This window comes from Pseudomarimonas arenosa (assembly GCF_014841215.1).
GTDB lineage: Bacteria > Pseudomonadota > Gammaproteobacteria > Xanthomonadales > Xanthomonadaceae > Pseudomarimonas > Pseudomarimonas arenosa.
The window spans coordinates 1-57,671 of the sequence record NZ_JACYTR010000027.1; the positions used below are offsets into that span (position 1 = coordinate 1).

A 57,671-nucleotide genomic window follows, 5' to 3' on the forward strand; every position below is an offset into this window, starting at 1 on the left:
GAGGGCCGTGCCAGCGCCGAAAGATCGCGAACACTCTGTTATCTCAACACCATCGGTCGAAACTCTCGCCCCGCTTGGAATTGCCGGATCTTTCGGCGCGACCTCATGAAATATCCGGGTTAATACCCAGCTCCTCCCTCTCCGCTGCGCTCGCTGGCGAATCTCGGGCACAAAAAAAGCCGGCGCGAGGCCGGCTTTTTTCTGCTAGCGGGTTTCCCCGCCCGCGGGTGGATCAGACCACCTGCACTTCCTCAGCCTGCATGCCCTTCTGGCCCTGCACGGCCTTGAAGGTCACCTTCTGGCCTTCCTGCAGCGACTTGAAGCCACTGCCCTGGATGGCGCGGAAATGCACGAACAGGTCCGGGCCGGACTCCGGGGTGATGAAGCCGAAGCCCTTGGCGTCGTTGAACCACTTGACGGTACCGCTTTGACGATTTGACATGTTTGACTCCTAAGTCAACCTGGAAAAATTACGCCCCCACCGGGACATCCGATAGAGCGACTGAGGTTGCTGGGAGTACATGAGACGATGAAGCGGCGGTCAATGACCGCAGCGGGGCACGATTCACTGTGACCCTGGCAAACGCAGTGCGCGTATCATACGCCGAAACTTCGAATTGTGCGAACACCTTCGTTCAGGTTGAAGGGTGAACGGCCGCCTGCTCGGATTCTTCGACGCGATTTCGACCGCTTCGCGATACAATGCGGGTCCGCTTTCGAGGGGCGCTGCGACCGTGACCACGGCCAGGCTCGGAAGTCATCACCGTTCCAACGGCGCCCTCCTTTGTTATGGAGACAACGCCATGAATGCTGTCGTCAAAGACATGCCGTCGCAGGACTACAAAGTCGCTGATATCTCGCTGGCCGATTGGGGCCGCAAGGAAATCGATATCGCCGAGCACGAGATGCCGGGCCTGATGTCGATTCGCAAGAAGTACGCTGCCGACCTGCCGCTGAAAGGCGTGCGCGTCACCGGCTCGCTGCATATGACGATTCAGACCGCAGTGCTGATCGAGACCTTGAAAGACCTCGGCGCGGATGTGCGCTGGGCCTCGTGCAACATCTTCAGCACCCAGGATCACGCCGCCGCCGCGATCGCCCAATCCGGCACACCGGTGTTCGCCTGGAAGGGTGAAACCCTGGAGGAGTACTGGGATTGCACCCTCGATGCCCTGACCTTCCCTGGCGACGGCTCTGATAAGTATCGGGGCCCGGAACTGGTGGTGGATGACGGCGGCGATGTCACCCTGCTGATCCACAAGGGCTATGAGCTGGAACACGGCTCGACCTGGGTCGATGGCCCGAGTGAGTCGGAAGAAGAGCAGATCATCAAGAATCTGCTGAAGCGCGTGCACAAGGAGCGCCCGGGCTTCTGGGGCAAGGTGGTCAAGGATTGGCGCGGCGTTTCGGAAGAGACCACCACCGGCGTGCACCGTCTATATCAGCTGGCCCAGGCCGGCAAGCTGCTGGTGCCGGCGATCAATGTCAACGACTCAGTCACCAAGTCGAAGTTCGACAACCTGTACGGTTGCCGCGAGTCGCTGGCCGATGGCCTGAAGCGGGCGATGGATGTGATGCTCGCCGGCAAGGTTGCGGTGGTCTGTGGTTATGGCGATGTCGGCAAGGGCTCTGCACATAGTTTGCGCGCCTACGGCTGCCGCGTGGTGGTCACCGAAATCGATCCGATCAATGCTCTGCAGGCGGCGATGGAAGGTTTCGAGGTGAACACCGTTGAGAACACCCTGGGCCGTGGCGATATCTATGTCACCACCACCGGCAACAAGGATGTGATCACCCTCGAGCACATGACCCAGATGAAGAATCAGGCCATCGTCTGCAATATCGGCCACTTCGACAACGAGATTCAGGTCGAGAAGCTGAACAAACTGCAGGGCGTGAAGAAGGTCAATATCAAGCCGCAGGTCGACAAGTACATCCTGCCGGATGGCCGCGAGATGTTCCTGCTCGCCGAAGGCCGCCTGGTCAACCTCGGCTGCGCCACCGGTCACCCGAGCTTCGTGATGTCGAACAGCTTTTCCAATCAGACCCTTGCACAGATGGATCTGTGGGCCAATCGCGAGTTCTATGACAAGAAGGTCTACGTGCTGCCAAAGAAGCTCGACGAGGAAGTCGCGCGTCTGCACCTGGAGAAGATCGGCGTTAAGTTGACCAAGCTTACCGACGCCCAGGCCGACTACCTCGGCGTGCCAGTCGACGGCCCGTTCAAGCCGGAACACTATCGCTACTAGGCGCTGCCGACTTGAATCCTGGAACGGGCGCTGCGGCGCCCGTTTCTGTTTGAAGAGTGATCATTCGAGCGAACGGCGACCCAGGCTAAAGCGCTATACTCGAACCACGTTCGGAGACGATACCGGTGGCGCCAATGGCTAAGCTGTATTCGCTTCTTGGAATCTGTCTCTGCGCGCTCTTGTTGGCCTGCGGCCAAGCCCCGGAGGCTCCGCCGGCAGCCCCTGCTGAGCCGCCTGCAACAGCGCCCTCCAGCACCAGCCATCTGCGCCTCGGCATCGATCAATGGCCGGGCTATTACCCAGCAGTGCTGGCCGACGAACTTGGCTATTTCGCCAACGCCGGCCTGACCGTTGAACTGCAGCTACCCGGCGACACCGATCGCATGCTGGCCGAGTTCGCCGCCGGTGAATACGACATGATCGGCGTGGCGCTCGGCGACCTGATCACCCTGAGTCGCCAGCGCGAGGATGTGGTGGTGCTGCTGGTGTCGGATCAATCGGCCGGAGGTGACGCCTTGTTGGCGGCACCCGGCTTCGAGATTCCATCCAGCGGCCCGGTACGGATCGGCACCAATCTCGGCGGGTTTGGCGAGCTGTTTATCCGCGAACTGCTGCCGCAAATGGCAATCGACCCGGCCCGCGTCGAGTGGATCAATATCGATGCTTCCAGCGTGCCCCAGGCCCTGTTGTCGAAGCAGATCGATCTGGGCCATTGCTGGGAGCCGTATGCCTCACAGGCCGAGGCACTGGGCGCCACACGTCGTTTCAGCAGCGCCGATACGCCGGGCCTGATTCCCGACGTGATCGCCGCCACCCGCCACGCTGCCGATGCCAATCCCGCCGCCTACCGAGCATTCACCGATGGCTGGTTCCGCGCCGTCGACTGGTGGCGCAGCCACCCGGAACAGGCCGCGCAATTGATTGAGCAACGACTTGCTCTGCCCGCCGGAGGCGCTGGACTCACCGGCATCGAATTGCAGGATCTGGCGGCGAACCAGCGTTTGCTGGGCGCATCAGGTGCCGCAGAGCTGGAGCCGGTGATCGACCGCTATAGCGAATTCTTTGTGGCCCGAGGTCGCTTGATCGATCCGATACAGGCAAAGGAGATGCTGATTCCAGAACTGCTGCCGTGAGCACGCGCAACTTCATCGCCTTGATGTTGCTGCTGCTGGCCGGCCTGCCGATGTGCGTCGGCGCCTGGCTGCTGCACGGGCGCGAGGTGCAGTCGGCGAGCAGCAGACTCGACCAACGCCTGAGCGCCTTGAACACCGAACTTAGCAACGAGTTAGGTCGACACATCGAAGCGGCGCTTGAGGCGGTCCGCGCCGACGGCAGCCTGCCCGGGCTGGCCGAAGCGGTGCTCACCGAGCACATGGAAACCGAGCAGCGCCTGCAGGTCAATCGCCTGCTCACCGCACTGAAGGGCCGTGATCCGCTCAACATGGCCGATATCAGTCTGCTCGACCTTAACGGCACTGTCCGTGCGTCGACCAATGCCAGCGTCGTCGGCAGTGACCAAAGCCAGTCTGAAGACTATCGGGCGGTACGCCAGCTGGCACGGCCATTCTGGTTCAGTGGCAACCGCGGCGCCGGTCAACGAACGGCGCTGCTGATCGCCGCCTCACCCATTCGCGATGTGCAGGACGAGCCAGTCGGTGTGCTGCGGGTGCAATACCAGGCCGCCATGCTGACCCAGATCCTGGACGGAGAAATTCGCGACGCTCCCGGCTTCGGCGCCCAACTGTTCGGCCCCATGGGCCAGCGCTTGGCGGAGGCTGGCGCCAAGGGCACGGCACTGGACTCCCAGCCGATTCCCGGCAGCGCCGCGCAACAGCTCGGACAAGGCACGGAGCAGCTACGAGCGCTGGCCAGTGTGCTGCCGCGCACGGGCTGGCGCCTGGTAGTGTTCGAGCCCGGCCAGCGTGCACTGGAGCGCCGCCAATCGATCGACCGGCGCTGGATCGCGCAAGCCAGTGGCCTGGCCGTACTGATGGCCGTCGCCGCCTGGCTGATCGGCCACTTGATTGCAGCGCCATTGATGCGCCTGACCAGTACCGTCAGCTCGATCGCGGAAGGCGATCTCGATCGCCGGGTACGCCCTTCGGGCAGTATGGAGATCAGACGCCTCGCCGAAGCTGTCAACGACATGAACCAGCGCCTGGCAGTGAATCTCAATTCGCTGACCCAGGAGCTGAGCCAGCGACGTGAGGCCGAGGCCGAACTTCGGGCAAGTGAAGAACGGCTCAGCACACTGATCGACCAATTACCTGGAACGGTCTACCGCTGCCGCTGGCAACCCGCCTGGCAAATGCTATTCATCAGTGCCCAGGCAAAGCAGCTGACAGGATACAAACCGGCTGCGCTGATCGGCGACCAATCCTTGAGCTATGCATCGTTGATTGCCGCAGATGACTTCGAAAGTACGCGCGAGAAAATCGAGCAGGCGGTGCGCGAAGGACGACCGTTTGAGGTTCACTACCGATTGTTTCATCGAGATGGCAGCCTGCACTGGGTGTGGGAGCGAGGCCAGGCTCACTATGGCGCCGAACACGAAGTGCAATGGCTGGACGGCGTTCTGTTCGACATCAGCGAAGCACGCCGTGCCGAGCTGTTGATCACTACATTGCGCGAGAGCATTGATCACCAGATTGGTGGCGACTATTTCAGCTCACTCGGTCAGGCGATCAGAAACGCGCTACGCATGAGCGCTGCCTTCATCCTGCGCTACCGACCGGGCCAGCCCTTGCAGCGGCTGACCACCTCAGCCGACGACGATCAATCGACGGAGGCCCTGGTTGAGATCTTGCGGCCGCTGTTCGAACAGATTGTCGAGCGCGGCGAGTTGCTGCTGGAAAGGGGCCTGCATCGGCAGCATCCATCGGTCGGACACGGTATCGATGGCATCGTCGGCATCGCCCTGCGCAACACCGCCGCGATACCGATCGGCGTGCTGGCGGTGGTTCATCGCCACCCGATTACCGATGGCAGCGCCGCCCTCGAGCTGCTGCGGCTATGCGCGCCGCGAACCGTGGCGGAGATCGAACGTGCCGAGGCCCAGGCACAACTGCAGACCCTGGCCGAACAGCTGGAACAGCGCGTCGAGCAGCGCACGGCCGAACTGCGCACCAGCCATCAGCAATTGTCGCAGGCGATGGATCAGGTGATGAACAGCGAGAAGCTGGCCTCGTTGGGCAGCCTGGTGGCTGGCGTGGCGCATGAACTCAGCACGCCAATCGGCAATGCCCTGACGTCGGCCACCGCCCTGCACAGCTTGATGCGGGTGTTCAGCAAGGAGAGCAGCAGCGGCCAGCTACGACGTTCCTCACTTGATCGGTTTGTCAGTGAAGGTCAGGAGGCGGGCGAACTGATCGAGCGCAACCTGCATCGGGCAGCCGAACTGATCAATCACTTCAAACAAGTCGCGGTGGATCAGACCAGCGCCAGAAGGCGCCGTTTCGATCTTAACACCACACTACAGGAAGTCCTGACCACCCTGCGGCCACAGCTCAAGCGCACAACCCATAGGATTGAATGCGAGGTACCGCCCGGGATCGAGTTCGACAGCTTCCCCGGCCCCTTGGAACAGGTGATCACCAACCTGATTACCAACAGTCTCGACCACGCTTTTCCCAACGCTCGCTGCGGCACGATCTCCATTCGGGCCGAGTCTTTGGGCGCGTCGGCGCGAATCGAGTATCGTGACGATGGCGTTGGTGTGCCGAGCGAATACTTGCGCCGGGTCTTCGATCCATTCTTCACCACCCGACTGGGCAGCGGCGGAAGCGGACTCGGCTTGTATCTGGTGCACAATCTGGTGCGTGGCGTGCTGGCGGGCTCACTGCGCATGGAAAGTACGGAGGGAAGCGGAACTAGCTTCTACATCGAGCTTCCACTTCAGCCCCCGCAGCTCGGTGATGGCAATGCGGAAGTCATCAACATCATGCATCGACAGGCCAACGGGTAAAGGAGCGCCACCGCTGTGAGCAACGATGACCTGGTAATCCTTATTGAAGAAGAGGACAGCCCGACACGCGAGCACCGGCCGAGTTGGAGCGTACTGGTGATCGACGATGACAGCGAAGTGCATGCGGCAACCTCGTTCGCCTTGCGCAGAGTGGAGATTCTCGGTCGGCCGTTGCAGCTCTGTCACATGCACTCCGCTCAACAGGCACGCGCACAACTACTGGATATGGAACCGCCGGCAGTGGTGCTGCTCGACGTGGTGATGGAAACCGAGGATGCAGGATTGCGACTGGTCGATTTCCTGCGATCGGACTGCGGCTGGAGCGAAACCCGCATCATCCTGCGCACCGGCCAACCAGGCCAGGCGCCGGAACTAGCCGTATTCGACCGCTACGACATCAACGACTACCGAACCAAGGCCGAATTGACCCAAACAAGGCTGATCACGGCAATTTCCGGCGCCATCCGCTCCTTTGATCAGATCCATACCATCGCCGAGAATCGCCGCGGGCTTGAACTGATCATTCGCTCCGCGCCTGATCTGCTCAATCAACGGGCAGTCACGACGTTTGCCGAGGGCGTGCTGACGCAGTTTGCCGCCCTGCTTCGGGTGCCCCTGGACGGCATCGTTTGCGCGCAGCGTGGCTCACCGCTCGACCCGGAGGATCTTCGCTTGTTTGTGGTAGGCGCTGCAGGCAGGCTTGCCAACACCGCACTGCAACCGTTGGATCAGCTGGAAGATCGCGAGATCGGTCTGTTTATCCGTCAGGCGATCGAACAACGCACTCACCAGTTTGAATCCCATCGCAGTGTCCTGTTTCTGAACGCGGCGGGACGCGATGCCGCGGTGTTCATCGCCGCCGGGCACAACCTGCTCAAACTGGACCGACAACTGATCGAAGTGTTCGCGGCCAATATCTCTGCCTGCTTCTCGAATCTGCAACGCTTTGAAGAAATCAACTTCGTCGCCTTCCACGATGGCCTGACGGGCATCGGCAACCGCGCTCAGTTGCTGCGCGACCTTGATAGCTTGCGCTGCCAGGGACAAGGGCAGGTCGAGCAGGCAGTGGCACTGATCGACATCCGACAGTTTGCTGAACTCAACGATGGCCTGGGGCAGGAACTGGGCAATCAGATTCTGATGACCGTTGCCAGACGAATACACGCACGATTGGGCCAGCACTGTGCGCTGGCCCGCGTCGGCGCCGACGTGTTTGCCATCGCCGGCCCTGCGGAGTGGGTCAATCCGCAGCAGCTTCTGGATCTGTTTGCCGAGCCCTTTGCCATCGCTGAACATAGACTTCATCTGCGGATCTCGCTGGGCTTGGCGCAGATCACGTCCGAGAGCGAGTCGGCCATCAACCTGCTCAAACAGGTCAGCATCGCCCTCAACCGAGCGAAGCGTAGTCTGAACCGTGATCACGTCTACTTCGAAAAGGAAATGGAGCACGACACCCGAAGGCGGCTGTCGATCATCCATGCCTTGCACGAGGATTTTCGCCGTGATCGGCTGGAAGTCTGGTTTCAGCCGCAGATCCGCGCCGATGACCAGGCCGCAGTCGCGATGGAGGCCCTGCTGCGCTGGACCGGCGAGCAAGGCTTCGTACAACCCCCCAATGTGTTTGTGCCGCTGGCAGAACACAGTGGATTGATCATTGAGCTGGGCTATTTCGTGCTGCAGCGCTCGCTCGAAGCCTTGAGTCGATTGAACGATCGCCCGGGCGCGCCGGTCAGGGTGTCGGTGAATGTCAGCCTGGCACAGTTCCGTCAGATCGATTTTCTGCAACGTGTACAACGCATCATTGCCGAATCAGGCCATCCGCCGCAGGCGATAGAACTGGAAATCACTGAATCGATCGCGATGGATGAACCGAAGGTCGTGAGCAATACCCTACGCGCGTTGCGCGCATTTGGCGTGCGCGTCGCGGTTGATGATTTTGGCACCGGCTACTCCTCTCTCACGCAGCTGCGGCAATTGCCGCTCGATGCGATGAAGATCGACCGCAGCTTTGTCCTTGATCTTGCTGAACCGGACGGTCGCTGGCTGGTCGAAAGCATCATCGCGCTGTCCAAGCGACTGGGACTTGAGAGCGTGGCTGAAGGCGTGGAATCGGCCGAGCAGGCCGCGCAACTGCGCGACCTTGGCTGCGATCTTCTGCAGGGCTACCATTTCGCCCGCCCGATGCCCCTGTCAGGACTGCTTGATTGGCTGGATCAGCGCGCCGCCTGATCTCCACCCAAACAGCCAGCTAAGCTCACCTCAATGGCATCGAGCGTCGCACTCACGGCATGCTCCAGCTGATCGCGTACTGCGAGCGCTGATTCCAGCCCGGCCGACTTGACTTGGGCCTCACACCGCGCAGCCGCTGCGGCCAGTCTTTCCAAACCTACCGTTCCACTGGTTCCTTTCAAGGTATGCAGCAGTCGCTGCACCTCATCCTGATCGGCGGCGCCCCATGCCGCATGCAATCTCTGCAGCCAATCGCGATGATTGGCCCGAAAGCTCCGCAGCAGCCGCTCAGCCACCTCATGATTTCCACCCAAACGAAGGGTGATGCGCTCAAGATCAAGCCACGAGGATTGCAGCTCGTCTGGCGTTGCGTCGGCTACAGAGAAGTGCTCGCCTATGTCGGATTGCGGCGCCCCGTCAGGCGATCGGGCCCGCCCCTCGATCCAGCTGGCGAGGCAGGCAAACATGCGTTCGGGCTGCACGGGCTTACCAAGGTGATCGTCCATTCCCGCATCCAGGCAGCGGCGCCGATCCTCGTCCATGGCGTTCGCGGTCATCGCGATGATCGGCAAGCTCAGCCGGCCGATGCGCCGAATCTCGCGGGTCGCAGTGAAGCCATCCATACCCGGCATCTGCACATCCATCAGTACCGCGTCGAAGCGGCCACCGCGCACCTGCTCGACTGCCTGTGCGCCATCGCTGGCCAGAACCACTTCGATGCCGGCGCGACGCAGCCATTCCGATGCCACCTGACGATTGACGTCGACATCATCGACCACCAGCACGCGCTTGCCACGCAAAGAGCGCGCCGTCGCTGCATCCCAAGGAGCCTGCGTCGCACCCGCACTCGGCGCCAGCGCATCGGCCGCGGCTGCATCGAAACTCAGCGTGAAGGAGAATTCGCTACCGCGCTGAGGACGGCTTTCGGCCTGAATCTCTCCCCCCATGGCGCGCACCAGACGTTGGCTGATGGCCAGACCCAGCCCGGTGCCGCCGTACAGGCGCGAAGTGGAACTGTCTGCCTGGTGAAACGGTTTGAACAGACCCTCGACCTGCGCCTCACTCATGCCGATGCCGGTATCGCGTACGCAGAACCTCAATCGTCGGCGCGCTGTTTCACTGCCTTGCTCCTCGACGGCCAGCACCACCTGCCCGCGCTCAGTGAATTTCACTGCATTTCCGGCCAGATTCCACAGCACCTGACCCAAGCGCAGACTGTCACCGACCAGCACCAGATCAGGATCGACCGCGGGCAATAGCAGGTTCAAGCCTTTTTCTTCGGCCCGCGCCGACACCAGATCCGCGACCCGACTGAGCACATCACTCAGTCGGAAGGGCGCGTGCTCCAGTTGCAGCTTTCCGGCCTCAATCTTCGACAGGTCGAGAATGTCGTTGATGATGCCCAGCAGGGACTCACTAGCATTGCGGATCTTCGACAGATAGTCGCGCTGCTGGACGCTTAGCTCGGTTTCCAGACACAGTCGCGACATGCCGATGATGGCGTTCATCGGCGTACGGATCTCATGTGACATGTTGGCCAGGAAATCGGACTTGACCCGACTGGCCTTTTCCAACGCCTGGGTGCGCTCCTGAACCTTTCGTTCCAGCGCATCGCGCTGTCGATGCAGGTAGGCCGTGCGGACCTGGATGAACAGGACCAGCGCAAGCAAGGTCAGCAGCGCAAACAGTACTCGCGCCCAGACGGTCTGCCACCAAGCGGGCAATACGGTCAGCGGCACTTCCAGCGGTTGCTGGGAAAAGTAGCCGGAGCGGTTGCTACCACGCACCTGCAACAGGTACTCGCCGGGTGCCAGATTGTTGTATGCCGCCTGCCGATGGCTGGCGCCGACCTCATTCCAGGCATACTCAAAACCGTGCAGGCGAAAGGCATAGCGATTGCCACCGGGCTGGCTGAAATCCAGTGCTGCAAACTCAACGCTCAAGCTGCGTTGCCCAGGCCGCAGAACCAAACGCTGGTCACTCAACGGCAATCGCGGCTGACCGTCGATGCGGATATTGGTCAGTACGATCGGTGGCTCGTAGCGCCAAGGCTGGTAGCGCCAGGGCTGCACCACCAGCAATCCCTTGCTGCCGCCGAACAGCATACGGCCATCGGCTAACGCGGCGTAGGCACGGAACCAGCCGATGCCAAACTCCACGCCGTCGGCCAGGGTCAACTCGTGCACGCTGCCATCCGCCGGATCGTGCACGAATTGATGAGTCCAGATACGCCCCTTGCTGTCCTGCAGCAGGTTGGCTCCGAACGAGCGCCCCGTCTGCGCTGAGACCTGCTGGAACGACACCGTGCCATCGCTGTTGCGCTGTCCGAGATGCAGCCCTTCAGCGGTATCGACCCACAGCCGTTGCTGATCGTCGATCAAGAGCCCGGTCACGCTGTGATGGATCAGGTCCGCGGACGCTGGCGAGCGAACCCGAAGCAGGCGGCTCTCGCTGGCCGAGTAGCGATACAGGCCCTGCAGTGCCCCGACCCAAAGCTGCCCTTCGGCGTCGACCTCCATGGCATTGATCGACAGGCCACTGCTGGCCAGCCCCTCGACTGCAACCACCTGCAGTTGATCGACGCTGGGCGGCACGCGATGCAATCCGCCGAGCGAGCCAATCCACAGCGTTCCATCGGGGGCGCGCAACAGGCGTCGCACATCGCGACCAACAAAGGTGTGGCGCTCGCCGAAGGGATCAATCTCACCGGACTCCAGGTTCAGGCGCAGCAGACTGGCGCCTCCCACCCACACCCAGCCGTCCACCGACGGTGCCAAGGCGCGCACGCGACCGGCCAGCATGCCGTTGGTGGCGGCCGGGAAGTGTCGAATGGGCGCCAGTCCATCATCGAGCAGCAGCACACCTTCGCTGGCCGAGCCCAACAATACCCGGCCATCCTGCAGCGCCAGCACGCTGTTGATATTGCCCTCGGCGAAGCCCTCGCCGAATTCCCGCAAGACCTCTATCGCCTCAGCTTGCGAATCATAACGCATGAGTCCACTGCCAAAGCCGCCCAGCCATACACCGCCTGCACGGTCAAGCAACATGCTTCGGATATCGTTGCCGGCCAGACCAAAGGGCCGGTCATGGGCATAGCTCAGCGACTGAATCAGTCGACCATCATTGCTCCGCCTCCGCTCCAGGCCGCTGCCGCGTCCGACCCAGACTTCATCATCGCTCACCTGCAGAAAGCTCTGGGCGGCACCGCGAATGTCTTCCGATCGACTGCCGGAACTGACCATGCGCAACAACTGCACTCGCTCAGGATCGATCATCGCCACCTGGCCGGTCTGCGTGCCGACCCACAGGCGACGTTGTCGATCGAGCAACAGGCTCCAAAGCACACTTCCGCTCAATGGCTGCGTACCGGAGACCGTGGCGGGCTCGGCATCGACATAGGCCTGCGCACCCAGCGCCAAGCGTTTCAATCCGTTCCAGGTGCCAATCCACAATACATTGAGTTTGGCGTCGAACTGCAGGGACTCGACCTGCAGGTCACCGGGCTGAGCTCGCTCGCCGTCGGCGTGGGTGTAGTAGCGCACGCTGATCGACTGCGGATCGACCCGCAGCACACCGCGGGCCGAACTGGCCATGTAGATGCTGCCATCGTCGGCCTCGACAATGCTGTGCACGCTGCCACCGAGTCCAGCCTCGGTGCTGCCACTGACTGGGATTCGGGTGAACCGACCAGTGGCAGGGTCGAACATCGCCGCACCGTCGCCCTCGGTGCCAATCCACAGGCGCCCGTCCGCCGCTACATACAGGGTTCGAATGTAGTTGCCCGGCAATGAGGTGGGGTCGGCCGGATCGCGACTGAAGCGCCGAAATTCATAGCCATCGAAGCGCAACAGACCGACCGTGCTGCCAACCCAGATCAGGCCGGAGCGGTCTTCGGCCAAGGCGGTAACGATGTGATCAGGCAGTTGTTCGACGTTGCCAAAGCGCTGAAAGCGCATGGCGCGCTCACTGACCTGCGTGGCGGCCAGGCAACAACTGCAGCTCAGCAGCAACAGCAAGGCGGCGATGACCTTGATGTTCAGCAAGCCCGCCGGACGGCGAGACGGCATCAGCTTGCGGATCGCGGAGTGACCAAACAAAGCGCTCCCCAGTCAGGCCCGGGCGAGCGCTGAGTATACGGGGCCCGTACGCCTGTTCGACGTGAGCGATCGGCAACCGCCAGTCAGTCGTTGCTGGCGTCTTCCGCGTCGGTCTTGCTGTGCGGCAGACTGCGTGCGGCGATCAAGCCGACCTCGTACAGCAGGCACATCGGGATGGCCAGCATCAGTTGCGAGACCACGTCTGGCGGGGTCAGGATGGCGGCGATGACGAAGGCACCGACGATCACATAGGGTCGCGCCTCGCGCAGTTGCTCGTCGCTCAGCCAGCCCAGCGTGCGCACGATAACCACTGCCACCGGCACTTCGAAACAAAATCCGAAGGCGATGAAGATCACCAGCACGAAATCAAGGTACTTGGCGATGTCGGTCTTCATCGCCACGCCATCCGGCGTCATTGCGGTGAGGAAGCCGAACACCGTCGGCAACACAAAGAACCAGGCGAATGCACAACCGAGATAGAACAGCAGCGAAGCGGATACCAGCAACGGGCGCGCCAATCGTTGCTCGTGGCGGTACAAGCCAGGCGCCACAAATGCCCACAGCTGGTAAATCACCATCGGCATGGAGATCACCAGGGCGGTGACGAAGGCCAGTTTCAACGGAGCGAAGAACGGGCTGGCCGGGTCGATGGCAATGATTTCACCACCGGCCGGCAGCACATTGAGCAGTGGCTGGGCAAACTGCGTGTACAGTTGCTGGGCAAAGGGCATCAGCGCAGCAAACACCAGCATCACAGTGACCACCGCGCGCAGCAACCGACCACGCAGTTCCACCAGATGCGCTACGAAACTCTCGCCGCGATCTTCCTCTGCACTGCCGCTCATTTGTGGCCGACTTCCTGCGCGTCTTGCACGGCGGGCGGAGCGGTTGCCTTGCCCGGCCCGGCCTCCTCGCGCTCGGCCTCTGCCTGCAGCGGTTCGCGCATCGCCCGCTCATCGTCAGCGCTGGCATCGTCGGATGTAACAGGTTGATCGACAGCGCTGTCTGTGCCATTCGCCGACACCGGCTCCTGAACTGAACGTTCCAGCGCCTTGGCATCGGAGGCGATCGACTGTCCCAGGCGATCGAGTTCGTTGGCCTCTTGCTGCAGGCTCTTCTTTAGATCAGCTTCCGCCAATTCGCGCTCCAACTCGTTGCGCACCGAGTACCAGGTAGCGCGGGCACGCCGCATCCACAGCCCGGCAGTGCGCGCGGCGCGCGGCAAGCGTTCCGGTCCCAACACCAGCAGACCGACGATGCCGATCAGCAGCAATTCGAAAAAGCCGATATCAAACATCGCCGAAAATCTGGGGCTTCGATCGGTAAGCGGGACGGCCCCGCGGGCCAGGTTGAACGCGGGTCAAGCTAGTCCTGACGCGATTTCTGCGCGCTACTCGCCTGCCCGTCGTTCTGCTTGGTAGGCGAATCCAACTTGCTCTGCTCAGCGCTCTTGTCGTCGCCCTCGTTCTCGGCCAGACCCTTCTTGAAGCTGCGAATGGCGGCGCCCAGATCGCCACCGACATTGCGCAGTTTCTTGGTGCCGAACAGCAGCACCACGACCAGCAAGACGACCAACCAGTGCCAAAGGCTGAAACTACCCATGAGTCAACAATCCTTGAATGAACCTTTCAATGATACCGCGCCATTGCGACAGGCGCGGACCAGACTGATGGCAGTTGCAAGTCGGCCGAGACTCGGTCCACCGTGGTATCAGCGCGCCGAATACTCTTCCAGGCGGTCGCGCAGGTCGACGATAGAATCATCGGGTCGCCCGACCCGGCCTTCGATGATTGCCCGGGCGGTGGTGTTGCGGCCGTACACCGCCTGATTGGCACGATTGTCGATCGAGATCACCGCACCATCCAGGGCCACACCCGCAAACAGGCCACGTGCACGTGAGTAACTGTAGATCTCCGCTTTCAGGTCACCATCGGTCGAGGCCGCTGCGGTGCGACCGACTGGACCGGCCGCCACTGAGGCATCCGCGCCCAAGGTGAACTTGCCATTGACGATGGTAGCGACGCCGCGCTGACTGCGGAACACCAGCACCACATCGGTCGACTGCACGCCGGCCTGGAAGCCAACACTGGCGCCGGCCAGCTTGATGAAGCTCGGGTTCGACCAGGTGCCGTCCTCGGTGCGCACCATCACCACCCCCTTGCCGGCTCGGCCACCGATAACGAAACCCGCCTTGACCACATTCGGGATGATGGCGATGGCGCGCGCGTCGCGCAGCAGCTTGGTTGGAATCGACTGCTCGGGCATGCGCATGATTTCATCCATCACCACCACGGCATCATTGACGCGCTTGTTCTCTTTCTCGCCCGCGCTCGCCGTCAGGCAGCCGAGCATGCTCAGCAGGAAGGCGAAAGTCAGCTTGTATGTGTTCACTCGATGCACCCACTCGGATCAACGGTTGGACGGGATAGCCTGAACTTGCGCAGGCAACTCGCTGGCGATGCTAGGCGGGCCAGCATTAACTCAAGGTTATCGGAGTGAATCCGGCGCCAGGGCAATCGGGGTTCGGCCAGCCGCCTACCCGCGGTTGGCGGCGTTCGCGGGCCTCAGGAAGTTTGGCGCAGGCGGCGAGCGCCTACGGCGACGGTCACAACACCGATCAGCCACAGCACCCACGGTGCTGCCACTGGCACCGCCTCAGGGGCGGCCGCCTGACCACCCGGCGTCGTTGAACACGGTGCCACCGGTGCGATCGCCAGGCCCTTCATGCCGACATCGTGATTGATCGTCGACACCACGGTCGCCGCGCCGGTTTGCAGGTCGACGCGGGCCACGCGTGTCGGGCGCGACGCATCGCGCGGGTCGAGCACCGCCCAGAGCACGCCACTGGCGTCGAAGTCGAGCCCGACATTCTCATTCGGACCACCGACTCCGAGCGCACCGACCAGGGTGGCAGCGGCACTGTCGCGATCGATTCGATACAGACCAGCATTATTGCCGACGCTTACGCCGTACAGCTGTTCGCCGCGTCCGGCCAATCCAGACAGTGCAGCGCCAGTACTGCCGACACGGCGCACCTCGGCATTGCCACGATTGACCTCCCACAACTCGCCGGTTTCTGAACTCAGCCAGAGCCGGTTGTCACAGGTGAATGCCAAGCCATAATCGAGCTGACCTTCGGGCCCCAGACCCGCCAGACCACTCAGCTGCCCAATCAGATTGCCCTGCCCGGTCGCTGAGTTGATCCGGATCAGGAAGTCGGTAGCTACGCCGCCCGAGCCGGCACTGGCATCGACCGCGCCCAGCAATTGGCCGCCGCTGTCCAGCGCCAGACCTTCGATATCGTTGTAGCCCACAGGCCCGATCAGGGTGAACTGACCGCTGCCGAGATCCAGGCGATAAAGATCACGGAAACCCACCCCATAGGCCATGGGCTCGGCCGCAAGCTGGCTCGACAGTAGTAGTAGTGCCACCAGCCAAAGCCGGAGCACGCCGCGGGGACGCATCGGGTCGTCCTTTTCGTTGTAAGTTTTGTGGGCAATCGTCACTGCGCCTGTTCCGGCGCTGCTATCAGGATAGCAAGGGATCCGGCCAGGCGGAAGCTCTGCCCCGTGCAAGATGGCCACCGCGGAGCTCAACCGTGCTCACGGCATCGGCACGGATTGCGTTGGAGAACAAGCTATCATGGCCGCCCGCGCCCAGCGGCGTGTGACCGCGCCTCGACCTTGGGTGCCCCGATCGTAGCCATTCGCTGACCAGCCAGGGCCAGGCATGCAATTCAAGGGAATGACCTCTCCACAGCACGCCACGGACGAGTTCACCGGGGTCTTGCTGGTGAACCTGGGCACACCGGAAGCACCAACGCCCGCCGCGGTACGGCGCTATCTGGCCGAGTTTCTGTCCGACCCACGGGTGGTCGAACTGCCGCGTGCCGTGTGGCTGCCCCTCCTCTACGGCGTAATCCTGCCATTTCGCTCGCCGCGATCGGCCCGCGCCTACGCCTCGATCTGGACCCCGCAGGGCTCACCGCTGAGGGTGTTCAGTCAGCAGTTGGCCGAAGACCTCGATCAGCATCTGGCTCGGTTGGGCTGCCGAGTGCGGCTGGCACTGGCCATGCGCTACGGCGCGCCGTCGATCGCCTCGGTGCTAGACCAGTGGCGCGACGCAGGTCTGCGCCGGCTGCTGGTGCTGCCGCTGTACCCGCAGTATTCGGCCACCACCTCGGCCAGCGTGTTCGATGCGGTGATGGACCAGCTGAAAACCTGGCGCTGGACACCAGAGCTGCGTTGGATCAACGACTACTACCAGGAGCCCGGCTGGATCGCGGCGGTGGCCGAACGCATTCGCGAGTTTCGCGCCAGTAACGGCGCCGGCCAGCATTTGCTGTTCTCCTTTCACGGCTTACCGCAACGCAATCTGATCCAGGGCGACCCTTATTTCTGCCAATGTCAGGCCTCGGCCCGTCGCATCGCCACCCGTCTAGGGCTCGCGGAGGGGCACTGGTCGATCAGCTTTCAGTCGCGCGTCGGCAAGCAAGTCTGGCTACAGCCCTACACCGAAACACATCTTGCCGATTTGGCCAGTAAGGGCATCAAACAGGTGGACGTGGTCTGCCCCGGTTTTGCCGTCGACTGCCTGGAAACACTGGAGGAGATCGCAGAACGCGCAGCCGAGCACTTTCTCGCCAGCGGCGGTGAGCAGTTGCGCTACGTGCCGGCGTTGAATGCCGAAGCCTCACACGTGCAGCTGCTGGGTCGTCTGATCCAGCGGCATGGACGCGGTTGGCCGGGCCTGGACACCGCTACCGCAGAGCTCGCCGAGCCAGGGCGCGAACAGCGCGTGGCCGCGTATCGAGGGCCGCAGGCACCATGAGCCACGCCCAGGAGCTACGCGCCACCGGCCGTGTCGAACTGACTGCCCTGCGCTTCAATCGCGGTGCAGGGCTCAAGGTCCTGGCCCTGCATGGCTGGCTCGACAACGCGATGAGTTTCGCGCCCTTGGCCGCGGCCTGGCCGGAGGCCGAGATCACCGCACTGGAGTTTGCCGGCCACGGTCATTCACAGCACCTACCGCCCGGCGCCTGGTACCACTTGATCGATTACCTCGACGATATCAGCGCCGGCATGACGCTGATGACCGAGGGCTGCGATCTGCTGCTCGGCCATTCCCTTGGCGGCGCCAGCGCCACCGCATTCGCCGCCGCGCGACCGGCACAGGTACCGCGAATGGCACTGATCGAAGCGCTCGGCCCGATCGCCTATGCACCGGAAGTTGCGACCCAGGCGCTGCGCACTGGCCTCGACGAACGCGCCGCACTGGCCAGCAAGCAACTGCGCCTGTTCGAATCGATTGAACAAGCTGTTGCCGCGCGCCTGGCGGCCAACCGCATGCAGCCGGAAAGTGCACGCCTGCTGGTCGAACGTAGCCTGAGGGTGGCCGGCGAGGGCTGGTGCTGGGCTAGTGACCCACGCCTGCGCGTCGCCAACCCGTTGCGGCTGAGTGAGGCCGCAATCCAGAACTGGATCGCCGCCATCGAGTGCAAGGTCTGCCTGATTGCCGCCGACCATCCACCGCCCTACTTCACCGAAGCCACTCGCCAATCGCGCATTGCCTGTCTTCGCGATTCGGAACAGCACATTCTGCCCGGTCATCACCATCTGCATATGGATGATCCGCAGGCCGTAGCCGCAGTGTTGAAACAGTTTGTGTAAGGCGGGGAGCGCTACGGTATTGCGGGGAATCAATGGGTTGTGCCATCGATCCATGGCAACGGGCGGCCGGTCGCTGCGGTTTGGCAAACGGCAGGAGGCTCCGTGCACCGCAGGAGTCTCTGAACTTGTTCAGAGATTCCCTAACAACGCCGCCAGCTCCTGCTTCAGTGCCAGCCCGTGCTGGCGCAGCCAGCGGCGCTGCGGCCGCCAGTCACCGAAGCGCGCTTCGACCTCGCGCCAGAACGCGGGGGAATGATTGGGCTGAATCAGATGACACAGCTCATGCACCAGCACGTAGCGGTAGGCATCGTCCGGCGCCAGGATCAGCGCCAGATCCAGTGACAGCGTCCCCCCCGGATTCAAGGCGCCCCACAGCGAGCGCAGCGGGTGCAGGCGAAAGCGCTGCGGTACGCGCGGCAAGCCGGGCAACAGCGCTGGCAACCAGCGACCAAGGTCGGCACGTGCCTGGGCCTGATAGAAGTCAGCCAGCAGCCTGCCCAGTCGTTGCTCACTGAACCCGGCCGGCGCCTCGATACACACGGTTGCGTCAGCCAGCTGGATACGGGCAAAGCGCGCCTCACGCCATACGATGGGGCGCGTCTCGCCGCGCAGCGGCAGGTGGTCGCGCTCGCGCAGCCCAGGTAGCTGTGGCGGTCGGTGCAGCTGCCACTGCTGACTCAGCCAGCCGCGGTGCTGCTCGACGAAGGATTCAGCCTGCCGCTCCGAAACACCCGGTGGCAAGGTCAGGCGCGCGCCCGCTTCAGACACCGTAAGTCGAAGTCGCCGGGCGCGCGGCTCAACCACCCAGCGCACTTGCAGCGGCGCACCGGATTCATCCACCGCACCGGCCAGCTCACGCACTTGAACCTGTCGTTTCATCTGCGACCGAGCTATCTGTGACTGGCCAGATAGCGTTGCAGATTGGCTTGCGCCTGCGACTTGACCTTGCCCGCCAGCACGGGCGTCCAGCCCAGCACCAACCCGATCGGCCCGAGCGCCTGCCGCGACCAGCGCCAGAAGGAGAAATGATCGCGGTGACGCTGAATCAATCCATCCTTGAATTCGAATTCCGCGTCGATGATGTTGTGCACCATGCGACCGGTGGCACTGAATCGATAGCGTGGCTCCCAGTGGGCGCTGCCACGCAGGTCATCTGCTGCACCGATACTGAACTCCAGGGCCCAGACGTCGCGGCCTTTCTGCCGCACCGCATCGCACAGCATTGCCCACATGCCACCAATCTCGCGGCGCCCGCGCAGATGGAACACCGGATCCTGAAACTCGGCGTCTTCGGCGTAACAACGAGCCATGGCCGGGGCATCCAGCCGCTGAAACGCTGTGTATAGGGCGGAAAGCAACTCTTGATTCGGATGGTTCACCGGCGCCTCGCAGGAATCCCATGGCAAGGCGCACTGTATCCCGAAATGCCTACTCGTAGGCACTGAGCTTGAATGCGCTCTCGATGACCGCGAACAGGCGGCGCAGTTCGCCCACCATCAAGGCGTAGCGCGCATCGAGCTCGGCGCGCACAGAGTCGAGCTCATTGCTCTCCAGCGATTCGACTGCGCCGTCAAGGAACTTCAGCTTGCGCACCACCAGATCGTCGCCGAGTACGAAGCTGAGGTGGTCGTCAAGGACCAGGGCCAGACGCGAGCACTGCTTGCCCGCTTCCAGGTGCTTGGCCACCTCGTCAGCGGTCAGCTCCTGGCGCTGGCACTTGACCACGGCGCCACGATCGACCGGATCCTTCAGTTCGCACTCATCGCCCAGACTGAGACCTGCCGGCAGCGGCTCGCCGGTCAGCCAGGCGGTCAGAATGCTGCGTGGCGCGATCTCTGGATTGACCGGCACGGCGGGAAAGCTGCCCAGGGCCTTGCGCAGCTCGCTGAGCAATTCCTCGGCGGACTTGCGCGACGAAGTGTCGATTGCGGCGATGCCAGCCTTCAGATCGAGATGGGCGGCGGTGCGCATCGGCTTGGCGAAGGCCTTTGGCATCAGCTCATGCAGCAGTTCGTCTTTCAGTCTCTTGCGCGCCCGACCGCCGAGGCGCTTGCCCTCGGATTCTTCGATCTCGGTAGCTTTCTTGGCGACCAGGTCGTTGACCACGGCTGAGGGCAGGATCTTGTCCTCGCCCCCCAACATCAGCCAGACGCCCTCATTGATCTGATGGCTCATCGCCGCATCGTCACGCCCGAACGGCGAAACGAAACCGCGCGAGGACATTTCCAGCGCGCCAACCGGCTTCAGCCGATGTTCGTCCAGCGCCACGTCGAGATCGTCCAGCGCATCGCGCAGGCTGTTCGGGAAGCGAAACAAAGTCAGATTCTTGAAGAACATCGGATTCACCTGGTGAGAGGCCAAGGAGCAGCACAGCGCAGTCGCGCTGAGACTCTCGAGGCAGTGATGAGTTAAGGCTTATGCAAGTTGCAACGCGATCGGCGCGGGCCTGCCGTCGGCTTCGACCTCGGCGCCGGAGCCGAGCCAGCCGTGCACATCGGGCAGCGGCGCAGCGGAGTGCCGACCCAGGGCGAGGAAGTCAAACAACTTCGGATCGGCCAGCTGGGACGGCCGAACATCACCCAGAGCGCGGGCAATGGTATCGATGCGGCCCGGAGTTTCACGATCCCATTGATCGATCATGCGCTTGACCTGCTTGCGCTGCAGGTTTTCCTGCGAGCCGCACAAGGTGCAAGGAATGATCGGAAACGCCCGTTGCTCGGCATACGTGGCGATATCGTCCTCCTTGACGTAAGTCAGCGGTCGGATCACCACATGCTTGCCATCGTCCGACAGCAACTTCGGCGGCATGGAGCTGATCTTGGCGTGAAAGAACAAGTTAAGAAAGAAGGTAGCAACCAGATCGTCGCGATGATGGCCAAGGGCGATCTTGCTAAAACCTTGCTCCTCGGCATAGGTATACAGCGCACCTCGACGCAGTCTCGAGCACAGCGAGCACATGGTCTTGCCTTCCGGCACCACCCGCTTGACCACCGAATAGGTGTCCTGTTCAAGAATCTTGTACTCGACGCCGATCGATTCCAGGTACTGTGGCAGCACATGCTCGGGGAAGCCCGGCTGCTTCTGGTCCAGATTCACCGCGGTGATGCTGAAGTTGACCGGCGCCTTCTTCTGTAGCTGCAGCAGGATATCCAGCATGGTGTAGCTGTCCTTGCCGCCGGACAGGCAGACCATCACGCGATCGCCTTCTTCGATCATTCCAAAATCGGCAATCGCCCGCCCGACCTGGTGGCGCAGGCGCTTGGCCAACCTGTTGTGTTCGTGTTCGAGCTTGCGCAGGGCAGCGTTCATCGCGGTACCGTGAAGAATCGTGAATGGATGGCAGCCGCCAATTTTACCCTTTCCGCGACCAGGAACCGGAGTTACCTTAGCGATTGTCCGGAAATGCCTCCGCCCCCGCGCAGTTCGGCTCGGGTAAGCTAATGCCCTGTCCCGGAAATAGATTGCTGAACTCGGCACGCGGAGGCGGCATAGCGGCGCCCTGCACGACAAGCAACGCAGTAGCGGCGCCGACAGAGCGGGTTCGCGAAGTACCGCTGGGAAAGACACCGGGCGACGCCGGGTACGGCGCCGCGACAGGTTTTCAAGGTCACGCAGTTGCAAGGAATTGCTGATGCACGATCGATTGTTGCCCAGTGGCGCGCGCGCATGAACCAGACCGATCCTGCCGAGCTGGTCCGCCGGCTGACCGAGCTGCGTACCGAACATCGCGATCTCGATCTGGCCATTGCTCAGCTGGCTGAATTGAATGGCCGCGACGAGTTGCAGATCAAGCGACTGAAGAAGCGCAAGCTGTTGCTGAAAGACTCGATCGCCAAGATCGAAAGCGCCCTGATTCCCGATCTCAATGCCTGAACTGCGTAGAACCCTTTTCAGCTGTGTGCTGCTGACGTCGCTGCTGACGCTGGCCTGCAGTCGGGCCGTGGCACCGCCCGACCTGGCCGCCGAGCAGTTGCGCGACCAATTGGCCGGCTTCTACAGCAGTGAACGGCAAGCCGAAGAGGATGCCGACTACTACCATCTTCAGCTGGCCCTGATTCCGATCCTACCGGGGCACCGCAACGGCGCCTGGCTGTATGTCGAGCAGGCCTTGGCCGAACACCCGGCCCGCCCACAGACGCAGCAGGTCTGGCGTCTGCAATCAAATGGCGAGACATTGATCGCGCGGCGCTATGCACTGGCGCAGCCAGAACGCTTCGTACGCGGCTGGGAGACCGGCTCGCTGGAGCAGATCGACCAGAAACAGCTGAGCCCGCTCGCGGGCTGCGATCTACATGTTCAGCAAGCCGATCAGCGCACCGATGCGCTCACCGGCGATGCGATCTGTCGGCTCGATTCGACCCAGGTCGAAACACGCGATCACTGGATCTGGCAAGACGATCGACTCAGCCGTTGGGAACGCGGCTTTGACCGCAGCGGCCTTCAGGTGAGAGGCCCCATGAACGGCCCCTACCTGTTCGATCGCGCCGGCCAATTCGCGCCGTTGCAGGGCGGCTTTTAGTTTCGTTCCGCCCTTCGGGCGGTGGGGGCCGGGTTTATCGACAGCACATCCGTGTACTGGCGAGCGGGTGATGATGAGAATCACCGCGCACATCGTGTGCGCGTTCCCACGGGCCCCGTTGATTGGCCATCCTGGCCGCAGCGCTCGTACTCCGAGCGCTGGGCGCGGAACCGAATGGTGAAGCGGTCCAAAGGGGGAAGTGCGCGCACCTTCCGTGTACAGCGCCGAGCAACGCAGCCAGGCTCGGGGAATGGCGCGCATGTTTGAGGCAGGTCAGGACCTACTCCATTTCCTCAACCTGCAGACCGCTCTTGCGTGCAGTCTCAGGGGTGATCTTCTCGATCGAATGGCGCAGTTCGCGCGACAGGATGATCTTGGCATCCTTGGCCCAGTTCTCCAGACGTCCGTCATAGGCCAGTTTGCCGCTCTCGTCAGTCCAGATGAAGCGCAGCTCGCGCATCTTGCCGATGAAACCGCGGAACAGGCTGCGGTCGAAGAACTCCGGTGCGGCCTGCGAGTAGAGCAGGGAGAGTCGCTGCGCGCTGAGATGGCACAGGGTTTCCAGTTCGCCCGCTGATACCGTGTTCGGGCCGTTCTTCACCAGTATCGAAATGGCGATGTAGTAGCGCTCGAAGGCCTGCTGCAGGCTGTGCGCGATCACGCGCAGCTGGAACACCTCGTCGGTCTGGCCAGGACAGCGCTGCAAGTAGCCTTGCTCGGCATCGAAACTGAACAGCCCGCGCCGAATGAATACATCGATCACCTTGTCGATGCGCTCGCCGAATTGCTCCGGCGTCCAGGGCAGGAACAGCTCGCTCTGCACGAAGGGGAAGATCAACTGCCCCAATCGGGCGACGCCGGCGCGACTCATGCGGCGATTGTTCTGGAAGCAACAGGCCACCCAGGACGCAGCGGCGAACAGATGCACCACATTGTTGCGGTAGTAGCTCTGCAGCACCCGCTCTTCGTCCTTGTAGGCCAGCACATCACCCAGTGGATGGGCGGTGCGGACCAGCACGCCAACCTTTTCGCCGTAGGCGATGATCTCCGCCGGAGACAGCGGCGTCACCGTCATGCGATCGGAAAACGGCACGCTTCTGGCAATGTCGCAATAGAGATCGATCTGCGCCAGCAGATCCGTCTCGGCAATCGCGTGCTTCGGGGTCGCCAGCAGCGACAGTGCGATCAGGTTGATCGGGTTGAGATCGGCAGCGCGATTGATATGGGTCTGGATGCGCCAGGCCAGCCGATCGACCGCCGTGTTAAGCCAGCTTGGCTTCTCGTCCGGTGCCGCCAGGGCATTGCGCCAGTTGGCATCAACGTCGTCCAGCACCTGTTCGAGAAAGATCGGCTCACCGAAATTCACCGTGACCTGACCGTAGCGATTGCGCAGCAGTCCGAATGAGGCGCGCAGCAGCCGGCCCAGACTTTCGCTTTTCTTCGGTTGACCGGAGAGCTCGTTGAGATAGCTCTTGCCCTCCATCAGCTTCTCGTAACCGATGTACACCGGCTGAAACACTACCGGCCGACGGTGCTGACGCAGGAAGGCTTTCAAGGTCATGGCCAGCATGCCGCCCTTGGGCGACAGCAGGCGTCCGGTGCGCGAGCGCCCGCCTTCGATGAAGTACTCGATCGACACGCCGCGACCCAGCAGAGTGGCCACGTACTCGCTGAAGATCACCGAGTACAGCGCATTCGATTTGAAGCTGCGGCGCAGGAAGAAGGCACCGCCACGACGCAGGATGGCGCCCACCACCGGCAGGTTCAGATTCACCCCGGCGGCGATATGCGGAGGCACGATGTGATTGACGTAGAGCAGGTACGACAACAGTAGATAATCGATATGGCTGCGGTGACAGGGCACGTAGATCACCCCATTGCCGGGCGCCACGTCCTTCAAGCGCTCGAGGTGATGCACGCTGACACCCTCGTACAGCTTGTTCCAGAACCAGGTCAGCATGAACGACCAGGATCGCACCACCGGATGTGAATAGTCGGCGGCGACTTCCATCGCCATTGCGCGCGCCTTGTTGTAGGCCGCTTCATAGCCAGTGCCATCGCGACGTGCCTGATCGGCGATCGCCCGACGCACCGACTCACTATCAAGCACGCCATCGACCAGGGTGCGCCGATGCGACAGATCAGGCCCGATCACCGCCGTGCGGATGCGGCGGAAATGTGCTCGCAGAACGCGCGAGACCTTGCGCACGGTGCGCTCCTGCGGCAGGCCCTCGGCCACTACCTGACGCAGCGAGACCGGATTCGAGAAGCGCACGATGGTATTGCGGCCGTTCAAGATCACCGACAGGAAACGGCGAAAGCGACCGACCAGGGTCCAGTTTTCCGAGAACAGCACCCGGAACCAACCTTCGTTGCGGTCCGGTGCTCGTCCGACAAAGATCGATACCGGCACGATCTGAACATCCAGATCGGCATCGACTTCGGCCGCCTGGACCAGCTTGGCAATCCCCTCGGAGTGCGTTCGTGAGCGCGGCCTTCGCAGCCAGAACCCATGCCGACGCGATAGCGCCACCATCGAGCGTCCCTTGCCCAGGAGATCACCGCCCTGCATCGAGATCAGCGGCGAGGGAAAGCCCAGCTCGCGACAGGCCCGTTCCAGGATCAGGTAGTTGGACACACCATAGTGCTCGACCACATAACACACGGGTCGGTTGAAGTCGATCAGATTGGCGTCCGGCCGGGCAGGCTCATGGCGGATCTGCAGCCAGGGCTCTGCCAATTTGCCAAGCCAGCGGAGCCAGAGCGGCACCCGCGTAGTCAGCTTGGCCGGCGCGCGCTGTGGCGACGCCGGTTCGGGCTGCTGTTCGGCTTGGTCTTCGGGGACGAGTGAGCCGCGGAATCGCTGTGCCATCGTAAGCTCCCGAGTCGGGGTGCAGAACGCACCCCGAGGTTAAGCGCTGGGCTTAGTTCGCGGTCGCCGGTTCTTCTTCGACGACTTCTTCCGTCGTCTCGTCCACCGGGCCGGCCACGGCTGCCGGCTTGTTCAGCTCCTTCTCGATTTCGGCCAGAGCTTCCTTGCCATACCAGCGGTCATCGCGCTTGATCATGTCGGTTTCGAAGCTCAGCGCCTCACCGAACAGGGTGTAAGCGACTTTCACCTTGGCGCTATCGGCCTGTTCGTTGACCACGTCGGCCTTGACGCTGTTCAAGGTCTGAGCGAGATCAAAGCCGTACACGGCCAGCACATCTTGCAGACCGACATAGGCCTGGCCGGCCTTGCCCAGCATCTGTTCGAACTCCATCGCCTCGACCTGATCCAGGGTCTGGATTTCCAGACCGCGCGCGGCCTTGACCGCGGCGGCGATGGCCTGCTTGGCCTTGTCGCGATCGAAGAACTTGGCGCCTTCCAGCCATTTGGCGGTGGCATCGAGCATGGCCGAGGCCTGCGCCTTCTGATCGGCGGTCAACTTTTCGCTCTCATTGATTGCCTGAGCGGCGAAACCGCGCCCCATGCCGATCATCAGCGGCATCTGCGCGGCCATTTCCTGTTCCATCTTGGCCAGCTGCGGTTCCAGCTCGGTGTACAGCGCGGTCTCGGCATCGGCTGCGGTGAGCTTGGCCATCATCTCAGCAAACTCGGCCTTTTCCTTGTCGGACGCCGGCTCTTCCTTGACCTTCTTGACCCACTCGGTCTTCATCTTCTCGTACTGAGCCGGCGGCACGGCGGCCTTCAGCACCGATACCAGGTCACCCTTGCTCATCGCCTTGGCAGAGGCAGCGACAGTTTCACCCGGCCCCATCGACTTAGCGGTGATGTCGGTGGTGGCTTGCTCGGACTGGCAGCCAATCAGGGCAAGCGAGAACACGCTGGCCGCGGCCAGACTTAGAAATCGACGCATGGGTTACTCCAAAGCAACGCGATGAAAACAGCCTCACACTTTAGCAAAGCCAGCTGACAATGCGCGACCGAAGGCAAAGGTGAAAAAAAAGAGCACCCGGAGGTGCTCTTGCAAACGAGTCCGAACTCAATCGGAAAGAGATGTCATGCCCGCCGTCCAGGCAAACGATGACGAGACAAGCGTACTTGAGCGCGATATCTAAATCAATACTTTAAGGAAAACTTCTTAACTATTGATATTTAAAGATTTTTCAATCTGAGATTGAAGCAGAAGGGCAGTCTGCCGGGGGTCGACTGCCTGCCGGATCGGCCGACCGACCACAATATGCGTGGCCCCGGCGGCAAACGCCTCGGCCACACCCACGGTGCGCTTTTGGTCGTCGCCACCGCCGCCGTCCGGCCGGATACCCGGGCACACGATCAGAAACGGCGCCGGATGTGCCTGACGCAGAGCGGCGGCCTCCTGGCCGGAGGCCACCACGCCGTCGCAGCCGGCACGGCGCGCAGCACTGGCCCGATCCAGCACCTGCGCCAGCGGATCGCGCTGCACACCCAGCAACTGCAGATCCTGCTGGTCGATCGAGGTCAATACGGTGACCGCCAGCACCTTCATGGCGCCCTTGGCCTCCGCGGCGGCTCGCAGCATTGCATCCTGGCCGGCGTGAATGGTGCAGAACTCCACCGGGTAACGCGATAGGCCGCGGATGGCGTGGCCGACCGTGGCCGGCACGTCATGGAACTTGAGATCGACAAAGACCTTCTTGCCGGCGGCGGCCAGGAATTCCAGCACGCCGAAGTAGTCGCCCGAGGTCAGCAACTCCATACCGATCTTGTAGAACTGCACCGCATCACCGAGACGATCGATCCATTGCCGCGCCTCGGCCGCGGTGGGCACATCGAGGGCAAAGATCAACCGCTCGCTGGACGCATACTCATTCATAGCGCAGGCCGCGAAGCAGGCACTCGTTGCCCGCTTCGGTCTCGCCGCAGCGCAGCCGGATGGCTGCTTCCCAGGAGCCGTAGGCCGGATTGGGCAACATGATCCAGCGTCGCCCCCACCAGTCGGCATGCTGCTGCACCAGCGCTCCGCGCTGTTCGATGCTGCTGCGATAGCCGTCGACGAAGTCGCCGAGGTTGTCACCAATCAACAGCACCACCCGATAGCGTTCGCCGATCCAGCGCCGACGGGTGCCTTTCTCATGCTCGGGCGCGCGCGGATCGCCGGCCAGAAACAGATTGCTGTTGTCGGCGGCGATCGGGTAGCCGAGCTTGCGCAGATTGTCAGCGGTGCCGGCGAACTCTTCCGGATAGGCGCGGTTGGTGACGAAGAACACCGTCACGCCCATCTTGGCTGCGGCGTCAGCAAAGGCCTGCGCCCCGGGAACGGCACGCGCGGCGCGCTCGTTGACCCAAGCCAGCCAGGCTTCACTGCTGTAGCGGCTGTCGTCACGAATATTGCGCGCCTGAAACGGTGAATTGTCGACCATGGTTTCATCGGCATCGACGATCACCGCCAGCGGCAGGTCGGCGTCCGGGCTGCGTTCATCGGCAGGCAGGGCGCTCCAGCTCGGATCATTGGCGGCCGCCTGCATCTTTTCGGTTGCGTTGTGAAAGGCAGCCAGCGTGGCGGCCTCGTACTCAGCCGCGGTTTGCATCCACAGCGTGGCGTTGAGGTTGTTGTGGGCCGAAACGGAGGCCGCGTCCCGGCTCACCGGCACCGTGCTGCAGGCGCTCAACGACAGGGCCAGAACCGTTACCAAGACGCGCAAACGCATCAGAACTCTCTCCACACTAATCAGGCAATCGGCGAAGTGTACACGCTGCGGTTTGAAGACCGCGGTCAATCATTGGCCAACAAGGAAGCGATGGCGCTGAAGCGATCCTTGGTGCGCTGCTGCTGCACCTCAGCGTGGCGCTCGCTGCTCTCACCATCGCGCAACAGGTCATCGGCGGGCAGTTCGTCGATAAAGCGGCTCGGGGTCAGCCGCAGCAGCTCGCCGTACTTGCGCTGCTCGCGGGAATAGCTGAGCACCAGCTGCTGTTTCGCCCGGGTAATCGCCACGTACATCAGGCGCCGTTCCTCGTCGAGTCGCCCCTCATCGATGCTGGCCTCGTGCGGCAGGGTGCCCTCCTCCACGCCGACCACGAACACGCAGGCAAACTCCAGCCCCTTGGCCGCATGCATGCTCATCAAACGCACCGCCTCACCGGCTTCACCGCGATCGGCATGACCGAGCAGGGCCAGCTGATTGGACAAGCCATCGAGGCCGGAGCCCTTGGCGCCCTCCAGCCAATTGGACAGCTCATCGAGATTGGCGCGGCGACGTTGAAATCCGCTTTCATCCTTGCATTGAGCGCGCAGCGCGGCCAGCAGACCACTGCTTTCCAGCGCGCGCTGACACAGCGCCGAGGGCGCCAGATCGCGCGCCTCGCTGCGCAGTCGATCGACGATCGAGGCAAATTCGCTCAGACCAGCGCCGGCACGGGCCGGTAGCTGCTTGATCAGGCCGATCTGACCGGCCGCCTTGCTCATCGGCATGCCGGCGTGTCGCGCCAGCTCGGCCAGCTTGGCCAAGGTGGTCGAACCGACTTCGCGCTTGGGCGAGCCAATCGCGCGCAGGAAAGCAGCGTCATCATCGGGATTGGCCAATACGCGCAGCCAGGCCAGCAGATCCTTTACTTCGCCGCGGTCGAGATACGCGGTGCCGCCCGAGAGGTGATACGGAATGCGCAGCAGCTGCAGCGCCTTTTCCAGCGGTCGCGACTGAAAGTTACCGCGGAACAGCACCGAGAAGTCGCTCCATTCCAGCTTGCGCGATTGCTTCAGGAAGCTGATCTCGGCGGCCACCCGTTCGGCCTCTTGCTCGGCGTTCTGGCACTGCCAAAGGCGAATCGGCTCACCCTCGGCGTGCTCGCTCCACAGCTTCTTTTCATACAGGTGAGGGTTGTTTGCGATCAGCGTATTGGCGGCGCGCAGAATGCGCCGCGAGCAGCGATAGTTCTGCTCCAGTGGAATCACCTTCAGCTCGGGAAAGTCCTTGCCAAGCTGGCCGAGGTTTTCCGGATTGGCGCCGCGCCAGGCGTAGATCGACTGATCGTCATCGCCCACACAGGTGAAGCGGCCGCGCGGCCCGGCAAGCAGCTGCAGCAGCCGATACTGTGCGGTGTTGGTGTCCTGATATTCATCGACCAACAGGTAGCGGATGCGTTCGCGCCAGGCCGCCGCCAAGTCCTCATCCTTAGCCAGCAGATCCACCGGCAAGCGAATCAGGTCGTCAAAGTCGACCGCATTGAAAGCGTTGAGGCGCTGCTGATACTCAGCATAGATCTCGGCCGCCTCTCGCTCACGCGGGCTTTGCGCCAGTGACAGCGCCTGCTCCGGCGACAATCCATCGTTCTTGGCCCGCGACAGCAGATGCTTCACGGCATCGACGGCGTCAGGCTTGGCGCCCTTCGGCAGCAACTCTTTCAGCAGCCCGGCACTGTCGTCGGCATCGAACACGGAAAAGCCACGGCGCAGCCCGGCCTTGGCGTGCTCGATCATCAGAAAGCGCAGCCCCAGGGAATGGAAGGTGGTGACGGTCAAGCCTTCGCCAGCATCGCCACGCAGCCGCCTGGCCACGCGCTCGCGCATTTCCTTGGCCGCCTTGTTGGTGAAGGTGATCGCGGCAATCTTCGCTGCCGGCAACTTTTCCACCGTCACCAGATGGGCAATCTTCTCGGTGATCACCGTGGTCTTGCCGCTGCCGGCGCCGGCCAGCACCAGCAAGGGGCCGCGGGTGTAGCGGACGGCTTCCATCTGGGCGGGATTGAGCGAGGCCATTGCGGTGTCGACTGCGAAAAACGGCCGGCGATTTTAGCCCGATTGACGCCGCGGGTCTTGCAGCAGGCTGTCGTTTTGCCAAGCGCGTATCTGGGCGACTACCCATTCAGGGTCATCCAGCGGCAAATCGTGCCCGGCCCAGGGATGCAGCTGATAGGGCAGCTGCCAGGCCTCGGCCAGATCTGCCGTGCAGGCCGGATCCACCAGACGGTCGCCGGCCGAGGAAAGCAGCAGCAGGGGAACCTTGGGGGCCACCAACGGCGCCCGAAACCGCAGGGCCGCGCGCAGCTGGCGCCAGGCATTGGCCCGAGTGACCGGTGCCTGCTCCCCGATCGCCATCCAGTGATCAATCAGTTGCTGACCGACCTCGCTGGCCAGCGGCACCCGACGGCTGGTCATCTGCAACACCTGCGCTTCCCAGTGGCGCCGATGCCCCCCCACGGCCATGCTAAGCACGCGCGGGTAGTTCGCCGGCCGCAAACGCCGATACCAGGGCGAGAACGGCCGCAGACTGGTATTGATCAACACCGCGCCGGCGACCTCATCCGGATGCTGAGACGCCCACAGGCAACTCAACATTGCGCCCATCGACATCGCCACCAGCACCCGCGGGCCTCTCGATCGTTCGGGGGCGAGCGCCGTTCTACAGGCCTGCAAGGTGGCCTGCAGGTCGTCCGGACTAGCATCGCGCGCCCGCTCACCGTTACCGGGCAGGTCAAGACACCGAACTTCTACATCTAGTTCCCGCGACAAACGTCGCGGAAAGTCGCCCCAGTGCCGTGCCTCTCGGGTCAGGCCGCGCAGCAACAGCCAGTGCGCGCTCATGCTGACGCCACCTGAAACCAGCGCTGCTGGGCCAGACTCGAGTGGCGCTGACGCGCTTCGCCCTGCGGCAGCCAGCGTTGGTAGCTCGCGGTCGCCCGGGTAAGGAAATCCAGCCAGGGCAAGTGGCGACGCAACACGCGCTGCTGCCGGTGAGCAATCTGCGGGTTGAAGATGCCCTGGCGGGAAAACAGCTGCCGCGGGTTCTTGCGCACCCAGCGCCAGGAGCCCATTTCCAAAGTCAGCGGCAGAAACACGCGCCCGCTGCCGGCGATCTGCAGATGCAGAAAGTCCCACAGATCGCCGTGGGCCAGATACTGCATGCCCTGCGGCTCAAACACGTAGGGGTGATGCGGATGGCTTTGTTCGAACAGCGCATGCAGGGCGTGCAACTCAGCCAGATGTTCAATCGGCCGGCGGGTATGCGCATAGGGAAACCAGATACGATCCTGCATGCCAAAGCCGGAGTGGCAATCCACGCTGACGGCAAATCGCCGACAACTCAATTCGCTGGTCACCAGCTGACACAGAGCCGCCGCCTCGACCTGCATCGGCACGCCCGGCAGGCCGCGAAACCAGGGCAGACGGGCACTGACGCGCTGGCCGCCGATCAGATAGGGCACCTTGTCGTCGGCGTCGACCGGGGCATTGCGCATCAGATCCACGCCCTGCGGGTTGGCCCGGGTGCGGCGCAGGATGCCGCCCGGATTGACCACCGGCATGAACACCAGACGCACCCGGGTCAGCAGATCGCGCAGGCTGTCGTCCCAGGGCAGGCGCGTCAGCAGATGCCGAAGCCAGGCCAGCACCACCATCGAACCGATGCGCTCCAGCCCGTGCACGCCACCAAAGAAACCGATCGCCGGCAGCTCGTCATCCGCCGCGCCCAGCGCCAGCGACCACAGCTGCAGGCGCTGCTGGCCGACTTCGACCTCGCCCAGCGAACGCGCATCGACGCAGCCCGCACCGAGCGCGAGCAAGGCGTTCAACTCATCAAGTTCGACTACCGACACCGGGCGATTCATTGGCGGAGATGCACCGAGCATAGCCCTGCTGCGCCGCGCTTGGTCACCTCAGTGTCTGTCATCGAACTGTCATCGAGACGATCTAGCGTGCCCAGCACGTCTCCCGACAGACCAGCACAATGTCCCAGTCCAGCGGCTTTAGCCTGCGCTGTCTTCCCGCCTTGCTGTGGGGTGCACTGGAACTGCTGGCCCTGTGGCGCGCACGCTGGCTCGGATGAGTTGAGGCGCTGCAGCAGCAGCGACGGCGGACTACACTGTTCGCCCCCGAAATCGGTCCTACCACCCCATGCGAATCTCCCCGGCGCGGGCCGCGCTCCTGCTCGGCTTTGCCCTGCAGCCCCTGCTAGGCCACGCCACACCACGCCCGCTGGCCGTGCTCGGCGACTCCGACAGCGCCGGCTACCAGGACAGCATCAGCTTCCCGCCCGGCTCGCCGGAGCGCGGCGGCGCGCATCGGGCACAAAGCTTTCAGTGGACTGAAGTGTTAGCGACGTTACGCTCCGCACAGCTCGACCTTGGGCCACGCGAAGAAACCGGCGTGGCAGGTTGGCGCGCGCGATTGACCGGCCTGGTCGGCGAAACACCACGGGCGCCGCGCAAGTTCGATCATCGGCATAACTTCGCCATCTCAGGTGCCGTGTGCGAAAACCTGACTGGCGGCAATTCACCGCAACTGCATGCCCTGACCCGACTGATCGCCGAGCAGCCCGCGCAGTGGCGCCGCGGCGCCGTGGTGATTCGCATCGGCATCAACGACCTCGGCGATGGCGACCGCTTGGCTGCGATCGCGACCGACCCCAACCATGCCGATTTCGTCCACGCCCGCACGCACTGTCTCGAACAGATTCAACAAGCGGCCCTGCAGCTGCGGGCGCAGCAGCCGCATCTGCTTATCGTGCTGGTGGGTCTGTTCAACAACGCGCATTGGGCACCCTATGTGCCGCGCTTCCAGCAAGCCGAGCAGCTGGCCAACATCGATCGCGCAATCGATGGCTTCGACTCGGCCCTGCGAGCCCTGGCCCACGGCGACAGCGGCATGCTGTTCTTCGATGATCGCGCCTGGTTTGCCGACACCTTCGGCGGCCGCGCAGACGACGGCTCAGCGGCGTATCGATCGCTGGCGATCGGCGATCTGACCGTGCACTACACGCAGGGCGATGCACCCGAGCATGCCATCCTCGCCGACGGCCACATCGGTACGGTGTGGAATGCATTGTGGGCCAATCACCTGCTGGAACTGCTCAACGCAGCATGGCATCGCCGCGGCGACCCTGAACCCGCCATTCCACCGATCAGCCAGGACGAAATCCTAGGCCTGCTCGGTCGCCAGTAGCCGCTCGGCATAGCGCGCCAGCAGGTCCACCTCCAGGTTCACCGCATCGCCGACCCGGTTAAACTCAAAGCCGGTGTGGGCAACAGTGTGCGGGATCAGCGCAACCTCGAATCCGCCGGTGTCGACCTCATTCACCGTCAGACTGACACCATCAACGGCGATCGAGCCTTTCTTGGCGACGTAGCGCAGCAGCTCGGCCGGCGCAGCGAACCGCCAGCGCTGGGCGCGTCCGTCCTGAACGATCGATTCCACCGCACCCAGCCCGTCGACATGGCCGGAAACGATGTGGCCGCCGAAGCGAGTAGTCGGCAACATGGCGCGCTCAAGATTGACCGAGCGCCCCAGCGCCCACTGCCCCAGGGTGGTACAGGCCAGAGTCTCGGTGGAAACATCGGCGACAAATGAGCTCGCATCGAACTCGACCACCGTCAGGCAGCAGCCCGACACCGCGATGCTCTCGCCCATTTCGACCTGATCGAAGGGCAGGCTGCCGACGTCGATCTGCAGGCGCAGATCGCCACCGCTGGGCATCATCCCCTTGACCTTCCCTCGCCCCTGTATCAATCCGGTAAACATCCACCTTCCTCGATCATGTTGAAATCGCCGGTTCAGATGCTGGGCACCGCAACAGGCCGCAGCCGCAGGCGCAGATCCTCGCCGACCTGGCGGCATTCCAGCAGGCGCCAGCGGCCCTGCTCAGTCAGCTCAGTGACACCCAGCGCACCCAGCGCCGGTCGGCTGTCGCCACCGAGCAGGCGCGGCGCCTGATACCACAACAGCTCGTCTACCAACTCGGCGCGCAACAGCGACGCCGCCAGGATACCGCCACATTCGGTGTGCAGCTCGTTGATGCCGCGCTCGGCCAACGCGTGCAGCAGTTGCGGCAACTCAACACCCTGTTCATTCGCCGGCAACGCCAGGGTTTGGCAGGGCCAGTCGGTTCCCTTCAGCAACTCGGGCGGCGCTACCAGCAGGGTCGGCGTGGCCCGATCATGGAACAGTCGCGCGCTGATCGGCGGCAGTCGACGATGAGCAAGAATCACCCGCAACGGCGGCGCGAATGGCTGATCAAGACGCACGGTGAGCAAGGGATCGTCTATCTCGACCGTTCGCGCCGAGCTCAGAATGGCGCTGCTGCGCGCCCGCCAGTACTGCACATCCTGGCGTGCGGCCGCGCCGGTCACCCAACGCGATGCTCCATTGGCCAGCGCGATACGCCCATCCAGGCTGCTGGCGAGCTTGAGTCGCACAAACGGCCGGCGACGCTGAACGCGGGCATAGAACCCCAGGTTCAGCTCGCGCGCCTGGGCCTCCATCAATCCCACCTGCACTTCGATGCCAGCCTCGCGCAGACGCTGCACGCCGCGGCCATTGACCTGATCAAACGGGTCGCCGGCGGCCACCACCACCCGTTTCACCTGGGCGGCGACCAGAGCCTCGGCGCAGGGTGGCGTGCGTCCGTGGTGCGCACAGGGTTCCAGCGTGACGTAAGCAGTCGCCCCGCGCGCCTGCGCGCCGGCTTGGCGCAGCGCAAAGACCTCAGCGTGGGGCCCGCCCGCCTGCAAATGCGCCCCCTCGCCCACCCAGGTTTCGCCCTGTGCGATGACACAGCCGACCCGCGGATTGGGCTGGGTGGTGAACATGCCGCGCGCCGCCAACTGCAGGGCGTGCGCCATGCTGCGGTGGTCAAAGACGCTGAATTCGCTCACCTCGGCGTCTCCGGACCCAGCTGCAAGCTCATAACGTCCACCGTTTGTCCGTATACCTCGGCTTGCGTGACGCTGTTCCAACCCAGGCGTTGGTAGTAGTCGCGATGAAACGGCGTGAACAGCCATAGCCGCGACAGCCCCTCATCGGCAGCGAAGCGACATAACGACTGAACCAGCTGTTTCGCCACGCCACGACCGCGCGCTGACGGTCGCACGTACAGGCTGGCCAGCCAAGATGAACCGAAATGGTCGAGCGACGGCGCGTCTTTCTCGACCAGACTCACCGAACCAAGCAGATCGCCAGCCTGATCGGCAATCAGGGTGTTTGGCCAGTGCTGCCGTTGCGCATGTTCAACCAGCTCATCGTGGGCAGCCTGCCGACTCCAGTCGGGGCCATACAGCGCACCCCACTCGGCGTAATGCCAGTCAGCCAGTCGGTCGACCCAAGCCGGCCGCTGCGACAGCGGCCTGACGACCACGTTCACTTGCTGCGCTTTTCCAGCGTATCAAGCAGGGGCAGCTGCAGACCATCGAAACTGGGCAGATCACGCTCCAGCCGCTCGATCTCCTCACGGAAAGCCTGCACATCCTCGAAACTGCGATACACCGAAGCAAAGCGCACATAGGCCACATGGTCGAGCTTCTTCAGCTCGGCCATCACGCATTCGCCAAGCCGAAGCGACGGCAGCTCACGCTCGCCAGCGTGGCGCAGCGCACGAATCACCTCGCTTACCGCCTTGTCGATAGCGCCCGCCGAGACCGGGCGCTTCTGCAGGGCACGCTCGAAACTGGTGCGCAACTTGCGCTCATCGAACGGCTCACGGCGACCATCGCTCTTGACGATCGATGGCAGCTTGATCTCGGCCGTCTCGAAGGTGGAGAAACGCTCGCCACAATGCGGGCACTCGCGCCGTCGACGCACCGCCGACCCCTCATCGGCCAGGCGCGAATCGATCACGCGCGTGTCTTCGTGCTGGCAGAAGGGGCAGTGCATTAGGAGTCGGGATTCGAGATTCGGGAATCGGGATTCGGGAACAAGCCGGCAAGTGCCAACGCTGAGGCTCGGTCATGAGCAGACCGCAGATCGAAGTCGAAATGCTGGGCTGTTTGCAGTGTCATACAAGTGCCGCGACGCTGATCACGAATCCCGAATCCCGGCTCTTCAGCCATACACCGGCAGTCGCCGACACTGCGCCGACACCTTGTCGCGCACGGCATTGATCACTGCCTCGTCATTCGGCGCGTCGAGCACGTCGGCCATCCAGCCGGCCAGGTCGATGCTGTCCTGTTCGCTGTAACCGCGTGTGGTGATGGCCGGGGTGCCGATACGCAGCCCCGAGGTAATGAAGGGCGAGCGCGGGTCGTTCGGCACGGCGTTCTTGTTCACCGTGATATGCGCCTTGCCAAGCGCGGCTTCGGCATCCTTTCCGGTGTACTCGCGGCCGATCAGGTCGATCAGCATCAGATGGTTCTCAGTGCCGCCGGAGACGATCTTGTAGCCGCGCGCGATCAGCGTCTTGGCCATGGCCTGGGCGTTCTTCACCACCTGCGCCTGATAGCTCTTGAACTCCGGCTCCAGCGCTTCCTTGAAGGCCACCGCCTTGGCGGCGATCACATGCATCAGCGGGCCGCCCTGGGTGCCTGGAAACACCAGGCTCTGGAACTTCTTCTCGATCTCTTCGTTGGCCTTGCACAGGATGATGCCGCCACGCGGGCCGCGCAAAGTCTTGTGAGTGGTCGAGGTCACCACGTCGGCGTGCGGCACTGGATTGGGATACACGCCGGCCGCGATCAAGCCGGCCACGTGGGCCATATCAACAAAGAAGTAGGCGCCGACCGACTTGGCGATCTCGGCCATCCGCGCCCAATCGATCTTCTGCGAATACGCCGAGAAGCCACCGACCAGCATCTTCGGCTTGTGCTCCTGCGCCAGGCGCTCAATCTCGCTGTAGTCGAGCAGGCCGTTTTCATCCACACCGTACTGCACCGCGTTGAACAATTTACCGCTGAAATTGACCTTGGCGCCGTGGGTGAGGTGGCCGCCATGCGCCAGGCTCATGCCGAGGATGGTGTCGCCTGGCTGCAGCAGGGCCAGATACACCGCCGCGTTGGCCTGCGAACCGGAATGCGGTTGCACATTGGCGTAGTCGGCGCCAAACAGCTGCTTGACCCGCTCGATCGCCAGCTTCTCGGCCACGTCGACGTGCTCGCAGCCACCGTAGTAGCGCTTGCCCGGATAGCCTTCGGCGTACTTGTTGGTCAGGACGCTACCCTGAGCTTCGAGCACCCGCGGGCTGGCGTAATTCTCCGAGGCGATCAGTTCGACATGGTCTTCCTGGCGTTGGCGCTCGGCCGCCATGGCCTGGGCCAGTTCAGAATCGAAATCGGCAATCTTCATCGTCGCGGAAAACATGCACGGGCCCTGCAGATGGGAAAGCCCACTATCATAAGCCGCTTGATGCCGATCAGCCGAATTGCACGCTCATATGCCCATTCCATCGCGCCCTGGCCGCGCCAAGATCCCGCAACCGATCCAGACAGCGCGCGCCGCGATTCAGGCCGGACGCCCACAGGAGGCCCTGGCGCCGCTGCGTAAGCACCTGAATCAACAGCCGAATGACGCCGCCAGCTGGGGCGTGCTGGGCCACTGCCTGCGGGTCAGCGGCGACCTCGGCGGGGCCGAGCAGGCACTGGCGCGGGCGGCGCGGCTGGATCCGCGGATGGCCGCCACCCTGCGCGAACAAGGGTTTCTGAAGCGCGACCAGGGCCAGGTCGTGGAAGCGGTGAATCTGCTCGGCCGCTACCTGCAGCTGCACGATGAGCCGGCGGTGCGCTTCGAGGCCGCGCGCCTGGCCGCTGATCTGGAGCCGCGGGTTGCCGAGAGCTTGCTGGCTCCGCTGCTGGCGGCCCACCCAAAGGCGTTTGAATTGGTCCTGCTGTCAGCGCAGATTCAATCCCGCCTGGGCCAGGTCGATAGTGCCATTGCGACGCTGGAGGCTCTGCGCCAGCAACGACCGAACGATTTCAATGTGGTCAACCTGTTGTACTGGGCTCGCGTGCAGCGCGGCGACGATGCGCTGCTACGGATTGATCTGGCACGGCAATTGGCCGAGTCGACCCAGGATGCCGAACGCTGGCTCAATCTGGCCCAGGAACTGCAGCATGCCGGGAGATTTGCCGAGGGCCGGGCCGCGGTCGAATCTGCGCTGCGCGCCAATCCCGACTTCCTGCCGGCGCACTGGGCCAAGTTCCAGTTGCCGCCCAGTCCTGCACCCGAGAGTGAGGCCGCGGTCGAACAGTTCCGCCAGGCCTGGGCCGAAGGACTGGCCCACTTCGAATCGATCGACTTCGAGTCCGGCAAGCACAACGCGCAGATCTGGGGCTGCGTCGGGCAATGCACCGCGTTCTATCGGCACTATCTCGGCGACGAGGTGGAAGATCTGCAGCAGCGTTACGGCAGGCTGCTGCGACGCATGATGCATGCGCTGGCGCCGGACAGCGCCGAGCGACCGCTACGCCAGGGCAAGCGCCGCATCGGCTTCGTCTCGGCGTATTTTCGCGAACACACCGTGGCGCGCCTGTTCGTGCCGCTGATCGAGCAGCTCGATCGCGAACGCTTCGAAGTCCATGTGTTCTCCCTCGATGATGTCGGCGACCGCTGGTCGCAGCGCCTGCAGGTGGGCAGCCTGTTCCACGCCGGCCGACGCGGCGCGCCGGAATGGCGCAAGCTGATTGATGCGGCGGAACTCGATGTTCTGGTCTACAGCGAGATCGGCATGCACCCTTTGACCCAGGGTCTTGCCGCGCTGCGACTGGCGCCGGTCCAGGCGGTGCTGTGGGGACACCCGGTGACCACCGGGCTGGACACCATCGACCTGTTCTTGAGCGCCGACCAGTTGGAACCCGCCGACGCCGACCGGCACTATCTGGAACCGCTGGTGCGGCTGCCAGACCTCGGCCACGGCCTCAGTGCTGCCGACCTTCCTGAACCGACGGCCCCGACCTGCATCAGTCGTCGCGAACAGGGCATCGAGCTGTTGTGTGCACAGTCGGTTTTCAAGATGCTGCCGGCTCAGGATTACCTGTTCGCGGCCATTCTGGACGCCCTGCCCAACGCACGACTACATTTGCTGGCCGACCACCGTGCCGATGTCCGCCACTGGCTGCAGCAGCGCATGGCGCGCGCCTTCGCCGAGCGCGGCAGTCAGGCCATTGAGCGCGTGCAGATTCATGGCTTTCTCTCCCATGCCGACTACCTCGGCCTGTCCAAGGTCAGCGATCTCAACCTCGACACCATTGGCTGGTCGGGCGGCATGAGTGCGCTGGACCTGCTGGCCGCTGGCCTGCCCACGGTATGCCTGCCCGGCAGCAGCATGCGCAGCCGACAAACCGCCTGTCTGCTGCAGTTGCTCGGTCTCGACGAGTTGATCGCACGGGACCAGGCTCACTACATTGAACTGGCTGTTTCGCTGGCACGCGCACCTGAGCGCCTGCAGGATTTGCGCCATGCGCTGCAGGAAAGGCGTAACCGCCTGTTCGGAAGCACCGCCACCCATCAGGCCTTGGCCGAGCTGTTGGCCGGCGTGGGTCGCGACAGCCGCGGCCAGCTGATCCTTCCACCTGGCCATTGAGAAACTCCATCCGGCCATCTTGATGCCGCATGTCTTGCGATCCTCGGCCTTGCCTGCGCGCCGTTGAGGCGCGCTTCGACAAGCGCTATGAGTAGTCAGCGAGCCTCAGGTTCATGGTTGGGCCGCGCTCCGACCAGATTCCAGTCAAAGCGTCGACTCACCACCATCACCGCGGCCAGCAGCCCGAACAAGGCCAGGGCGCCGACCAGCAAGGCAGTATCCTCGGCGCTCAAGATCAGATACAGCAACAGATACAAGCCGAATAGCAACGCGGTGAAACTGATGGTTCGCGCCCGGCTGCCCAATGCCGGGCTGATATAGAAGCCGATCAGACCGCCGCAAGCGGCCGCTGCCATGCTGTACGCCAGGGCGAACCCCAGATGTTCGGACAAGGCCAGCAAGAGCAGGAAGAAGAGTGCCATGGCCAGGCCGGTCAGCCCGTACTGCATCACATGTACTTCCAGCGCACGCAGCATCTCAACGAAGAACACCGTGCCGAACACCAGGACCAGCATCAGCAGGGCGTAATTGATCGCGCGTTCGGTCATCAGATAGCGGTCAACCGGGTCGACGAAGTTCACTCCGAGACTGCTCGACTCCAGCGCCAGACACTGGCCCTGCTCCTCGACACAGCGGGTCACTCTCGATTGAGCATCGCTGGCCAGGCGGCTGACACGCCAACGTGCGCTGAAGCCCTGAGCGCCCAGCGTTCGCTCGATCGGCAAGAAACTGCCGCTGAACCCGGGGTGTGGCCAATCGCTTTCCAAGGCCACCTCATTCGCATCGGCGATCGGCAACCAGGCCAGGCGTTGTGTGCCACTCAAGCTCAAGCCCACTTGCACCTGCAGGGCCGATGCCTGTACCTGCTCGACGCTCAGCTCGGCCTCAATACCCGATGGCATCCCCGGCAGACCGCCGCCCGGCAAGGCCGGCAAAGCGCGGCCATCGACCTGCCAGGTCACGGCGCCAATGCCGCGTGCATCTCCGACCGCCAGCACCAGGTAGGCTCGCTTGATCGTGTAGTCGACCTCGTCCTCGGCCGGCTGCCGGCTGAGGCGAGGGAACGCCGCGTTCAGCTGTTGCTCGGAATGGAACAGCAACGCACTGAACGGGCCGCGATTGCGGCGCTCACTCAGCGCCTTGGACGTTATGGTCAGACTCTCGGGAAACAGCACCCGGCGCTCAGTATACTTTTCGAAGTCCTCGAACTGTCGCAAGGTGCCGTTCTCGCTGACGCTGCGCTGCCGGCGCAGCGTGCTGACCGCTTCGATCACCAGCAGGGGTCCGACCACGGTCTGTTCACCACCGCTGGCGAGAGCGATATCCGCCACCACTTCGGCGCCACGCGCTTGACGCTCGGCCACCAGGCCATCGAGCATGGCCAGCGGAATCAACAGCACGATCAGCACAACGGCGATCAGCAGCAACTTGATAAACAGTCGTCTATTCATGTTTGTTCCCCGAGAGTCCCGAGCATTCAAGCTCTCGCAGGCGGCAAACGACGGGCCAAATTCGGGCAGATTCGGGCACGATGTCTGAATGATCGGGCACGTCTACCGAGCGCCGGCAGCGGCCGGCTCTTGTTACGCTACAGGCCATCATGGACAACGGTATCCTCTCGGCACTGGCAGCGGCGGTCGGCATTGGCTTGATGCTGGGCATCGAGCGCGAGCGCAATCAGAAGATTTCTCATCCGGAACAGAAGACCGCAGCCGGCGTACGAACCTTTGCCGTAGCCGCCCTTACCGGCAGTCTGGCTGCGCTGTTCGATCCGCTGCTGGTGTCCATTGGCCTGCTCGGCGTGGCGGGACTGGTCGTGATCGGCTATCTGCGCACCTCGCAGGAACAGCCCGGGATGACCACCGAACTGGCCTTGATCGTGGCCTATCTGTTGGGTGCCTTGTGTCATCGCGACCCGGTGCTGGCGGCCGGAATCGCGGTGATCCTGACCGTGTTGCTGGCGGCAAAGACCAAGATCCACCAATTCTCCCGCGAGTGGATCTCGGCGCAGGAAATGCGCGACGGCCTGGTGTTGGCTGCGGCGGTGCTGATCATCCTGCCGCTGCTGCCCAGTCAGCCGATCGATCCCTGGTCGCTGGTCAATCCACAACGCATCTGGTTGTTGGTGGTGTTGATCATGGCCATCAGCTCGTTGGGGCATTTTCTGTTGCGACTGATCGGCGCGCGTCGCGGATTGCCGTTGGCCGGATTCTTTTCCGGCTTTGTATCGTCCACCGCGGCAGTGGCGGGGTTTGGCGAACGCGCGCGCGCCTCGGCACAGCACCTGCGTCCGGCGGTGGCCGCGGCGATGATGGCCAACCTGGCATCGGTGTTGTTGTTCATTCCGGTGACCTGGGCGATCTCTCAGCAGGCCATGCGGCTGGCCTTGGCACCGATCGGCGCCGCGGCGGGGGTATTGCTGATCGGCGGACTGCTTGGCTTGAGCCGAATCCAGGAGGGCGATGACCCCTTGCCCAGCGCCGAGCAACGCATGTTTCGCTTGCGCCATGCCCTGTTGTTAGCCCTGTTCATCAGCCTGATCGTAGCCGGTGCGAGCCTGGTGCATCGCCAGTTCGGCGCTGGCGCCAGCGTGGTGGCCACTGTAGTGGCCTCGCTGGCGGAATTGCACGCCTCCGCGGCGTCATTGGCGCAATTGTTCGAACAGGGGGCGTTGTCTGAGCGCCTGTTCGGGTGGGGACTGGTGGGTTTACTGGTGGCCAGCAGCACGGCCAAGAGCGTGCTGGCCTGGCTTTCTGGCGGCCGCGGCTATGGCGCTCGGGTCACTCTGGGCCTAGCCATCATGTGCGCGACCGCAGCCCTCACGGTGGTCTTGCTGCCGGACGGATCGATACTGACCACGGCAGGTGAGTAAGGCGCTGGCATTCACATGACCTTCGCGACAGGACCAGGCACCCTGATGCTCTGAGCACTCAGCGCAGTCGAGCCCCGTGCCGATGCAGTCAGCCAACGCCGCAAGTCCGGAGCCGCCCCGCAGCCGTCCGTGGTTGAGTCTGTGTTTGCTGCTGTTGTTCGCGGGGTCGCCGATCGCCGCCGCGACACGCCCGCTGGATGTCGCCGACCAGGGCGCGCCGGTTTTTCAGGTATTCGGCGCCAAGGAAGGGTTGTCGGATGAAATCTGGAGCGCGGTCGGATTCGATCAGCAGGGCTTTGTCTGGGCCGGATCGGCATCGGGATTGGCGCGCTTCGATGGCTATCGCTTCACTCCCTATGAATGGCCCGAAGCACGCAGTCTGGTGCGCGATATGGCGCACGACGCCGACGGCCTGCTATGGGCAATCTTCGAACGCGAAGGATTGGCCAGCTATCGCGACGGCCAATGGCGGCTGAGCGGTAACCGCAGTTTCTCGCAGCGCTTCTCGCCGATCGATCCGCTCGGAGAGGCGCGGCAACTGTTCGTCGCCCAGGCCGATCTCAATATGCGGGTTGAACAGGGCGTTTGGGTGCCTGCCGAGCCCGGCAGCAGCAGCCTGCCCGGCGACCAGATCAAGCTGACGCGCACGTCCACACTGTACGGCGAGGCGCGCTGGTGGAGCGGCCGCAGCGATGGCAGCCTGTGGTTTCAACGCGTTGATGGCGAGCCTCTCTGGCAAGCCTTTGACCTCTCCGCCTACTCCACCAGCCAGATCACCGATCTGCTGCGCACCGAACACCGCGGCCGCGAAGAGCTATGGATACTCACCTACGGCGGCGGTCTGCTGCGCCTGCGCGACGATGGCGTGCGCGTGTGGCGGGCGGCGCGCGGCGAACTGCCCAGCGAAGCGATCTACTCCGCGGTGGCCACGCATGATGCCGAGGGCGAGCGCACCCTCTGGCTGGCCTCACGTGGCGGCTTGATCCGACTGCAAGCAGAGCAGACCCGCGCCTTTGATCGCCGCCACGGGCTGCCTTCGAATGCCATCCGCGGCATCAAGGCACGGCGCAGCATCGACGGTGAGGACACATTGTGGCTAGCGACCGAGGGTGGTCTGGCCCGTGCACGGATCAGCGCCAGTCCGTGGCAGATCGTGTCGTTGATCGGCGCCTCGGAGAACGGCGTATTTGGACTGTTGCTGGAACCGGATGACCACGGTGGCGAACGGCTGTGGGTGGGCAGCGCCAAGGAGGGGCTGGCCATGCTGCACGAAGGCCAGTGGCAGTATTTCAGCGCTGCCCGCGGCAATTTTCCCGACGCCGCAGTTCGCGGCATCTGGCGTATGGAAGGCCTGGACGGTGAGCCTCTGCGATTGATTGGCCTGGTCGATCGCGATCCCCTGCGCATCGAAGGAGCAGCAAGCTTCAGCCGTTTCGAAACCCCCTGGCCGAAGCAGAATGGCAACGCGCTCACCAGCGTGCTGTCGCGCACGGTCGCAGGCGAGCGCGAGCTCTGGATGGGCACCCTGCGTAGCGGTGTCTACCGCCAGGATCAGAGCGGCTGGCACAAGCTCGAGCTGAGCCAGCAGCCAAGGGCCTGGGCTGCATTCAGCCTTACTGAACAGATTGATTCATCGGGGCGCTCATGGATCTGGCTGGCGACCGATCTCGGACTGGCGCGCTTCGATGGCGAGCGCCTGCAGCTGCTGCACGCCCTGCCGGATCTGCCCAAAGGTGGCTTTCGCTCAATCACCCTGATGCCTGATCAGCACGGCCGCGCGGAACTATGGGCCAGCAGCCATCGCAACGGCGTGGTCCGACTCGATGTCAGCTCACCGGATCGGCCCCGAGTACTCACCGATGACCGCCTGCCAGCGGCACCTGATCCGACTGTCTACTCGGTACTGCGCGACAGCCAGGGACGCATCTATGTGTGTACCAATAACGGTGTGCAGAAGCTGGTGCGCGATGCCAATGGCGGCTACCGGCAGACCGTGTTCAGACGCCGCGACGGCCTGGTGCACGACGAGTGCAACAGCAACGGCCAGTTGATCGACGCGCATGATCGCTACTGGGTCGGCACCCTGGCCGGACTCAGCCTGTACGATCCGGCCCTGCAACCCGAAGCAGAAACCTTGCAGCCAAAGCCGCTGATTCTGACCCGGCTGCTGGTCGACGGCCTGGAACAGCTGACCCGCCGCAGCGAGCTGCTCATTCCCGCCGGCAGCCGTGACCTGCGCTTCGAGTTCGTGCTGCTCAGCGACCAACGCGAGAGTGAGACTCGCTACCGCAGCCGCCTGTTGCCTGATGACCCAGCATTCGGCGACTGGTCCTCCCTGCCCGGCCGCAGTTTCGGCCGCCTCGCTCCCGGCGACTATCTGCTCGAGATCGAGGCGATGGACTACGGCCAGACCTTGGGCCAGCCCCTTAGCATAGCGTTTCGTGTCGCGCCGCAATGGTGGGAACAACGCTGGGTGCAGGCCTCAGGCCTGCTGGCACTGGTGTGCCTGGCGGCCATTTTCGGACTCGCCTACCATCGCCAGTTGCGTCGGCGACAGCGCGAACTGCTGCAGCTGATCCAGGATCGCACGGCCGAACTTAACCAGGCGAATGCACGACTGACCGAGTTGTCCTATCTCGACCCCCTGACCCAGCTGGCCAACCGGCGACGCCTGATGGAAGCACTGGAGAAGGCCTTGCAGTATGGCCGCAGCGAGCAGAAATCGATCGGTCTGATACTGATCGACATTGATCACTTCAAGGATTACAACGATCACCACGGTCACCTGGCCGGCGACACTGCGCTGCGCGCGGTCGCCCAGGCCCTGAACAGCGCCAAGCGAGCGCGCGATCTGGTAGCGCGCTATGGCGGTGAAGAGTTTGTCTGTCTGCTGGAAGACAGTGACGCGCAACTGGTGGATCAGGTGGCCCGACGTATGCATCAGCGGGTCGCCGAGCTCAGCCCGCGCAGCCTGGGCAACAATCAGCATGGCGCCTCGATCAGTCTAGGCTTTGTCTGCCGCATACCGCGCCCCGGCGACCGTGCTGAGACCCTGCTGCAGGACGCCGATCTGGCCCTGTACGAAGCCAAACACCGGGGCCGCAATCAAATTGTCGCCCATCACGACCTGTCGATCTCGGCCTCCAGTTAAGCTACGCGTTAAGGAATGACGCGCTGGTGCTTATCCCGGATATATCCGGCTTATAGCGCCCCCGGCCGAGCAACCCAGCTCCCACCCTGCCATTCGGACTGCGCCTGCACCTGCCCCTGCGATTGCAGAAACTGCACGATCGAACGCACCGTGGTGGTCTGGTAGCGCCCACCGAGGCGATCCTTGACACTGTGCTCGGTGAACTCGACATTGCTGGCAAACAGGCCGCCGAGCAGTCGCTTCGAGTACGGCACGTGGATCACATCGGGGTGATAGCGCTGCCCACTCAGCCAGGCCTGCGCGGTGCCGCGATCGTCCGCTCCCGGCCGCATCGCCGCTGCCAGCAGTTCCAGCACCCAGGCGGTCGAGTTCTGGCTACGCTGCTTACCGGGCCGCGAGAGCAGGTTGTAATGCGCTTGATGCAGTGCCAGCCAGGTCGATTCACTGGCCTCGTCGGCCAACTGCCGAGCCAACGCCTCATCCAGCCAGATCAACCGGGCCTGCGGCGCTGCCAGATGATCAGCGAAGAAGTTGACCAGGCCCTCAACATAGAGATTGGACTCGGCACTGCCGCATTCATTCAACAGGTGCACCACGCTCCAGCGTCCTTCCGGCCTGTCGCGCAACAACACGCCGACATGCGAATAGACCAGGCCCTGCTCGGCAAGATCGGTGCCGACGCGTGCCACCAGGGCCGCCGGTGCATTGCGTCGCTCAGCTTCGTGCCGTACCGCCAAGGCCATCGCCACCGCGGTTTCAAGCTCGCCTGGCGTCACCGGCTCGGGCGAGCAGGCTTGGCCTGCTTCAACCTCAACGTGGGCCAGAGCGAGTATCAGCAGCACGACCCAGCGGCGCATCAGGGCACCCGCCGACGATGCATCATGGAACTGGCCAGCGCATTCGGAACAAACGCCAGCACTTCTCCCGCCAGCGAGAGCAGATAACCGCCACTGACGGCGGACACCGTCAGCACCGAGCCCGCCGCCACCCCGACGGCCGCCACCGCATGGGCAGAGAGCTGCAGGCTGAATTCAGTCGCCGCACTGGCACCCCGCAGCACCAGCACCGCACCCTCGCCGCTGGCCTCGACCGAGATCACCGCCAGATGACCAGCGGCGGCCAGCACATCCAAGGCCGCGCTGGGCAGACGCACCGAGGCCAAGGCGCTGGCTTCGGACGCCGCACTGAGATCACGCTGCGCCGCCGCCAGCGGCGCTGAGAGGGCCAAACTGAGCAGCCATACCACTGTTGCGGTCTTCATACGACTCTCCTGACGAATAGCTCAGCCCCAGCTTCGACTTGGCACTTCACACGTTCAATAAATTCGAACGAAGTGGCAAGATCAGACCAGACAAGTATCAACAACCGATACCAACGACCATGACCCTGAGAATCGAACTGATCGACGCCCTGAAACGCATGCTGAAGCAGCAAGGGCTGACCTATGCCGAACTAGCCGACCGTCTGACGCTCAGCGAAGCCACCGTCAAGCGGGTGTTCTCGCAGCGCTCATTGAATCTCGATCGACTGGAGCAGATCTGCGATGTGTTGGGCGTGGGCCTGGCTGAGCTCAGCGCCGAAGCCAACCGTCATCGCGAGCCCCTGGCTGAACTCAGCGTTGAACAGGAAACCGAATTGGTGAGCGATCCGGCCCTGCTACTGGCCTTGTATCTGGTGCTGAACCGATTCAGCGAAGCCGAAGTCAAACAGCGCTACAAGTTCACGGTCGCAGAGTGGACCTTGCTGCTAACCCGGCTGGATCGATTGGGGGTGATCGAACTGCAACCCGGCAACAAGTGTCGACTGCGCACCGCGCGCAACTTCCGCTGGCGTCGCAATGGCCCGATGCAGGCCCTGTTTCAGAAGCGCCTGCTGCCGGAATACTTCGCTGCGCCGTTCGAAGATGAACCCTCGCAGCTGATCCTGCTCAGCGGCATGCTCAGCGAGCGTGCCGCCCACCACCTGCAACGGCGGATGCAGGAACTGGCTGAGGAATTTGATCTGCTGTTGGCTCAGGATGCCGCCCTGCCGGCTGATCAGCGCCAGGGACTTAGCCTGGTGTTCGCCTGCCGGCCCTGGTCCTTGAATCTGTTCGACCGTTATCGCAAGACAAGGGCGCAGGAAGCCTCGAACGCCTAACTAACAGCTGCTGAGACTGATTTCAGCGGCCTGCGAAGCGCAGAAACGCAAAGGGCCCAGCATGACGCTGAGCCCTTTGACACCACAGGCGGCGATCGCCGCTGGAATCAATTAAACGCGACGGCGCACCAGCACCACACCGGCCAGGCTGGCCAGCAGCACAATCAGGGCCGCCAGGGTGTAATCGTTGCTGGCCGGAATGGTCAGCGGCTGGAAAGCACCCAGGGCCAGCTGACCACCCAGGTCGAGCTGGAAGGTGCCGCCACCGATGTCGCCCGGTGAGAACAGCGACACCACGGCGGTGTAGGTGCGGCCCGGCTGGATAATCACGCCCTCGGTGCCGTTGAAGGCGCTCAGCAGGCCGGCAGAGTCGTCATTGTAGGCCACCAGCCCGGTTTGCGCGTTGGCCGGATCGAACACGCAGTAAATGCTGAGCGTGGTGTCGGTAATGGTGGTACCGGCCGGATTGATCGTGGCCACCAACGGCTCGCCAGTGGCCGAGGTGGTGTGGAAGGTCACCGTGGCATAGGCCACACCTGTTCCAGACGCGGACAGGGTCGACGCTGCATTGCAGTTGTTGTCGACACTGCCGGTAAAGATGCGGTTATAAGTCGCCGGCCCAACCGAGCCCGACGAAGTCGCTGCCTTGCCAGAAGTGGCCGGCGCCGGCACCACATCCTTGGGCGCCTGGGCTTCGGGCACTTTCGCCACCAGCGGCATTGCCAGACACAAACCGAACAGCACTGACCAAACTTTCATGTACTTCCCCCTCCGAAATTGGACCAACGAGCGCAAACGCGAATACCGACGTCGGTCGCCCACCCGGCACCGACGCAGGCCGAGACTATGCGATGCTTCGGCCTTCAGCGCAAGTTAACAAATGCACCAGAAGGGGCTGCCGCAGCCCGAATTTACCCACCCTGCTAGATCGGCCGCCGCAGTGATGCACTGATCGGGGAACGGCTCTCACCGCTGCTGATCGGCGGGCTCTCGCGCCCGCGGCGGCGCGCGTTCAGCCTCGCTGTCGGCATCAGGCTCAGCCATCGGCCGGCGCCCGCTGTACTCCACGCTGCGCAGCCCACGCGCTGGCTGCGGGTACAGCCGCATCATCTCCAGTACCGCCTCAGGCACCGCGCTACCCACATGCAATCCGATCCGCTCAACTTCTTCCAGCGTGATGGGGTAGTCATGCGTCCACTGGCCACGACTCAGCTCATCGGCAATCAGCTCAGCGAGATCGTCTCGATAGCGATCGCCCAGCAGCTGCACCACGCTGCGGCGAAGCTGTTCGATCGCCATTTCCGCCTGATCGGCCAGAATCAGGAAGTCAGTGTCGATGCTGCGATCGCCCTGCCGCTCTACCGCACGTAGCACCGACGCCGCCGAATAGCCACCCAGCTGCGGATCGACTGGCCCCAGCGCGGCGTGCTCGCACATCTCGATCTGATCGGCGGCCAGGGCAATCAGGGTGCCGCCCGACATCGCATAGTGCGGCACCAAGGCGGTGACCTTGGCCGGATGCCGGGCCAAGGCGCGCGCAATCTGCAGCGAGGCCAGCGCCAATCCCCCGGGCGTATGCAGGACGATATCGATCGGCACCTCATCCGGCGTGTTGCGGATGGCATGGATCACTTCCTCGGCATCCTGGATATCGATATAGCGCATCAATGGCAGGCCAAACAGGCTGAAGGTTTCCTGCCGATGCACCAGCAGAATGACCCGACTGCCACGCTCACGCTCCAACTGCAGCCGCAAGCGGCGTCGCGCCGACATCAGCAAACGACGCTGAACCACCGGCTGCAGCAGCATCACCAGCAGCACAATCCAAACGATGTCGAACACGCCCACGCAAGCGCCCCCGTGATTGCCCTGCCCCGGCATTCAGCATCACCCCCAGCTAGGAGTTGGTCAAGCAACGAACCTGATGCGGCGGATGAACGCATTGCAAGAACACCGCTCAGACTTGCCTCCGGCCATACACCTCCACATAACACCGCGTTCACGCCGAGCCGATCGCACTGCCAGCCGAATCCACTTCGTTCCCTGTTGCCGGTAGCCTGACTCCGGGCCATACCGTCCGCCGCCTCAGCCCGACCGTTCGCCGCCACCGCTCAATTTCGCGATTGGGTTCGCGTATCGTCCTCATTGCGCGGCGTAGGGTGCGCCAATGCGGCGCAATCCGCCGGCAGGAGGTCGCATGCAACGATGGATCCTGTGGTGCTCATTCACACTGGCCGCGCCAGCGCTGGCCGTGGAGCCCTTTATCGCCGCTGCAGTTCCCAGCGGAAGTATTGACGTTCAACTCTGCCCCACCGAAGCGGTCAGCGCCGGGGTTCCGCATCTGGTCACCTTTGGCCTGCCCTTGCCGCGTGGATCCCTAGCCGCGGCCGGACTTTCCAGCGTTCGAGTCCTGCGCCAGGGCAGCGAGATCGCTGCCTTTGTCGATCAGCTCACGCCCTGGCGGCATCGCAGCGACCCTGCCATCGACGGCCAATCGGTGCGAGTGGCCCGCATCCAGCTGGAGTACAGCTTCGCGGGAACTGAATGTGAACTCGTACAGGTCAGCTGGGGCAGCACGTCGCGCCTATTGAATCGGCCGAGCCTGACAGCGCCGCGCACAGCCTGGCATCGCGCCAATACAGGCAGTTTCGCCAATGCCGATGGCGTCGACGAGCCCGATGTCTACGCAGTTCTGCCAAAACAATGGCTGGCCAAGGGCGTACTCAAGGGTGTGCAACACCTGCCGTTCGATGACAGCGTGAGCGCAACTCGCGACAACCCCGCCAGCACGGATGCCATTGAGCACTGGCCCGATCTGCAAGAACTCGATCATGCGCAGAAGAACAACTTCTACTCGCTGATCAATGAGGATGACCCCGCCGTCAGCCCTGCCAACCGTTGCCCCTACAAGACCGAGTTCGAGCCCTGGTTATACGACCGTGCGGCCAGCATGTACGTGCTGTATTTCCGCAGCGGCTCATTCAAGGCGCTACGCGAAGCCCTGCGTGCCTCGGAGTTCTATGCCAACCATATCAACGGTAGCGGCTACTTCAGCCTCAGAGATGGCGATAGCAAGTATGTCTACCCCGAGAATCTGGCCTACACCGCCTGGCTAAGTGGCGACACCACCCAACTCGCCCACCTGCCGGCGATGCTCAGCGCTCACGATGGCTTCTCGCACGTCTGGCAGAACAATCCCGATCGCTTCTGGACCGAACGCCACACCGCATTCAAGTTGCTCGCCAACACGGTGGCCTGGGAGCTCAACGGCGGCAGCACCCAACGCGATCGGGTCAGCAGTCACATCGCCGAACTGATCCGCCATCAGAACGGCGCCGATGGCGCAATTCCGCAGCCGAACGGATTCATCGATGGCGGTCTTTATCATCTCGGCAGCCAGCACGACTACGACTGGGACGAGACATCCTACGGCGCATCGAGCTGGATGAGCGTGCTGCTGATCGACGCTGTTTTGCGCGCCTATGCCAGCGCCGAAGACGCCGGCACGGCGCAGCTGATTCGGCGCATGGGCAATTTCCTTCGCACCGCCACGGTCGACACCACCGAGCACAGCTACGACAGCTACAACGACGCGCTCGCCCTGCCACGCTATGGCATGTTAAGCGATGGCAGCGATGGCCAGGTCAACTACGAAGATGTAGAGCACGCCCTGGACGTCGCAGCAGGCCTGGCCTGGGCCGGTTACTTCGCCGACCTCAGCGGCCAGCCCGATCCACAACTACGCCAACGCGCCCGCGACCTCTACTTCAGCTACGACACCGGCGTGAACTTCTGGATCCGCCCCGGCGGCCCCAGCGCCGGACTCACCGCCTACCGCGTTTCCCCCTGGCGCAAATGGGCCTGGGAACACCGAGTCAGCATCGGCCTGGGGTGGGCGCTGCAGGAAAACAGCGACACCGTGTTTGGCAACGGGTTTGAGTCTGACGGGCCTTGACCCGTGGTTGGGCGGGTCTTGACCCGCCGAAGGAACAAACGATAACGATCGGTGCAGGCCAAACCCCCGCACAACATCCGGCTCCGCCTCGAGCCGAGCAACCACCGAAAACCCAACAACAGAGCGGCAGGCGTAGGGCGGGTCTTGACCCGCCGAAGGAACACACGATAACGATCGGTCAGGACAAATCACCGCACAACACACCGTTTGCGCGCCAAAGCGCCGAATGAGATCACAGAGCGGCGGGTCAAGACCGTCGAGTCCCGCGGTTTGCCCAGAGAGCCAAACCCGGTCGCTCAGTGATAGTCCTCTTCACGCTGATGCCTAACCGCGATCATGGTCACCGTCTGCTCATTCTCAACCTCGAAAAGAGCCAAGTAGCCACTCGCACCAAACGGGATGATGAGCTCCCGCAGCAATGGATTGTCTTCCACGGCTTTTCGGCAGCAAAACGGCGAATGTTCGAGAAGCTGGATGCTCATGCGGATGGCCTCAAGCGCCCGCTCCGCCAGCACCAGGTCACCCTCGCGATCGAGCAGAAACTCAAACAAGCGCTCGAGATCGTCCGCCGCGTCTGGCGTGAATCGAACCTTGAATTTCACCGAGAACCGGTACGCTTCGCCGCATCAAGCCGGCCGGCCAAACGATCCAGGACGGTATCTGCGTCCACGTAGCCCGCCCCGGCGCGAGCACGCTCCTGTGAACGTAGCCCGCGGTCGATGAACTCCTGCGTCACCCGCCGACGTCGAATTTCCGCCCGTATCGACTGCTCCATAAAGGAGGAAAGCGTCTCTCCCTCGCGCAACATCGACTCCGCCGCCTCACGCAGTTCAGGCTCTACTCGCAGTGCAGGGATAGTCGAAGTCTTCATGGCGCCACCTCTTGCATTACATATGCGATACATAGTGACCTGAACCCGGCTGCGGAGCAAGCGCCGCTCGGGGCAAGGCGCGCGCGAGAACGCCGTCTGGCGAGCAAGCGCAGCGAAGCCCAGATCGCGGGTCTTGACCCGCCAAAGGAACACACGACACGGCCCAACCCAGAGTGACCTCATGCGGCGGTGGTTCGCGTAAACCTGTCATTGATCCCCATAGGGAACCCACGATATCGCGCGGTTCGCCCCCCACAACACCACGTTTACTCGCCCCACGGACCCCGGATTCGACCTCAGCCACGCAAAAAATGCGCGCTGCGCACCGGCTGAATCACCAACGCATGCGGCTCTGCCGGCCCCCAGTCGAGCGAAAGCGCCCCTTCACGGACATAGCGGTGAAACGTCGAGTACGGCCACTCCCGCGCAGTGGCGACAAGCCCGTGCTTGACCGGGTTGAAATGCACGTAATCGACATGATGTTGCACATCCCGCTCATCGCGCAGCAGCCGCTCCCAGTAGCGCCGTTGCCAGATGCCCCGCTCCTGCTTCAGCAAACGCCGCGCCGAGCGCCGCTCGGTGGCCGGAACCGCTCGCGAGAACGCCGTCTTGATATGCCGCCACCGTGTCGCATTGTCGGCATCGCCGTCCGGCAGCTTCCACACGCAATGCAGATGATCAGACAACACCACCATCGCCACCAGCTTAAACGGCCGCGCCCGCCGCGCCAAGCGAAACGCCCCACGCAACGCATCGATATGATCCACCAGCAGCGACCGCCGCCGCTCCAGCAGATTCACAGTAAAGAAATACGTGCCCCCAGGCACCCACACACGGCGATAGTTCGGCATACCCCAGCATGCCCGCATCCCCCCGGCCCCCGCCATCAGACAAAATCTGAAAAGCGAGTAGGATTAAGGCGAATCTTGACCCGCCAAGGCAACCACGACACCGCACAACATCCGGCTCCGCCTCACACAGAGCAACCACCGAAAACCAAAAAACAGAGCGGTAGGCGTAGGGCGGGTCTTGACCCGCCGAAGGAACACACGAAAACGATCAGTACAGGCCAAATCTCCGCACAACATCAGACTTCGTTGCACGTACGGAGTGGTTGCGGCCAAAGGCGGAAACAAAGCGGCGGGTCAAAAGACCCGCCCTACGCGGGCTGCCGCAGTGTTTCTGGGCCAGGCCGCTAGGCCGTGAACAGCGCAATTGCCAGACGCATGCAGGCAGGATCTCTCCACTCAAAGATCTGGACACCCATCATCCGGCCGAAGATCTGGACACCCACCATTTGATGCATCAAAGATCTGGACACCCACCATTTGGGTGGCCGGCGCAACGATCACCGGTGTCCAGGTGCGTCCATTCAATGATGGGCATCCAAGTCTGCGCGCAATTCTGCGCCCCACATCTTGGGTCTTGGGTGTCCAAATCTGCCGCAGTGTTTCTGGGCCAGGCCGCTAGGCCGTGAAGAGCGCAATTGCCAGACGCATGCAGGCAGGATCTGTCCGATGATCCGAATTCTTGCCTTCGTACGCATTTCAGACTGCCGAATGGCTTTTGGCGCGGCCATGCCAGTCGGCCTCGACCTCATGTTCGAGTCTACTTAACTAATTGATCTGGAGTGTCATGATGAAGCAGTTTCTTGTCGCCGTGGTATTGGGTGTTGCCTCAACCGGTGCAATGGCGATTGACATTGGCGATCCGCAACCGCCCGAGTTGCTCTGCGAAGGCGACTTCACGCTTGCCTGTATCACCCCGAGCAAGTGTGGTGATTTCTCCATCTCCGCTCACGGAGAGGTTTGGGGGGAGCAGATCTTGCGCAACAAGTACATCCACGAGATCTATTGGAATCGACACACGCCCACCGGCAACAAGCGCACGCGAATCCCCGAGGGATGCATCACCACCTGGTCTACTGACTTCCGTGGATGCCCGACTGCAGCGACGATCACCACGGGCTGCTACCTCAACGGTCAGACTCCAGCCCAGACCAAGGGCCAGTCGTATAGCGTAACCATCGACTAGCTCTGCCGTTCTTGCAGCGAGGTTGCTGTCAACGAGTATTCGACCTTGCACCCTTCAAACCTGGACACCCACCAAATCGCCGACAAGTACATCCACGAGATCTATTGGAATCGACACACGCCCGCCGGCAACAAGCGCACGCGAATCCCCGAGGGATGCATCACCACCTGGTCTACTGACTTCCGTGGATGCCCGACTGCAGCGACGATCACCACGGGCTGCTACCTCAACGGTCAGACTCCAGCCCAGACCAAGGGCCAGTCGTATAGCGTAACCATCGACTAGCTCTGCCGTTCTTGCAGCGAGGTTGCTGTCAACGAGTATTCGACCTTGCACCCTTCAAACCTGGACACCCACCAAATCGCCGTTGGTGGGTGTCCAAATCTTTGCGCAATACAGTCAAGCGGCATGAGGCAGGTCTTGACCCGCCAAGATAAACACGCGACAAGGTCTACTCTGGCCATCCGTCCGCACGCAACACTACGTTTTCGCGGAACATGATCAGCGACGCACTCAAAGCGACGGGTCAAGACCCGCCTTGCGGGTTTGTCGAAACCGACGCCCGGCAACTCAGGGCCGTCGCGCCGCACGCGCGTCAATCCACCACCGGCATCCGCCCGCCCTTGAGCCAGCGCTGCCCGATCGCCTTCGCCGTCTGCAGCAGCACATCAACCGTGCCGACAGCGCGCCAGTAACGATGCTCAATTCCGCGCACCTGACCGAGCCATTTGGATTCGTCACCAAACCGACGCAGCGCGGGCGGTGCCAATTCGCTGATCGCGCCCCGTTTATCGGGTCGCAACTGGCGACCGGCCCAGTCGACCAGTTCGATGTACTCGCGACCACTGATCGGAAGGAACCCTGCCATCGTCGGCCCCGCCACGGCGGCAATGGGTTGATCGATGGCATCGGCTGATTGCGTCTGCAACTTGCGCTGGATCGATGTGTGGTGAGAGCTGCGAAGATCGGCGGCCACCCCAGCGCGAACCGGATTCAGATCCACATAGGTCATGCAGGCCAAGACAGCTTGATCATCGAGCAACACCTGGCACTTGTAGCGCCCCTCCCAGAATCGCCCTGTGCAGCCATCTTCCTGATTCGCCTCGCGTGCGATCCACTCAGCAAGGCAGCGCATGAACCAGCTAAGGCTGCCCAACCGCAAACGCAGCTCCCGAATGCGTTCCTCATTGCCCGCCAAGGCCGCCGCCTTGCGCCGACACAGCTCGGGATCGATATCGCCGCCAACCTTGACCGGGCACAGTCTGACCCAACGCTCGGCCACCTCGGTATCGCTCCAGCGATCGACCGCTTCAGGAGCCATATGCACCACCACATGCACATGGTTACTCATTACCGCATAGGCCAGTACCGAGGCCGAGAACACCTCGGCCAGGAACAGCAGCCGATCCTCGATCCATTGCTTGCGGTGATCGAAGTTACGCCCGCTTAACGCATCGTCACCGCACAGAAACGCTCGGCGAACACAGCGCGACACGCAGTGATAGGTGCCGGAGACAGTTGGATCGATCAGTTGCGAACGCGGATAGCCCATGTGCACAGCTTCCCGCATTCCCCGCCCCACCACTATCAGACTTGTTCGATCAAACGGGTCAGACTTTTCCTAAATGGTGGGTGTCCAAATCCGCCGCAGTCGTGCAAGTGATCAGGCAGCACCACCATTGCCACCACCTCAAACGGCCGTGCCCGCCGTGCCGAGCGAAAAGCCCCCCGCAACGCCTCGATATGATCCACCAGCAACGACCGCCGCCGCTCCAGCAGATTGACGGTAAAGAAGTACGTGCCCCCAGGCACCCAAACACGGCGATAATTCGGCATACCCCAGCATGCCCACCTCCCCCCCACCCCCGCCATCAGACAAAATCTGAAAAGCAGGTAGGCGTAGGGCGGGTCTTGACCCGCCGAAGGAACACACGACACCGCGCCGCGCGAGCCAAGACCCCGCACAAAATCCGGCTCCGCCTCACACAAAGCAACCACCGAAAACCAACAACAGAGCGGCAGGCGTAGGGCGGGTCTCGACCCGCCGAAGGAACACACGACAACGCCCAATCCAGGCCACCATCCCCGCACAACACAACGTTTACGCGAACCACGGACAGAGGCGATCACACTGCGGCGGGTCGAGACCCGCCCTACGACCCTACGTTAACCCGCCGTACGCGCGGTAATATGACTGCAAGCCAATAAAGGTCTTCGGAATTGTACTGCCACGAGGCATAGCGGATAGTTCAGTAGGGCGGATCTTGACCCGCCAAGGGAACACGCGACACCGCCCCGCGCAAGCCAAGCCCCCGCACAACATCCAGCTCCGCCTCACACCGAGCAACCACCGAAAACCAACAACAGAGCGACAGGCGTAGGGCGGGTCTTGACCCGCCGAGGGAACACACGATAACGCCCAATCCAGGCCACCATCCCCGCACAACACAACGTTTACGCGAACCACGGACAGAAGCGATCACACTGCGGCGGGTCGAGACCCGCCGTACGGTCGTACGGCCTGCGGCGGGTCGAGACCCGCCGTACGGTCGTCCCGCGCAGTGGCGACAAGCCCGTGCTTGACCGGATTGAAATGCACGTAGTCGACATGATGGTGCAGGTCCCGCTCGTCGCGAAGCAGCCGCTCCCAGTAGCGTCGTTGCCAGATGCCCCGCTCCTGCTTGACCCGTCGTCGCGCCGATCGTCGCTCGATGGCCGGA

General features: G+C 63.0%; 50 protein-coding genes and 1 riboswitch (1 of these 51 running past the window's edge). Of the genes, 16 read left to right on the forward strand and 34 right to left on the reverse strand.

The window, feature by feature from the left end:
- Window positions 1-232: 232 nt before the first annotated feature.
- Window positions 233-442: a cold-shock protein gene (locus IFO71_RS12825; RefSeq protein ID WP_192030042.1), complete on the reverse strand. Its 210-nt coding sequence runs from the start codon at window positions 440-442 to the stop codon at window positions 233-235.
- A 270-nt stretch (window positions 443-712) separates the two neighbouring features.
- Window positions 713-787: riboswitch (S-adenosyl-L-homocysteine riboswitch) on the forward strand.
- Between the two features lie 16 nt (window positions 788-803).
- On the opposite strand from IFO71_RS12825, the gene ahcY reads away from it, so the two are divergent.
- The 4 genes from ahcY to IFO71_RS12845 all read left to right on the forward strand — a co-directional run bounded on the left by ahcY (window position 804) and on the right by IFO71_RS12845 (window position 8,442).
- Window positions 804-2,249 (forward strand): adenosylhomocysteinase, encoded by a 1,446-nt coding sequence (gene ahcY, locus IFO71_RS12830; protein ID WP_192030043.1) that lies wholly within the window; start codon window positions 804-806, stop codon window positions 2,247-2,249.
- 134 nt (window positions 2,250-2,383) lie between these two features.
- Window positions 2,384-3,382, forward strand: coding sequence for an ABC transporter substrate-binding protein (locus IFO71_RS12835; protein WP_192030044.1), 999 nt, complete (start codon window positions 2,384-2,386; stop codon window positions 3,380-3,382).
- Complete coding sequence (locus IFO71_RS12840; protein ID WP_192030045.1) at window positions 3,379-6,213, forward strand: ATP-binding protein; 2,835 nt, start codon at window positions 3,379-3,381, stop codon at window positions 6,211-6,213. The genes IFO71_RS12835 and IFO71_RS12840 overlap by 4 nt, the downstream gene beginning before the upstream one ends.
- Window positions 6,214-6,228: 15 nt before the next feature.
- Complete coding sequence (locus IFO71_RS12845) at window positions 6,229-8,442, forward strand: EAL domain-containing protein (RefSeq protein ID WP_192030046.1); 2,214 nt, start codon at window positions 6,229-6,231, stop codon at window positions 8,440-8,442.
- Here the strand turns inward: IFO71_RS12845 and IFO71_RS12850 are convergent.
- The 6 genes from IFO71_RS12850 to IFO71_RS12875 all read right to left on the reverse strand — a co-directional run bounded on the left by IFO71_RS12850 (window position 8,427) and on the right by IFO71_RS12875 (window position 15,970).
- A complete protein-coding gene (locus IFO71_RS12850) occupies window positions 8,427-12,509 on the reverse strand; it encodes a two-component regulator propeller domain-containing protein (protein ID WP_192030047.1) in 4,083 nt (1,360 codons plus the stop codon). The two genes, IFO71_RS12845 and IFO71_RS12850, sit on opposite strands and share 16 nt — an antisense overlap.
- 113 nt (window positions 12,510-12,622) lie before the next feature.
- Entirely contained in the window at window positions 12,623-13,384 is a 762-nt protein-coding gene (gene tatC / locus IFO71_RS12855) for a twin-arginine translocase subunit TatC (protein ID WP_192030048.1), read from the reverse strand.
- A complete protein-coding gene (gene tatB, locus IFO71_RS12860) occupies window positions 13,381-13,836 on the reverse strand; it encodes a Sec-independent protein translocase protein TatB (protein ID WP_192030049.1) in 456 nt (151 codons plus the stop codon). The genes tatC and tatB overlap by 4 nt, the downstream gene beginning before the upstream one ends.
- Window positions 13,837-13,904: 68 nt before the next feature.
- A complete protein-coding gene (tatA, locus tag IFO71_RS12865) occupies window positions 13,905-14,141 on the reverse strand; it encodes a Sec-independent protein translocase subunit TatA (RefSeq protein WP_192030050.1) in 237 nt (78 codons plus the stop codon).
- A 108-nt stretch (window positions 14,142-14,249) separates the two neighbouring features.
- Window positions 14,250-14,930: a lipid-binding SYLF domain-containing protein gene (locus IFO71_RS12870; protein WP_332309373.1), complete on the reverse strand. Its 681-nt coding sequence runs from the start codon at window positions 14,928-14,930 to the stop codon at window positions 14,250-14,252.
- 173 nt (window positions 14,931-15,103) lie between these two features.
- Window positions 15,104-15,970, reverse strand: coding sequence for a hypothetical protein (locus IFO71_RS12875; protein WP_192030051.1), 867 nt, complete (start codon window positions 15,968-15,970; stop codon window positions 15,104-15,106).
- A gap of 313 nt (window positions 15,971-16,283) precedes the next feature.
- On the opposite strand from IFO71_RS12875, the gene hemH reads away from it, so the two are divergent.
- Both hemH and IFO71_RS12885 read left to right on the forward strand, forming a co-directional pair.
- On the forward strand, window positions 16,284-17,369 hold the full coding sequence (hemH, locus tag IFO71_RS12880) for a ferrochelatase (protein WP_225444614.1): 1,086 nt from the start codon (window positions 16,284-16,286) through the stop codon (window positions 17,367-17,369).
- Window positions 17,366-18,208, forward strand: coding sequence for an alpha/beta fold hydrolase (locus IFO71_RS12885; RefSeq protein ID WP_192030053.1), 843 nt, complete (start codon window positions 17,366-17,368; stop codon window positions 18,206-18,208). Before hemH ends, IFO71_RS12885 begins: the two co-directional genes overlap by 4 nt.
- Before the next feature lie 129 nt (window positions 18,209-18,337).
- Here the strand turns inward: IFO71_RS12885 and IFO71_RS12890 are convergent, their stop codons facing one another.
- The 4 genes from IFO71_RS12890 to ttcA form a co-directional block, all read right to left on the reverse strand.
- Window positions 18,338-19,087 (reverse strand): M48 family metallopeptidase, encoded by a 750-nt coding sequence (locus IFO71_RS12890; protein WP_192030054.1) that lies wholly within the window; start codon window positions 19,085-19,087, stop codon window positions 18,338-18,340.
- 11 nt (window positions 19,088-19,098) lie between these two features.
- On the reverse strand, window positions 19,099-19,587 hold the full coding sequence (locus IFO71_RS12895; protein WP_425502894.1) for a nuclear transport factor 2 family protein: 489 nt from the start codon (window positions 19,585-19,587) through the stop codon (window positions 19,099-19,101).
- Between the two features lie 49 nt (window positions 19,588-19,636).
- Window positions 19,637-20,545: a recombination-associated protein RdgC gene (locus tag IFO71_RS12900; protein WP_192030056.1), complete on the reverse strand. Its 909-nt coding sequence runs from the start codon at window positions 20,543-20,545 to the stop codon at window positions 19,637-19,639.
- 78 nt (window positions 20,546-20,623) lie between these two features.
- Window positions 20,624-21,517 (reverse strand): tRNA 2-thiocytidine(32) synthetase TtcA, encoded by an 894-nt coding sequence (gene ttcA, locus IFO71_RS12905; RefSeq protein WP_192030057.1) that lies wholly within the window; start codon window positions 21,515-21,517, stop codon window positions 20,624-20,626.
- 357 nt (window positions 21,518-21,874) lie between these two features.
- Between ttcA and IFO71_RS12910 the strand changes: the two genes are divergently transcribed.
- The gene (locus IFO71_RS12910) at window positions 21,875-22,081 is read left to right on the forward strand and encodes a YdcH family protein (protein WP_192030058.1); all 207 of its coding nucleotides are present in this window, start codon (window positions 21,875-21,877) and stop codon (window positions 22,079-22,081) included.
- Between the two features lie 67 nt (window positions 22,082-22,148).
- Complete coding sequence (locus IFO71_RS12915) at window positions 22,149-22,727, forward strand: chromophore lyase CpcT/CpeT (RefSeq protein WP_192030059.1); 579 nt, start codon at window positions 22,149-22,151, stop codon at window positions 22,725-22,727.
- Window positions 22,728-23,007: 280 nt separating this feature from the next.
- On the opposite strand, the gene plsB is transcribed toward IFO71_RS12915, so the two are convergent.
- From plsB to IFO71_RS12950, 7 genes are all read right to left on the reverse strand, one after another.
- Window positions 23,008-25,599, reverse strand: a complete 2,592-nt coding sequence (gene plsB / locus IFO71_RS12920) for a glycerol-3-phosphate 1-O-acyltransferase PlsB (RefSeq protein ID WP_192030060.1) — start codon at window positions 25,597-25,599, stop codon at window positions 23,008-23,010.
- Between the two features lie 52 nt (window positions 25,600-25,651).
- Complete coding sequence (locus IFO71_RS12925) at window positions 25,652-26,587, reverse strand: hypothetical protein (protein WP_192030061.1); 936 nt, start codon at window positions 26,585-26,587, stop codon at window positions 25,652-25,654.
- Window positions 26,588-26,812: 225 nt separating this feature from the next.
- A complete protein-coding gene (gene pyrF, locus IFO71_RS12930) occupies window positions 26,813-27,526 on the reverse strand; it encodes an orotidine-5'-phosphate decarboxylase (RefSeq protein ID WP_192030062.1) in 714 nt (237 codons plus the stop codon).
- Window positions 27,519-28,361, reverse strand: coding sequence for a 5'-nucleotidase, lipoprotein e(P4) family (locus IFO71_RS12935; protein WP_192030063.1), 843 nt, complete (start codon window positions 28,359-28,361; stop codon window positions 27,519-27,521). Before IFO71_RS12935 ends, pyrF begins: the two co-directional genes overlap by 8 nt.
- Before the next feature lie 65 nt (window positions 28,362-28,426).
- Window positions 28,427-30,409 carry a UvrD-helicase domain-containing protein gene (locus tag IFO71_RS12940; RefSeq protein ID WP_192030064.1) on the reverse strand — a complete coding sequence of 661 codons (1,983 nt, stop codon included), beginning with the start codon at window positions 30,407-30,409 and terminating at the stop codon, window positions 28,427-28,429.
- 33 nt (window positions 30,410-30,442) lie between these two features.
- Complete coding sequence (locus tag IFO71_RS12945) at window positions 30,443-31,234, reverse strand: alpha/beta fold hydrolase (RefSeq protein ID WP_192030065.1); 792 nt, start codon at window positions 31,232-31,234, stop codon at window positions 30,443-30,445.
- Complete coding sequence (locus IFO71_RS12950) at window positions 31,231-32,256, reverse strand: M14 family zinc carboxypeptidase (protein WP_192030066.1); 1,026 nt, start codon at window positions 32,254-32,256, stop codon at window positions 31,231-31,233. The genes IFO71_RS12945 and IFO71_RS12950 overlap by 4 nt, the downstream gene beginning before the upstream one ends.
- Before the next feature lie 286 nt (window positions 32,257-32,542).
- Between IFO71_RS12950 and IFO71_RS12955 the strand changes: the two genes are divergently transcribed.
- Window positions 32,543-33,589 (forward strand): SGNH/GDSL hydrolase family protein, encoded by a 1,047-nt coding sequence (locus IFO71_RS12955; protein ID WP_192030067.1) that lies wholly within the window; start codon window positions 32,543-32,545, stop codon window positions 33,587-33,589.
- Here the strand turns inward: IFO71_RS12955 and IFO71_RS12960 are convergent.
- The 5 genes from IFO71_RS12960 to glyA all read right to left on the reverse strand — a co-directional run bounded on the left by IFO71_RS12960 (window position 33,566) and on the right by glyA (window position 37,711).
- The gene (locus tag IFO71_RS12960; RefSeq protein ID WP_192030068.1) at window positions 33,566-34,165 is read right to left on the reverse strand and encodes a riboflavin synthase; all 600 of its coding nucleotides are present in this window, start codon (window positions 34,163-34,165) and stop codon (window positions 33,566-33,568) included. The genes IFO71_RS12955 and IFO71_RS12960 overlap by 24 nt on opposite strands.
- A gap of 32 nt (window positions 34,166-34,197) precedes the next feature.
- Window positions 34,198-35,265: a bifunctional diaminohydroxyphosphoribosylaminopyrimidine deaminase/5-amino-6-(5-phosphoribosylamino)uracil reductase RibD gene (ribD, locus tag IFO71_RS12965; protein ID WP_225444621.1), complete on the reverse strand. Its 1,068-nt coding sequence runs from the start codon at window positions 35,263-35,265 to the stop codon at window positions 34,198-34,200.
- Window positions 35,266-35,294: 29 nt separating this feature from the next.
- Window positions 35,295-35,783, reverse strand: a complete 489-nt coding sequence (locus tag IFO71_RS21870; RefSeq protein WP_332309375.1) for a GNAT family N-acetyltransferase — start codon at window positions 35,781-35,783, stop codon at window positions 35,295-35,297.
- Window positions 35,780-36,292, reverse strand: coding sequence for a transcriptional regulator NrdR (nrdR, locus tag IFO71_RS12970; protein WP_192030070.1), 513 nt, complete (start codon window positions 36,290-36,292; stop codon window positions 35,780-35,782). Before nrdR ends, IFO71_RS21870 begins: the two co-directional genes overlap by 4 nt.
- 168 nt (window positions 36,293-36,460) lie before the next feature.
- Window positions 36,461-37,711 carry a serine hydroxymethyltransferase gene (glyA, locus tag IFO71_RS12975; protein WP_192030071.1) on the reverse strand — a complete coding sequence of 417 codons (1,251 nt, stop codon included), beginning with the start codon at window positions 37,709-37,711 and terminating at the stop codon, window positions 36,461-36,463.
- A gap of 73 nt (window positions 37,712-37,784) precedes the next feature.
- On the opposite strand from glyA, the gene IFO71_RS12980 reads away from it, so the two are divergent.
- Window positions 37,785-39,929 (forward strand): O-linked N-acetylglucosamine transferase family protein, encoded by a 2,145-nt coding sequence (locus IFO71_RS12980; protein WP_192030072.1) that lies wholly within the window; start codon window positions 37,785-37,787, stop codon window positions 39,927-39,929.
- Between the two features lie 95 nt (window positions 39,930-40,024).
- Here IFO71_RS12980 and creD read toward each other — a convergent pair whose 3' ends face one another.
- A complete protein-coding gene (gene creD, locus IFO71_RS12985) occupies window positions 40,025-41,380 on the reverse strand; it encodes a cell envelope integrity protein CreD (RefSeq protein WP_192030073.1) in 1,356 nt (451 codons plus the stop codon).
- Window positions 41,381-41,529: 149 nt separating this feature from the next.
- On the opposite strand from creD, the gene IFO71_RS12990 reads away from it, so the two are divergent.
- Together IFO71_RS12990 and IFO71_RS12995 are read left to right on the forward strand one after the other, a co-directional pair.
- Window positions 41,530-42,801, forward strand: coding sequence for an MgtC/SapB family protein (locus IFO71_RS12990; protein ID WP_192030074.1), 1,272 nt, complete (start codon window positions 41,530-41,532; stop codon window positions 42,799-42,801).
- Window positions 42,802-42,946: 145 nt separating this feature from the next.
- On the forward strand, window positions 42,947-45,952 hold the full coding sequence (locus tag IFO71_RS12995) for a ligand-binding sensor domain-containing diguanylate cyclase (RefSeq protein WP_192030075.1): 3,006 nt from the start codon (window positions 42,947-42,949) through the stop codon (window positions 45,950-45,952).
- Between the two features lie 50 nt (window positions 45,953-46,002).
- Here the strand turns inward: IFO71_RS12995 and IFO71_RS13000 are convergent, their stop codons facing one another.
- Both IFO71_RS13000 and IFO71_RS13005 read right to left on the reverse strand, forming a co-directional pair.
- The gene (locus IFO71_RS13000; RefSeq protein WP_192030076.1) at window positions 46,003-46,809 is read right to left on the reverse strand and encodes a DUF2145 domain-containing protein; all 807 of its coding nucleotides are present in this window, start codon (window positions 46,807-46,809) and stop codon (window positions 46,003-46,005) included.
- Window positions 46,809-47,213: a hypothetical protein gene (locus IFO71_RS13005; RefSeq protein WP_192030077.1), complete on the reverse strand. Its 405-nt coding sequence runs from the start codon at window positions 47,211-47,213 to the stop codon at window positions 46,809-46,811. Before IFO71_RS13005 ends, IFO71_RS13000 begins: the two co-directional genes overlap by 1 nt.
- 119 nt (window positions 47,214-47,332) lie before the next feature.
- On the opposite strand from IFO71_RS13005, the gene IFO71_RS13010 reads away from it, so the two are divergent.
- Window positions 47,333-48,091 carry a helix-turn-helix domain-containing protein gene (locus IFO71_RS13010; RefSeq protein ID WP_192030078.1) on the forward strand — a complete coding sequence of 253 codons (759 nt, stop codon included), beginning with the start codon at window positions 47,333-47,335 and terminating at the stop codon, window positions 48,089-48,091.
- Window positions 48,092-48,202: 111 nt separating this feature from the next.
- On the opposite strand, the gene IFO71_RS13015 is transcribed toward IFO71_RS13010, so the two are convergent.
- Together IFO71_RS13015 and IFO71_RS13020 are read right to left on the reverse strand one after the other, a co-directional pair.
- Window positions 48,203-48,850 (reverse strand): hypothetical protein, encoded by a 648-nt coding sequence (locus IFO71_RS13015; protein WP_192030079.1) that lies wholly within the window; start codon window positions 48,848-48,850, stop codon window positions 48,203-48,205.
- Between the two features lie 207 nt (window positions 48,851-49,057).
- Window positions 49,058-49,933, reverse strand: coding sequence for an SDH family Clp fold serine proteinase (locus IFO71_RS13020; RefSeq protein ID WP_332309376.1), 876 nt, complete (start codon window positions 49,931-49,933; stop codon window positions 49,058-49,060).
- Window positions 49,934-50,288: 355 nt separating this feature from the next.
- On the opposite strand from IFO71_RS13020, the gene IFO71_RS13025 reads away from it, so the two are divergent.
- Window positions 50,289-52,046, forward strand: a complete 1,758-nt coding sequence (locus tag IFO71_RS13025; protein WP_192030081.1) for a hypothetical protein — start codon at window positions 50,289-50,291, stop codon at window positions 52,044-52,046.
- 296 nt (window positions 52,047-52,342) lie between these two features.
- On the opposite strand, the gene IFO71_RS13030 is transcribed toward IFO71_RS13025, so the two are convergent.
- The 3 genes from IFO71_RS13030 to IFO71_RS13040 all read right to left on the reverse strand — a co-directional run bounded on the left by IFO71_RS13030 (window position 52,343) and on the right by IFO71_RS13040 (window position 53,768).
- Window positions 52,343-52,648 (reverse strand): type II toxin-antitoxin system RelE/ParE family toxin, encoded by a 306-nt coding sequence (locus IFO71_RS13030; protein WP_192030082.1) that lies wholly within the window; start codon window positions 52,646-52,648, stop codon window positions 52,343-52,345.
- Window positions 52,645-52,917, reverse strand: coding sequence for a YlcI/YnfO family protein (locus tag IFO71_RS13035; RefSeq protein ID WP_192030083.1), 273 nt, complete (start codon window positions 52,915-52,917; stop codon window positions 52,645-52,647). The genes IFO71_RS13030 and IFO71_RS13035 overlap by 4 nt, the downstream gene beginning before the upstream one ends.
- 296 nt (window positions 52,918-53,213) lie before the next feature.
- A complete protein-coding gene (locus IFO71_RS13040) occupies window positions 53,214-53,768 on the reverse strand; it encodes an REP-associated tyrosine transposase (RefSeq protein WP_192030084.1) in 555 nt (184 codons plus the stop codon).
- A gap of 784 nt (window positions 53,769-54,552) precedes the next feature.
- On the opposite strand from IFO71_RS13040, the gene IFO71_RS13045 reads away from it, so the two are divergent.
- Window positions 54,553-54,951: a hypothetical protein gene (locus IFO71_RS13045; RefSeq protein ID WP_192030085.1), complete on the forward strand. Its 399-nt coding sequence runs from the start codon at window positions 54,553-54,555 to the stop codon at window positions 54,949-54,951.
- A gap of 45 nt (window positions 54,952-54,996) precedes the next feature.
- A complete protein-coding gene (locus tag IFO71_RS21875; RefSeq protein WP_225444616.1) occupies window positions 54,997-55,236 on the forward strand; it encodes a hypothetical protein in 240 nt (79 codons plus the stop codon).
- A 310-nt stretch (window positions 55,237-55,546) separates the two neighbouring features.
- On the opposite strand, the gene IFO71_RS13050 is transcribed toward IFO71_RS21875, so the two are convergent.
- The 3 genes from IFO71_RS13050 to IFO71_RS13060 form a co-directional block, all read right to left on the reverse strand.
- Complete coding sequence (locus tag IFO71_RS13050; protein WP_225444617.1) at window positions 55,547-56,521, reverse strand: transposase; 975 nt, start codon at window positions 56,519-56,521, stop codon at window positions 55,547-55,549.
- A gap of 17 nt (window positions 56,522-56,538) precedes the next feature.
- Window positions 56,539-56,787, reverse strand: coding sequence for a transposase (locus IFO71_RS13055; protein WP_192030086.1), 249 nt, complete (start codon window positions 56,785-56,787; stop codon window positions 56,539-56,541).
- 643 nt (window positions 56,788-57,430) lie between these two features.
- Window positions 57,431-57,671 carry the end of an REP-associated tyrosine transposase gene (locus tag IFO71_RS13060; RefSeq protein WP_192030087.1) on the reverse strand. The gene runs 263 nt beyond the window's last position, so the window shows 241 of its 504 coding nt (coding positions 264-504); the start codon falls outside the window, past its right edge; it ends in the stop codon at window positions 57,431-57,433.

Excerpts from the sequence above, each read along its gene's own strand:
- IFO71_RS12825 (WP_192030042.1), bottom strand. The coding sequence starts at position 442 with ATGTCAAATCGTCAAAGCGGTACCGTCAAGTGGTTCAACGACGCCAAG.
- ahcY (WP_192030043.1), top strand. The coding sequence starts at position 804 with ATGAATGCTGTCGTCAAAGACATGCCGTCGCAGGACTACAAAGTCGCT.
- IFO71_RS12835 (WP_192030044.1), top strand. The coding sequence starts at position 2,384 with ATGGCTAAGCTGTATTCGCTTCTTGGAATCTGTCTCTGCGCGCTCTTG.
- IFO71_RS12850 (WP_192030047.1), bottom strand. The coding sequence starts at position 12,509 with ATGCCGTCTCGCCGTCCGGCGGGCTTGCTGAACATCAAGGTCATCGCC.
- tatC (WP_192030048.1), bottom strand. The coding sequence starts at position 13,384 with ATGAGCGGCAGTGCAGAGGAAGATCGCGGCGAGAGTTTCGTAGCGCAT.
- tatB (WP_192030049.1), bottom strand. The coding sequence starts at position 13,836 with ATGTTTGATATCGGCTTTTTCGAATTGCTGCTGATCGGCATCGTCGGT.
- tatA (WP_192030050.1), bottom strand. The coding sequence starts at position 14,141 with ATGGGTAGTTTCAGCCTTTGGCACTGGTTGGTCGTCTTGCTGGTCGTG.
- hemH (WP_225444614.1), top strand. The coding sequence starts at position 16,284 with ATGACCTCTCCACAGCACGCCACGGACGAGTTCACCGGGGTCTTGCTG.
- IFO71_RS12885 (WP_192030053.1), top strand. The coding sequence starts at position 17,366 with ATGAGCCACGCCCAGGAGCTACGCGCCACCGGCCGTGTCGAACTGACT.
- IFO71_RS12890 (WP_192030054.1), bottom strand. The coding sequence starts at position 19,087 with ATGAAACGACAGGTTCAAGTGCGTGAGCTGGCCGGTGCGGTGGATGAA.
- IFO71_RS12900 (WP_192030056.1), bottom strand. The coding sequence starts at position 20,545 with ATGTTCTTCAAGAATCTGACTTTGTTTCGCTTCCCGAACAGCCTGCGC.
- ttcA (WP_192030057.1), bottom strand. The coding sequence starts at position 21,517 with ATGAACGCTGCCCTGCGCAAGCTCGAACACGAACACAACAGGTTGGCC.
- IFO71_RS12910 (WP_192030058.1), top strand. The coding sequence starts at position 21,875 with ATGAACCAGACCGATCCTGCCGAGCTGGTCCGCCGGCTGACCGAGCTG.
- plsB (WP_192030060.1), bottom strand. The coding sequence starts at position 25,599 with ATGGCACAGCGATTCCGCGGCTCACTCGTCCCCGAAGACCAAGCCGAA.
- IFO71_RS12925 (WP_192030061.1), bottom strand. The coding sequence starts at position 26,587 with ATGCGTCGATTTCTAAGTCTGGCCGCGGCCAGCGTGTTCTCGCTTGCC.
- pyrF (WP_192030062.1), bottom strand. The coding sequence starts at position 27,526 with ATGAATGAGTATGCGTCCAGCGAGCGGTTGATCTTTGCCCTCGATGTG.
- IFO71_RS12935 (WP_192030063.1), bottom strand. The coding sequence starts at position 28,361 with ATGCGTTTGCGCGTCTTGGTAACGGTTCTGGCCCTGTCGTTGAGCGCC.
- IFO71_RS12940 (WP_192030064.1), bottom strand. The coding sequence starts at position 30,409 with ATGGCCTCGCTCAATCCCGCCCAGATGGAAGCCGTCCGCTACACCCGC.
- IFO71_RS12945 (WP_192030065.1), bottom strand. The coding sequence starts at position 31,234 with ATGAGCGCGCACTGGCTGTTGCTGCGCGGCCTGACCCGAGAGGCACGG.
- IFO71_RS12950 (WP_192030066.1), bottom strand. The coding sequence starts at position 32,256 with ATGAATCGCCCGGTGTCGGTAGTCGAACTTGATGAGTTGAACGCCTTG.
- IFO71_RS12955 (WP_192030067.1), top strand. The coding sequence starts at position 32,543 with ATGCGAATCTCCCCGGCGCGGGCCGCGCTCCTGCTCGGCTTTGCCCTG.
- IFO71_RS12960 (WP_192030068.1), bottom strand. The coding sequence starts at position 34,165 with ATGTTTACCGGATTGATACAGGGGCGAGGGAAGGTCAAGGGGATGATG.
- ribD (WP_225444621.1), bottom strand. The coding sequence starts at position 35,265 with ATGGCGCACGCCCTGCAGTTGGCGGCGCGCGGCATGTTCACCACCCAG.
- nrdR (WP_192030070.1), bottom strand. The coding sequence starts at position 36,292 with ATGCACTGCCCCTTCTGCCAGCACGAAGACACGCGCGTGATCGATTCG.
- glyA (WP_192030071.1), bottom strand. The coding sequence starts at position 37,711 with ATGTTTTCCGCGACGATGAAGATTGCCGATTTCGATTCTGAACTGGCC.
- IFO71_RS12980 (WP_192030072.1), top strand. The coding sequence starts at position 37,785 with ATGCCCATTCCATCGCGCCCTGGCCGCGCCAAGATCCCGCAACCGATC.
- creD (WP_192030073.1), bottom strand. The coding sequence starts at position 41,380 with ATGAATAGACGACTGTTTATCAAGTTGCTGCTGATCGCCGTTGTGCTG.
- IFO71_RS12990 (WP_192030074.1), top strand. The coding sequence starts at position 41,530 with ATGGACAACGGTATCCTCTCGGCACTGGCAGCGGCGGTCGGCATTGGC.
- IFO71_RS13000 (WP_192030076.1), bottom strand. The coding sequence starts at position 46,809 with ATGCGCCGCTGGGTCGTGCTGCTGATACTCGCTCTGGCCCACGTTGAG.
- IFO71_RS13005 (WP_192030077.1), bottom strand. The coding sequence starts at position 47,213 with ATGAAGACCGCAACAGTGGTATGGCTGCTCAGTTTGGCCCTCTCAGCG.
- IFO71_RS13010 (WP_192030078.1), top strand. The coding sequence starts at position 47,333 with ATGACCCTGAGAATCGAACTGATCGACGCCCTGAAACGCATGCTGAAG.
- IFO71_RS13015 (WP_192030079.1), bottom strand. The coding sequence starts at position 48,850 with ATGAAAGTTTGGTCAGTGCTGTTCGGTTTGTGTCTGGCAATGCCGCTG.
- IFO71_RS13025 (WP_192030081.1), top strand. The coding sequence starts at position 50,289 with ATGCAACGATGGATCCTGTGGTGCTCATTCACACTGGCCGCGCCAGCG.
- IFO71_RS13035 (WP_192030083.1), bottom strand. The coding sequence starts at position 52,917 with ATGAAGACTTCGACTATCCCTGCACTGCGAGTAGAGCCTGAACTGCGT.
- IFO71_RS13040 (WP_192030084.1), bottom strand. The coding sequence starts at position 53,768 with ATGCCGAACTATCGCCGTGTGTGGGTGCCTGGGGGCACGTATTTCTTT.
- IFO71_RS13045 (WP_192030085.1), top strand. The coding sequence starts at position 54,553 with ATGATGAAGCAGTTTCTTGTCGCCGTGGTATTGGGTGTTGCCTCAACC.
- IFO71_RS13050 (WP_225444617.1), bottom strand. The coding sequence starts at position 56,521 with ATGCGGGAAGCTGTGCACATGGGCTATCCGCGTTCGCAACTGATCGAT.
- IFO71_RS13055 (WP_192030086.1), bottom strand. The coding sequence starts at position 56,787 with ATGCCGAATTATCGCCGTGTTTGGGTGCCTGGGGGCACGTACTTCTTT.